Source organism: Acidovorax sp. LjRoot38 (assembly GCF_964252975.1).
Taxonomy (GTDB): Bacteria; Pseudomonadota; Gammaproteobacteria; order Burkholderiales; family Burkholderiaceae_C; genus Acidovorax; species Acidovorax facilis.
Window position 1 is genome coordinate 170399 of the sequence record NZ_CAXUPT020000003.1, and the last position, 56663, is coordinate 227061.

The 56663-nt window shown below is 64.4% G+C and carries 51 protein-coding genes (2 of these 51 running past the window's edge); 24 read left to right on the forward strand and 27 right to left on the reverse strand.

Annotated features, from left to right (window positions below; genetic code table 11):
* A protein-coding gene (locus tag ACSQ22_RS05925) for an Hsp33 family molecular chaperone HslO (protein WP_176886552.1) crosses the window boundary here: on the reverse strand, nucleotides 1–426 show its beginning. 567 nt of this gene lie to the left of the window's left edge; only the first 426 of its 993 coding nucleotides appear in the window; it begins with the start codon at nucleotides 424–426; its stop codon lies off the left edge, out of view.
* 53 nt (nucleotides 427–479) lie between these two features.
* Nucleotides 480–1004 carry a gamma carbonic anhydrase family protein gene (locus ACSQ22_RS05930; RefSeq protein ID WP_121420685.1) on the reverse strand — a complete coding sequence of 175 codons (525 nt, stop codon included), beginning with the start codon at nucleotides 1002–1004 and terminating at the stop codon, nucleotides 480–482.
* A 110-nt stretch (nucleotides 1005–1114) separates the two neighbouring features.
* On the opposite strand from ACSQ22_RS05930, the gene ACSQ22_RS05935 reads away from it, so the two are divergent.
* The 3 genes from ACSQ22_RS05935 to ACSQ22_RS05945 all read left to right on the forward strand — a co-directional run bounded on the left by ACSQ22_RS05935 (nucleotide 1115) and on the right by ACSQ22_RS05945 (nucleotide 4730).
* Nucleotides 1115–1918, forward strand: coding sequence for a ferritin-like domain-containing protein (locus ACSQ22_RS05935; RefSeq protein WP_436129733.1), 804 nt, complete (start codon nucleotides 1115–1117; stop codon nucleotides 1916–1918).
* 184 nt (nucleotides 1919–2102) lie between these two features.
* On the forward strand, nucleotides 2103–3368 hold the full coding sequence (locus tag ACSQ22_RS05940) for an EAL and HDOD domain-containing protein (RefSeq protein WP_055398607.1): 1266 nt from the start codon (nucleotides 2103–2105) through the stop codon (nucleotides 3366–3368).
* Nucleotides 3369–3449: 81 nt separating this feature from the next.
* Nucleotides 3450–4730, forward strand: a complete 1281-nt coding sequence (locus ACSQ22_RS05945) for an EAL and HDOD domain-containing protein (protein ID WP_431149890.1) — start codon at nucleotides 3450–3452, stop codon at nucleotides 4728–4730.
* 67 nt (nucleotides 4731–4797) lie between these two features.
* Here the strand turns inward: ACSQ22_RS05945 and ACSQ22_RS05950 are convergent, their stop codons facing one another.
* From ACSQ22_RS05950 to ACSQ22_RS05960, 3 genes are all read right to left on the reverse strand, one after another.
* Nucleotides 4798–5763 carry a Bug family tripartite tricarboxylate transporter substrate binding protein gene (locus ACSQ22_RS05950; protein WP_436129734.1) on the reverse strand — a complete coding sequence of 322 codons (966 nt, stop codon included), beginning with the start codon at nucleotides 5761–5763 and terminating at the stop codon, nucleotides 4798–4800.
* Nucleotides 5764–5829: 66 nt separating this feature from the next.
* Entirely contained in the window at nucleotides 5830–6729 is a 900-nt protein-coding gene (gene xerD / locus ACSQ22_RS05955; protein ID WP_121505825.1) for a site-specific tyrosine recombinase XerD, read from the reverse strand.
* 79 nt (nucleotides 6730–6808) lie between these two features.
* Nucleotides 6809–7774 carry a tripartite tricarboxylate transporter substrate binding protein BugE gene (locus tag ACSQ22_RS05960; protein ID WP_436129735.1) on the reverse strand — a complete coding sequence of 322 codons (966 nt, stop codon included), beginning with the start codon at nucleotides 7772–7774 and terminating at the stop codon, nucleotides 6809–6811.
* Between the two features lie 127 nt (nucleotides 7775–7901).
* Here ACSQ22_RS05960 and ACSQ22_RS05965 point away from each other — a divergent pair, with 127 nt between their 5' ends.
* On the forward strand, nucleotides 7902–8807 hold the full coding sequence (locus tag ACSQ22_RS05965) for an AEC family transporter (RefSeq protein WP_121505824.1): 906 nt from the start codon (nucleotides 7902–7904) through the stop codon (nucleotides 8805–8807).
* Entirely contained in the window at nucleotides 8804–9481 is a 678-nt protein-coding gene (locus ACSQ22_RS05970) for a GDSL-type esterase/lipase family protein (protein WP_436129736.1), read from the forward strand. The genes ACSQ22_RS05965 and ACSQ22_RS05970 overlap by 4 nt, the downstream gene beginning before the upstream one ends.
* Before the next feature lie 93 nt (nucleotides 9482–9574).
* On the opposite strand, the gene queG is transcribed toward ACSQ22_RS05970, so the two are convergent.
* Entirely contained in the window at nucleotides 9575–10624 is a 1050-nt protein-coding gene (gene queG, locus ACSQ22_RS05975; RefSeq protein ID WP_436129737.1) for a tRNA epoxyqueuosine(34) reductase QueG, read from the reverse strand.
* A 12-nt stretch (nucleotides 10625–10636) separates the two neighbouring features.
* Between queG and tsaE the strand changes: the two genes are divergently transcribed.
* From tsaE to ACSQ22_RS05990, 3 genes are all read left to right on the forward strand, one after another.
* Nucleotides 10637–11155 carry a tRNA (adenosine(37)-N6)-threonylcarbamoyltransferase complex ATPase subunit type 1 TsaE gene (gene tsaE / locus ACSQ22_RS05980; RefSeq protein WP_436129738.1) on the forward strand — a complete coding sequence of 173 codons (519 nt, stop codon included), beginning with the start codon at nucleotides 10637–10639 and terminating at the stop codon, nucleotides 11153–11155.
* Between the two features lie 6 nt (nucleotides 11156–11161).
* Nucleotides 11162–12613, forward strand: coding sequence for an N-acetylmuramoyl-L-alanine amidase (locus ACSQ22_RS05985; RefSeq protein WP_436129739.1), 1452 nt, complete (start codon nucleotides 11162–11164; stop codon nucleotides 12611–12613).
* 124 nt (nucleotides 12614–12737) lie between these two features.
* Complete coding sequence (locus tag ACSQ22_RS05990) at nucleotides 12738–13079, forward strand: cupin domain-containing protein (RefSeq protein ID WP_436129740.1); 342 nt, start codon at nucleotides 12738–12740, stop codon at nucleotides 13077–13079.
* A gap of 24 nt (nucleotides 13080–13103) precedes the next feature.
* Here ACSQ22_RS05990 and ACSQ22_RS05995 read toward each other — a convergent pair whose 3' ends face one another.
* Nucleotides 13104–14669, reverse strand: a complete 1566-nt coding sequence (locus ACSQ22_RS05995; RefSeq protein ID WP_436129741.1) for a methyl-accepting chemotaxis protein — start codon at nucleotides 14667–14669, stop codon at nucleotides 13104–13106.
* Nucleotides 14670–14977: 308 nt separating this feature from the next.
* Here ACSQ22_RS05995 and ACSQ22_RS06000 point away from each other — a divergent pair, with 308 nt between their 5' ends.
* A complete protein-coding gene (locus tag ACSQ22_RS06000) occupies nucleotides 14978–15217 on the forward strand; it encodes a glycine zipper 2TM domain-containing protein (RefSeq protein WP_082437237.1) in 240 nt (79 codons plus the stop codon).
* A 109-nt stretch (nucleotides 15218–15326) separates the two neighbouring features.
* Here ACSQ22_RS06000 and ACSQ22_RS06005 read toward each other — a convergent pair whose 3' ends face one another.
* Entirely contained in the window at nucleotides 15327–15974 is a 648-nt protein-coding gene (locus tag ACSQ22_RS06005) for a DedA family protein (RefSeq protein ID WP_436129742.1), read from the reverse strand.
* A gap of 109 nt (nucleotides 15975–16083) precedes the next feature.
* On the opposite strand from ACSQ22_RS06005, the gene mutL reads away from it, so the two are divergent.
* Nucleotides 16084–18126, forward strand: coding sequence for a DNA mismatch repair endonuclease MutL (gene mutL / locus ACSQ22_RS06010; RefSeq protein ID WP_436129743.1), 2043 nt, complete (start codon nucleotides 16084–16086; stop codon nucleotides 18124–18126).
* A 166-nt stretch (nucleotides 18127–18292) separates the two neighbouring features.
* Here the strand turns inward: mutL and ACSQ22_RS06015 are convergent, their stop codons facing one another.
* Nucleotides 18293–19456, reverse strand: coding sequence for a glycerophosphodiester phosphodiesterase (locus ACSQ22_RS06015; protein WP_121505819.1), 1164 nt, complete (start codon nucleotides 19454–19456; stop codon nucleotides 18293–18295).
* Between the two features lie 254 nt (nucleotides 19457–19710).
* Between ACSQ22_RS06015 and gdhA the strand changes: the two genes are divergently transcribed.
* The 5 genes from gdhA (at nucleotide 19711) to ACSQ22_RS06040 (ending at nucleotide 25175) form a co-directional block, all read left to right on the forward strand.
* Nucleotides 19711–21054: an NADP-specific glutamate dehydrogenase gene (gene gdhA / locus ACSQ22_RS06020; protein WP_436129744.1), complete on the forward strand. Its 1344-nt coding sequence runs from the start codon at nucleotides 19711–19713 to the stop codon at nucleotides 21052–21054.
* 140 nt (nucleotides 21055–21194) lie between these two features.
* Entirely contained in the window at nucleotides 21195–22028 is an 834-nt protein-coding gene (locus ACSQ22_RS06025) for an alpha/beta hydrolase (protein WP_218300608.1), read from the forward strand.
* 234 nt (nucleotides 22029–22262) lie between these two features.
* Nucleotides 22263–23504, forward strand: a complete 1242-nt coding sequence (locus ACSQ22_RS06030; protein ID WP_121420701.1) for a multidrug effflux MFS transporter — start codon at nucleotides 22263–22265, stop codon at nucleotides 23502–23504.
* Nucleotides 23497–24507, forward strand: a complete 1011-nt coding sequence (gene miaA / locus ACSQ22_RS06035) for a tRNA (adenosine(37)-N6)-dimethylallyltransferase MiaA (RefSeq protein ID WP_436129745.1) — start codon at nucleotides 23497–23499, stop codon at nucleotides 24505–24507. Before ACSQ22_RS06030 ends, miaA begins: the two co-directional genes overlap by 8 nt.
* 8 nt (nucleotides 24508–24515) lie before the next feature.
* Nucleotides 24516–25175 carry an ABC transporter ATP-binding protein gene (locus ACSQ22_RS06040; protein WP_436129933.1) on the forward strand — a complete coding sequence of 220 codons (660 nt, stop codon included), beginning with the start codon at nucleotides 24516–24518 and terminating at the stop codon, nucleotides 25173–25175.
* Between the two features lie 15 nt (nucleotides 25176–25190).
* On the opposite strand, the gene ACSQ22_RS06045 is transcribed toward ACSQ22_RS06040, so the two are convergent.
* Nucleotides 25191–26783, reverse strand: coding sequence for a serine hydrolase (locus ACSQ22_RS06045; RefSeq protein WP_436129746.1), 1593 nt, complete (start codon nucleotides 26781–26783; stop codon nucleotides 25191–25193).
* Nucleotides 26784–27207: 424 nt separating this feature from the next.
* Complete coding sequence (locus tag ACSQ22_RS06050; protein ID WP_055393269.1) at nucleotides 27208–27636, reverse strand: Hsp20/alpha crystallin family protein; 429 nt, start codon at nucleotides 27634–27636, stop codon at nucleotides 27208–27210.
* Nucleotides 27637–27958: 322 nt separating this feature from the next.
* Here ACSQ22_RS06050 and ACSQ22_RS06055 point away from each other — a divergent pair, with 322 nt between their 5' ends.
* The 8 genes from ACSQ22_RS06055 (at nucleotide 27959) to ACSQ22_RS06090 (ending at nucleotide 38489) form a co-directional block, all read left to right on the forward strand.
* Nucleotides 27959–30625 (forward strand): FtsX-like permease family protein, encoded by a 2667-nt coding sequence (locus ACSQ22_RS06055; protein ID WP_436129747.1) that lies wholly within the window; start codon nucleotides 27959–27961, stop codon nucleotides 30623–30625.
* 373 nt (nucleotides 30626–30998) lie between these two features.
* The gene (locus ACSQ22_RS06060) at nucleotides 30999–31553 is read left to right on the forward strand and encodes an IPTL-CTERM sorting domain-containing protein (protein ID WP_436129748.1); all 555 of its coding nucleotides are present in this window, start codon (nucleotides 30999–31001) and stop codon (nucleotides 31551–31553) included.
* A 27-nt stretch (nucleotides 31554–31580) separates the two neighbouring features.
* Nucleotides 31581–32516 carry a collagen-like protein gene (locus ACSQ22_RS06065; protein ID WP_436129749.1) on the forward strand — a complete coding sequence of 312 codons (936 nt, stop codon included), beginning with the start codon at nucleotides 31581–31583 and terminating at the stop codon, nucleotides 32514–32516.
* Nucleotides 32517–32786: 270 nt separating this feature from the next.
* Nucleotides 32787–33854 (forward strand): hypothetical protein, encoded by a 1068-nt coding sequence (locus ACSQ22_RS06070; protein WP_436129750.1) that lies wholly within the window; start codon nucleotides 32787–32789, stop codon nucleotides 33852–33854.
* Between the two features lie 71 nt (nucleotides 33855–33925).
* The gene (locus tag ACSQ22_RS06075; protein WP_436129751.1) at nucleotides 33926–34975 is read left to right on the forward strand and encodes a collagen-like protein; all 1050 of its coding nucleotides are present in this window, start codon (nucleotides 33926–33928) and stop codon (nucleotides 34973–34975) included.
* Nucleotides 34976–35142: 167 nt separating this feature from the next.
* The gene (locus ACSQ22_RS06080) at nucleotides 35143–36213 is read left to right on the forward strand and encodes a tetratricopeptide repeat-containing glycosyltransferase (protein WP_436129752.1); all 1071 of its coding nucleotides are present in this window, start codon (nucleotides 35143–35145) and stop codon (nucleotides 36211–36213) included.
* Between the two features lie 31 nt (nucleotides 36214–36244).
* Nucleotides 36245–37318, forward strand: coding sequence for a PLP-dependent cysteine synthase family protein (locus ACSQ22_RS06085; protein ID WP_306553229.1), 1074 nt, complete (start codon nucleotides 36245–36247; stop codon nucleotides 37316–37318).
* Nucleotides 37319–37367: 49 nt separating this feature from the next.
* On the forward strand, nucleotides 37368–38489 hold the full coding sequence (locus ACSQ22_RS06090; protein ID WP_431149936.1) for a lipocalin-like domain-containing protein: 1122 nt from the start codon (nucleotides 37368–37370) through the stop codon (nucleotides 38487–38489).
* Nucleotides 38490–38552: 63 nt separating this feature from the next.
* Here the strand turns inward: ACSQ22_RS06090 and ACSQ22_RS06095 are convergent, their stop codons facing one another.
* The 5 genes from ACSQ22_RS06095 to ACSQ22_RS06115 form a co-directional block, all read right to left on the reverse strand.
* Nucleotides 38553–39554 (reverse strand): branched-chain amino acid ABC transporter permease, encoded by a 1002-nt coding sequence (locus tag ACSQ22_RS06095; protein ID WP_436129753.1) that lies wholly within the window; start codon nucleotides 39552–39554, stop codon nucleotides 38553–38555.
* Between the two features lie 12 nt (nucleotides 39555–39566).
* Nucleotides 39567–40451: a branched-chain amino acid ABC transporter permease gene (locus tag ACSQ22_RS06100; protein WP_010463953.1), complete on the reverse strand. Its 885-nt coding sequence runs from the start codon at nucleotides 40449–40451 to the stop codon at nucleotides 39567–39569.
* A 98-nt stretch (nucleotides 40452–40549) separates the two neighbouring features.
* Nucleotides 40550–41746 carry an ABC transporter substrate-binding protein gene (locus ACSQ22_RS06105; RefSeq protein WP_055393256.1) on the reverse strand — a complete coding sequence of 399 codons (1197 nt, stop codon included), beginning with the start codon at nucleotides 41744–41746 and terminating at the stop codon, nucleotides 40550–40552.
* A 57-nt stretch (nucleotides 41747–41803) separates the two neighbouring features.
* Nucleotides 41804–42517: an ABC transporter ATP-binding protein gene (locus ACSQ22_RS06110; protein WP_055393254.1), complete on the reverse strand. Its 714-nt coding sequence runs from the start codon at nucleotides 42515–42517 to the stop codon at nucleotides 41804–41806.
* Nucleotides 42517–43287 carry an ABC transporter ATP-binding protein gene (locus tag ACSQ22_RS06115; RefSeq protein ID WP_055393252.1) on the reverse strand — a complete coding sequence of 257 codons (771 nt, stop codon included), beginning with the start codon at nucleotides 43285–43287 and terminating at the stop codon, nucleotides 42517–42519. The genes ACSQ22_RS06110 and ACSQ22_RS06115 overlap by 1 nt, the downstream gene beginning before the upstream one ends.
* 375 nt (nucleotides 43288–43662) lie before the next feature.
* On the opposite strand from ACSQ22_RS06115, the gene ACSQ22_RS06120 reads away from it, so the two are divergent.
* The gene (locus tag ACSQ22_RS06120) at nucleotides 43663–45477 is read left to right on the forward strand and encodes an ABC transporter transmembrane domain-containing protein (RefSeq protein ID WP_436129754.1); all 1815 of its coding nucleotides are present in this window, start codon (nucleotides 43663–43665) and stop codon (nucleotides 45475–45477) included.
* Between the two features lie 164 nt (nucleotides 45478–45641).
* On the opposite strand, the gene ACSQ22_RS06125 is transcribed toward ACSQ22_RS06120, so the two are convergent.
* The 11 genes in view from ACSQ22_RS06125 to nuoF are tightly spaced (at most 50 nt apart) and all read right to left on the reverse strand, a layout consistent with a single transcriptional unit that may run on beyond the window.
* The gene (locus ACSQ22_RS06125; protein ID WP_218300598.1) at nucleotides 45642–46127 is read right to left on the reverse strand and encodes a DUF1178 family protein; all 486 of its coding nucleotides are present in this window, start codon (nucleotides 46125–46127) and stop codon (nucleotides 45642–45644) included.
* A 24-nt stretch (nucleotides 46128–46151) separates the two neighbouring features.
* Nucleotides 46152–46457 (reverse strand): DUF2818 family protein, encoded by a 306-nt coding sequence (locus ACSQ22_RS06130; RefSeq protein ID WP_055393246.1) that lies wholly within the window; start codon nucleotides 46455–46457, stop codon nucleotides 46152–46154.
* 25 nt (nucleotides 46458–46482) lie between these two features.
* A complete protein-coding gene (gene nuoN / locus ACSQ22_RS06135; RefSeq protein WP_055393244.1) occupies nucleotides 46483–47976 on the reverse strand; it encodes an NADH-quinone oxidoreductase subunit NuoN in 1494 nt (497 codons plus the stop codon).
* A gap of 13 nt (nucleotides 47977–47989) precedes the next feature.
* Complete coding sequence (locus tag ACSQ22_RS06140; RefSeq protein WP_055393242.1) at nucleotides 47990–49465, reverse strand: NADH-quinone oxidoreductase subunit M; 1476 nt, start codon at nucleotides 49463–49465, stop codon at nucleotides 47990–47992.
* A 12-nt stretch (nucleotides 49466–49477) separates the two neighbouring features.
* Entirely contained in the window at nucleotides 49478–51523 is a 2046-nt protein-coding gene (gene nuoL / locus ACSQ22_RS06145; RefSeq protein WP_055393240.1) for an NADH-quinone oxidoreductase subunit L, read from the reverse strand.
* Between the two features lie 31 nt (nucleotides 51524–51554).
* Complete coding sequence (nuoK, locus tag ACSQ22_RS06150) at nucleotides 51555–51863, reverse strand: NADH-quinone oxidoreductase subunit NuoK (protein ID WP_005793248.1); 309 nt, start codon at nucleotides 51861–51863, stop codon at nucleotides 51555–51557.
* Nucleotides 51860–52528, reverse strand: a complete 669-nt coding sequence (locus ACSQ22_RS06155; RefSeq protein WP_436129755.1) for an NADH-quinone oxidoreductase subunit J — start codon at nucleotides 52526–52528, stop codon at nucleotides 51860–51862. The genes nuoK and ACSQ22_RS06155 overlap by 4 nt, the downstream gene beginning before the upstream one ends.
* A 50-nt stretch (nucleotides 52529–52578) precedes the next feature.
* The gene (gene nuoI / locus ACSQ22_RS06160) at nucleotides 52579–53091 is read right to left on the reverse strand and encodes an NADH-quinone oxidoreductase subunit NuoI (RefSeq protein WP_010463942.1); all 513 of its coding nucleotides are present in this window, start codon (nucleotides 53089–53091) and stop codon (nucleotides 52579–52581) included.
* 12 nt (nucleotides 53092–53103) lie between these two features.
* Nucleotides 53104–54186 (reverse strand): NADH-quinone oxidoreductase subunit NuoH, encoded by a 1083-nt coding sequence (nuoH, locus tag ACSQ22_RS06165; RefSeq protein ID WP_055393236.1) that lies wholly within the window; start codon nucleotides 54184–54186, stop codon nucleotides 53104–53106.
* Entirely contained in the window at nucleotides 54183–56318 is a 2136-nt protein-coding gene (gene nuoG, locus ACSQ22_RS06170) for an NADH-quinone oxidoreductase subunit NuoG (protein WP_436129756.1), read from the reverse strand. Before nuoG ends, nuoH begins: the two co-directional genes overlap by 4 nt.
* Nucleotides 56319–56332: 14 nt before the next feature.
* Nucleotides 56333–56663, reverse strand: partial view of an NADH-quinone oxidoreductase subunit NuoF gene (gene nuoF, locus ACSQ22_RS06175; protein ID WP_218300594.1) — the final stretch only. Its footprint extends 1025 nt past the window's final position; 331 of the gene's 1356 nt are visible here — the last part of the coding sequence; the start codon falls outside the window, past its right edge; it ends in the stop codon at nucleotides 56333–56335.

Here is a 56663-nt window from a genome sequence, read left to right on the forward strand (position 1 = left end):
CAGCGGCACCACGCCCTGGTAGGGCTGCTGGCCCGGGTGGCGGTCCTTGGGGTCGAGCGTGATCGCGCAGCGGCCGCCACCGCCCACATTCACCATCTGGCTCAGGGCTGCGCCCTCTGGCACCTCGCTGTTCACGGTCGCCGTGGCTCGCAGGCTCAGGTCCGACTGCACTTCGGCCACGGCGAGCTTTACGGGGCCATCGCCAAACACCTGCAACACCAGCGCGCCGTTGAACTTGATGTTGGACTGCATGAGCACACCGGCGGCGGCCATCTCGCCCAGCAGCTCGCTCACGGGCGCAGGGTAGGCTCCCGTGCTGGTGTTGCTGGCGCGGCGGCGCAGGATTTCGGTCCAGGCATCGGTCAGGCGCACGATCATGCCGCGCACGGGCAGGCCATCGAAAAGAAACTTGTGGAGTTCAGACACGCAGGGGTTCCAGGAGAAAAGTGGACGGCAGCAACGAAAAAAGTGGCCACCGCTCAGGCGAGCTTGTGCAGGCCGTTGTGATAGCGGCGCGCGTTGTCGATGTAGTGCTGGGCGCTCTGGCGCAGGCCTTCGATCTGCTCGGGGGTCAGTTCGCGCACTGCCTTGGCAGGGCTGCCGATGATCATGGAGCCATCGGGGAACTCCTTGCCCTCGGTCACCAGCGCGCCCGCGCCCACCAGGCAATGCTTGCCGATCTTGGCGCCGTTGAGCACCACGGCGCCAATGCCGATGAGCGATTCGTCGCCGATGGTGCAGCCGTGCAGCATGACCTGGTGGCCCACCGTCACACGCTCACCCACCACCAGTGGCTTGCCGATGTCTGCATGCAAGACACTGGCATCCTGGATGTTGGAGCCAGCGCCGATGGTGATCGTCTCGGTATCGCCGCGGATCACCGTGCCGAACCAGACGCTGGCGTCTTCGCCCAGCACCACATTGCCCATCACTTGGGCACTGTCCGCCACCCAGGCCGATGCCGCCAACTGGGGCACCATGCCATCGAGTTCGTAAATCGCCATGCACCACTCCAAAAAAGAGGAAAGGCCAGCGTTTGCACAGGCCCAGGGAAGTCGCCAGACGTTACAAAGCGTGCGCCGTGTTCCGCATGGCAGGGCCTAGAATTGTAAGGATGGAGCTTCGCCACCGTGCACTGCAGGTCTTGTGCCTTGCAGACCCTGAACAAAAAGCGGCCGCAGTGCTTGACCTGCAAGCGCAATCAGCTACTCTTTCGATAGCAGAACAATCCCCCACTCCCCCATCCGACGCCAGTGCACTGCCTGGCCGTCCCGAGCGGCCGGAGCTGCTTCGCCATACCGACGTCGCCCGCCGTTCGCCGGCCACTCCACAGGGGCGCGCCATTCTGATCCACGCCATTGCGCACATCGAGTTCAACGCCATCAATCTGGCACTCGACGCGGTATGGCGCTTTGACGGCATGCCCCGCAGCTACTACACCGACTGGATGCTGGTCGCTGGGGAAGAGGCCCGGCACTTTCGCCTGTTGCGCGATCACCTGCGCCGCCAGGGCCATGACTATGGCGACTTCCCGGCCCACCAGGGCCTGTGGACGATGTGCGAGAAGACCCAGCACAACATCCTGGCCCGCATGGCGCTGGTGCCGCGCACCCTGGAGGCGCGCGGGCTGGACGCCACGCCGCAGATTCAGGCCAAGCTGCGCCAAGTGGGCACGCCCGATGCGCTGGCCGCCGTGGGCATTCTCGACATCATCCTGCGCGACGAGGTGGGCCATGTGGCCATCGGCAACCACTGGTACCGCTGGCTGTGCGAGCGCCAGGGGGTAGACCCTGAAGCCCACTATGGCACCCTGGTCAAGCAGTACGAAGCCCCCCGCTTGAAACCCCCGTTCAACGAAGCCGCCCGCCGCAAGGCCGGGTTCACTGACAACGAGCTGCGCTGGCTCCAGCAGATCTGACATGGCTTGCGCAAGAAAAGGCTCCGTCAAGCGGCCAGTCCCAGGGCGAGAAGGCTGGCGCATCCCGATGTATGCAAGCCCTGTCTGAATTCCTGGTTACAGCGCGCGCCCGCAGCGGCTCCTACAATTTGCCGCGCCAGCCCCGCCCGCTGACACTGGCCCCTCTTTCTTCGATACTCCCTCCATGACTTCACCCACTGCCCCCGGCACTCCCACCGCACCGCCCTCCGGCAACCAGTCCTCGGTCGCCATGATCGCGCGGCAGGCCATCGTGAATGCGCAGCAGGTGGTGGTCGGCTATGAGCTGTTCAACCGCTCGCGCAGCGGCGCCGCACACACGGCCGCCACCGACGTGATCCTGGTCTTCACCGCCCTTTCGCACGCTGGCACTGAAGAGCTGGTGGGCAAAAAGCTCATCTTCGTGAACTGCACGCATGAAAGCCTTTCCGGTGGCCACCTCGAACTCGTGGAGCCCGACAAGGTGGTGCTCGAAATTCCTCCACTGGGCCACACTGCGGCCGAAGAAGTCGCCACGCGCCTGCCTATCTTGACCGAGCTGCGCGACCGGGGCTTTCACCTGGCGTTCAACCACACGGTGTTGCAGTCCGCGTATGCCCCGTGGCTGCCGCTGGCGGACTACATCAAGCTGGATCTTTCGGTGCTGGCGCCCGACCAGCTGGCCGTGCTGATCAGCTACGCCGGGCGCCACAGCCAGGCCGAACTGATCGCGGAAAAGGTGGAAACTGCTCAGCAGTACGACATGGTCTCCAGCCAGGGCGTGCAGATGTTCCAGGGCTACTGGTTCGCACGGCCCGCGCTGGTCGAGGCCAAGCTGCTGACCCCGTCACAGGCCAGCATCATTGAACTCATCAACCAGGTGCGAAAACAGGCCAGCACCGATGACATCGAAGAAACGCTCAAGAAAGATGCTGGCCTGGCCTTCAACCTGATGCGCCTGATCAACTCGGCAGGTTTTGGCCTGTCGCGCGAGATCACGTCTTTCCGCCAGGCCGTGATGCTCATGGGCCTGAAAAAACTGTTCCGCTGGGCAGCGCTGCTGCTCACTGCCTCGCGCACGGGCGGCACCCCATCGTCTGTGGGCCAGACCGCCGTGGTGCGGGGCCGCCTCATGGAACTGCTGGCGCTCGAAACCCTTCCGCCCGAAGAAGCCGACCAGGCCTTCGTCGTGGGCATCTTCTCGCTGCTGGACGTGATGCTGTCCATGCCCATGGAATCCGCGCTCGGCCTGCTCAACGTGCCTGAGCCCGTGGCGGCGGCGCTGCTGCGGCGCGAAGGCTTCCTGGGAGACCTGCTGACCCTGGCCGAAGCCTGCGAATCCAGCGACGATGTGGTGTTCGACCGCACGGCGGGCCTGCTGCACCTGACCAGCCAGCAGATCAACTTTGCGCACCTGCAAGCCCTGGCCTGGGCGGACCAACTCACCGACTGAAGCTCACATTGATTGATAGGCGCACGCCACGTGCAGGTCTAGAATCATTGCAGACCCCAGCACATCACTCCAGCAGACCCCATGTCGACCACACCTGAACAAGACGCCCCCGAAGCTGCATCGCCTGCGGTTGACCCTGTAGACGAGAACATCGCCATCATTGCGCGCCAGGCCATCGTGGACGAATCCCGCGCTGTCTATGGCTATGAGCTGTTTGACCGGTCCACCGCCTCCGACGCCCACACAGCGGCCAGCGACGCTGCCCTGCTGTTCAACGCCCTGTCTTACGCCGGCACCGAGGCCCTGGTCGGCAAGAAGACGGTGTTTATCAACTGCACGCACGACAGCCTCTCGGGCGGCCACCTGGAACTGATCCACCCCGAAAAGGTGGTGCTGGAAGTCCCCCCTCTACCCGAAGGCGCCACGCCCGAGGAGATCGAAGGCCGCATTCCCACGCTGGAAGCCCTGCGCACGCGCGGTTTTCGCCTGGCGTTCGACCAGCAGGCCCTCAAGCGCGCCTACACCAGCTGGTTGCCCATGGCCTCCTTCATCAAGCTCGACATGCAGGCCTTCAAGCCTGAACTGGCTGGGCCGCTGGTCAAGTTCTCCACCACCCACAGCAAGGCCACGCTGGTGGCCGAAAAGGTGGAAACCGCCGAACAGTACGAGCTGATGCGCGGCCTGGGCGTCAAGCTCTTCCAGGGCTACTGGTTTGCCCAGCCTTCGCTGGTGAAGGCCACCACCATCCGCCCCTCGCAGGCCACGATCATCCAGCTGATCAACCTGGTGCGCAAACAGGCCAGCACGGCCGAGATCGAAGATCTGCTCAAGAAAGACCCCACGCTGTCTTTCAACCTGCTGCGCTTCATCAACTCCTCCGGTTTTGGTCTGTCGTGCGAGATCACCTCGTTCCGCCATGCGGTGATGATCCTGGGCCTCAAGAAGCTGTTCCGCTGGGCGGCCTTGCTCATGACCACGTCCCGCGCCGGCGGCGCGCCCCCCGCCGTGGGCCAGACCGCCGTGGTGCGCGGCCGCCTGATGGAGCTGCTGGCCGCCGAGCTGCTGCCACCCGAAGAATGTGACAACGCCTTTGTGGTGGGTGTGTTCTCGCTGCTGGACACCATGCTGGGGGTTCCGATTGAAAAGGCGCTCGAATCCGTGGCACTGCCCGAGCCCGTGATGGACGCCCTGCTGCGCGGCACCGGTGTGTTCGCGCCCTTCCTGGAACTGACCAAGGCCTGCGAAAGCGGCGACGAAGTGGCCTTTGCCAAGAACGCCGATGCGCTGCACCTGTCCAACCGCCAGGTCAACTGGGCCCACCTGCAGGCACTGACCTGGGCCGAGAGCCTCAACGAAGACTGATTCGTCCCAGAAACACCTTTGCCTGCACGGGCCCTGGTCATCCAGGGCCCGTGGTTTTTTCAGGCGGTCATTGATTTCCCTGGATACCCGCCGCGCGGATGATGCGCGCGTTGTTCTCCGACTCCTGCGCAATCTGGCGCGCGAATTCGGCAGCCGTGCCGCCGGTCGGTACGTTGTCCGTGGCCTCGAGCTTGTTGCGGATGTCGGGCAGGGCCAGCGCCTTGTTCACCTCGGTATTGATGCGCTCCAGCACGGCCACAGGCGTCTGCGCTGGCGCATAGATGCCAAACAGCGAAGACAGGTTGGCAGCAGGCTGGCCCAGCTCTGCCAGCGTGGGCACCTGGGGCAGCGAGTCGAGCCGCGCTGGTGCGCCCACCGCCAGCGGATTGAGCTTGCCCGCCTTGATGTGCTGCAGCACGGCAGGGCCCGCGTTGGTGGACAACACCTCGTACTGGCCGCCCAGCGCGTCGTTCATCTGCTGGCCGCCGCCCTTGTAAGGGACATGGGTGATCTGCACCTGGCTTTTGCCCATGATCTGCTCCAGCATGATGTGACCCAGCGACGCCTGCCCCGAGGTCGCCCAGCGCACAGCCCCCGGCTTGGCCTGTGCGGCGGCGATGAGGTCCTTGAAATCCGCCGCCTTGCTGGCGGATGTGCCCAGCAGCAGCACGGGTGAATACATCACGCTCACGACCGGCGCAATGTCCTTTTGGGGATCGAACGGCGACTTGCCCAGGTGCGGATTGAGCGCCAGCGGGCTCACCGCCGCAAAGCCCAGGGTGTAGCCGTCGGGAGCCGCCTTGGCCACCGCATCCAAGCCCAGGCTGCCACTCGCACCGGCCTTGTTCTCGATGACCACAGGGGTGCCGAGCTGCACAGCCAGCTTGTCGGCCAGCGCTCGGGCCACCGTGTCGCTCACGCCGCCAGCGGGGTAGGCCACCACGATGCGAATCGGTTTGGCCGTGGGCCAGGCCTGCGCCATGGCCAGGGTGACCGTGCTCAGCAGCAACGCGCCGACAAATAGTTTTTTCATGAATGTTTCCTTGGGTGAAAGGGCGTGTATCCGCAGGGGCACCACAACCAGGGCGGGGCGCCTGCGCTACCCGCGCGGATGGTGTTGCGCATGAAGCGATTTGAGCCGCTCGCGCGCCACGTGGGTGTAGATGGTGGTGGTGGAAATATCGGCGTGGCCCAGCAGCAGCTGCACCACCCGCAAATCTGCACCGTGGTTGAGCAGATGCGTGGCGAACGCGTGCCGCAGCGTGTGAGGCGACAGTGGCACGGTGATGCCCGCCACCTGCGCCCATTTCTTCACGATGACCCAGAACATGACCCGCGTCATGCCGCTGCCCCGCTGGGTGACGAACAGGTCGTCTGTCTGCTGCCCGCCCAGGATGGCGCTACGGCCCTCCTGCAGGTAGCGGTCCAGCCACTGGCGGGCCACTTCGCCAAACGGCACGAGCCGCTCCTTGCTGCCCTTGCCCATGACCCGCAGCACACCTTCGTTCAGGCCCAGCTGAAAGGTCTTGAGCGTGACCAGCTCCGTCACGCGCAGGCCGCTGGCGTACATCAGCTCCAGCATGGTGCGGTCACGCAGCCCGAGCGGGTTGCCGACGTCTGGCGCATTCAGCAGGGCTTCCACCTGCGCCTGTGACAAGGTCTTGGGCACGCGCAGAGGCTGGCGCGCAGCCTGCAACCGCACCGTGGGGTCGACCGTGATGCGCCGCTCCCGCAGCGCCCAGTGAAAGTAGCGGCGCAGCACCGTGAGGCGCCGGTTGGCAGACGTAGCGCGGGTCTGCGCATGCCGGGCGGCGAAGTAACCCTGCAGATGGTGCTCGGCCGTGCCGTCCAACGCCTGCGGAGGCTGCTGGTCGGCCAGCCACTGCGCGTACAGCGTCAGGTCACGCCGGTAGGCGGCCAGCGTGTTGCGCGAAAGCCCGTCCTCCAGCCAGAGGGCGTCCACAAAGGTGTCGATGGCGGTCAGGCTGGTGGCAAGCATGCAAAAAACGATAGCACGTAAAAAAGCCGCCCGTGGCAACGGGCGGCTTTGACTGAGAAGTATGGAATACGGCGCTTGCTTATTCCAGCGTCAGCTTCTGCTTGGCGACCACCTGCTTGTAGACCGCGAACTCGGCCTTGATCTGCTCGGCAAACTGCTCGGGCGTGTTGCCCACCACGATGGAGCCGGTGTCTTCGATGCGCTTCTTCACGGCCGCGTCTTGCAGTGCGGTGCGCACGGCGGCGTTGATTTTGTCAACGATGTCCTTGGGCAGTCCCTTGGGGCCCAGGATGCCGTAGTAGGCCATGCGGTTCACGGGCTCCAGGCCCAGTTCCTTGAACGTGGGCACATTGGGCAGTGCGGCAACGCGCTGTGGCGCGGCCACAGCGATGGCCACAAGGCGGTTGTCCTTGATGAAGGGCAGCGCGGATGGAATGTTGTCAAAGATGATCGGCACCTGGCCGGCCACGGTGTCGTTCAGCGCCGGGCCCGCACCGCGGTAGGGGATGTGCGTGACGAAGGTGTTGGACAGGCTCTTGTACAGCTCCATCTGCAGGTGGCCAATGCCGCCCGTGCCCGACGATGCATACGAGTACTTGCCGGGGTTCTTCTGCACTTCGGCCACAAACGACTTGTAGTCCTTGGCGGGGAAGCTGGGGTTCACGGCAATCAGATTGGGCGTGGCCGCAATGTTGATGATGGGCGTGAAGTCCGTCAGCGGGTTATACGGGGTCTTGGGGTTGATGGCGGGGTTGGCGGCCGTGGTGGACACGGTGGCCACGCCCAGCGTGTAGCCGTCTGGTGCCGAGCGTGCCGTTTCTGCCGCACCCACAATGCCGCCGCCACCGGCCTTGTTCTCCACGATCACGCTCTGGCCCAGGGCCTTGCCCAGCGGGTCGGCGATCACGCGCGCAATGATGTCGGTGGTGCCACCGGGTGCAAACGGCACCTGCAGCTTGATCACCTTGTTGGGGTAGCCCTGGGCGGCTGCGGTGCCTGCGGCGGCAGCCAGTACGGTCAGCGCGAGCCATTGACGACGATGCATGGAGTTCTCCTTCGAGCGGGGGTAACAAACAGCGCTGATGGTATGCGCAATGGCTGCCTTGGAGCCCTGCGGATTCCACATAAGGGCTAACCCGAAGAGACTGACACGGATCAAGTATTCTCGGCACGTGAATTACGCCCAGCTCCTGATCCCGGACTTCTCCCTCATCCTCTGCGGATACCTCATCTGCCGGTACACCGCCCTCAACCGCTCGGTATGGCAACCCGTGGAGAGCCTGGTGTACTACCTGCTCTTCCCTGTGCTGTTGTTCCAGTCCATCGTCAAGAGCCCGGTGGACATCGGCGCTGCGTCCGGCCTCATCGCTGCGGGCTTGACCATGGGCATCACAGGCATTGCGCTGGCCTACAGCCTGCCGCACTGGCCCTGGCTGGGCAAGCACATCGACGCACGCGACCACGCGGCCAGCGCGCAGGTGGCGTTCCGCTTCAACTCGTTCATTGGCCTGGCCATTGCCGAGCGCCTGGCGGGCGCTGAGGGCTTGCTGATGATTGCCGTGCTGATCGGCGTGTGCGTGCCGCTGTTCAACGTGGCGGCCGTGTGGCCCATGGCGCGGCATGGCCAGCACAGCTTTGCGCGCGAGCTGGTGCGCAACCCGCTCATCGTCGCCACGGTGTCGGGCCTGGTGGCCAACCTGCTGGGCTTTCAGATTCCGGAATGGGCCAGCCCCACGGTCAGCCGCATCAGTGCGGCGTCGCTCGCGCTGGGGCTGATGGCGGCGGGCGCAGGCCTGCAATTTGGCCTGCTCTCGCGCGGCAAGGCGCTGAGCGTGGCGGTGTTGTCCATCCGGCATCTGGTGCAGCCCCTGCTGGCGTTTGCGATGGCCCGGCTGTTTGGGCTCAATGCCGTGCAGACCACCATGCTGCTCGCGTTCTCGGCCCTGCCCACTGCCTCTACCTGCTATGTGCTGGCGGCGCGCATGGGCTACAACGGGCCGTATGTGGCCGGGCTGGTGACGCTCTCCACATTGCTGGGCATGGTCAGCCTGCCGTTTGCGCTGGGGTTTCTCCGATGACCGATTCCCGCAGAGCCCTGGGTTCCGACGCCTTGGCAAGCCGCCGCGCGTTGATGGCAAGCCTGGGGGCACTGGCGCTTGTGCCGTTGGTGGGCTGCGGGCGCAAAACCCCGCGCGCGCAATCGTTGCCGCCCGATGCCACCGTGCTGGCCCTGGGCGACTCGCTGACATCGGGCGTGGGTGCCTCGGCCGACACCGCCTACCCGGCCGTGCTGGCACGCCTGACAGGCTGGAAGGTGGTCAATGGTGGCATTTCGGGTGACACCTCGGGCGATGCGCTGGCACGCCTGCCGGGGTTGCTGCAAAAGCACAAGCCGGCGTTGGTGATCGTGAGCATTGGCGGCAACGACTTTCTGCGCCGCCAGAGCGCCACCGCCACCCGCAGCAACATCCGCCAGATCTGCGCCGATGCTCAGGCCAGCGGCGCACAGGTGCTGCTGGTGGCGGTGCCCGAGCTGACGATGCTGGCGGCGGTAGGCCGCCTGAGCGACCACGCGATGTACGAAGAGATCGCCGGCGAACTGAAAGTGCCGCTGCACAGCAAAGGCTGGTCGGGTGTACTGGGGCAGGAGCGGCTGCGGGCGGACCAGATCCATGCCAATGCTGCGGGGTATGAAGAATTCACCCAGGGGCTGGTGTTGACCCTCAAAGACACAGGTTTGCTGGCGCGGTAGCCGCAAGAGCAAAAAAACGCCGCAACAAAGCGGCACCAATACTCCTATTTTGATAGCATCTAGCGCTTATCCATCAAGCGCTAGAGGCCATTTTCATTCAAAATCCAGCGCCCAGGCGACATGCTCGCGCACCAGCTCGCAGGGGTCCTCAACGCGCAATTGCAGCGCAGCACGCACAGACTCATCCCCCGTCGCCCGCAGCGCATTGCCCAGCGCCACAGCCACATTGCGCAGCCAGCGCTCGTGGCCGATGCGGCGGATGGGGCCGCCTTCGGTCATGCGCAAAAAGGTCGGCTCGTCCCACGCAAACAAGTGCACCAGCTGCTGGCCCGCCAGGCCCTTGCGCTCGTCAAAGTCCGGCAGGCGGCTCACCTGGGCAAACTTGTTCCAGGGGCAAATCAGCTGGCAGTCGTCGCAGCCATAGATGCGGTTGCCCATCAGCGGGCGCAGTTCCACGGGGATGGGCCCGGCGTGTTCGATGGTGAGGTACGAGATGCAGCGCCGCGCATCAACGCGGTGCGGCGCAATGATGGCCTGCGTGGGGCACACGTCAATGCACGCGCTGCAGCTGCCGCAATGCGCGGTGACGGGCGCGCTTTCGGGCAGGGCCATGTCCACATAGATCTCGCCGAGGAAGAACATCGACCCCGCCTCGCGGTTGAGCACCAGTGTGTGTTTGCCGCGCCAGCCCTGGCCGCTGCGCGCGGCCAGCTCCGCCTCCAGCACGGGGGCCGAGTCGGTGAACACGCGGTGGCCAAACGGTCCAATCGCCTCGGCGATGCGGTCACTGAGTTTTTGCAGGCGCGCGCGCAGCACCTTGTGATAGTCCCGGCCCCTGGCGTAGACCGAGACGATGCCCTCCTGCGGGCGCTGCAGGCGCGAAAGCTCCGCCGTCTGCCAGCCTTCAGGCGCATCCATCGCGGTATCGCGCGGCAAATAATCCATGCGCGCCGTGATCACGCTCACCGTGCCGGGCACCAACTCGGCCGGGCGTGCGCGCTTCATGCCGTGGGATGCCATGTAATGCATGTCACCATGGAAGCCCTGCGCCAGCCAGGCCTCAAGCCCGGGCTCTGCCGCAGACAAGTCCACCCCCGCCACGCCGATTTGGGAAAATCCCAGCTCGCGGGCCCACTCCTGCATTTGAGGAACGAGTTGACTGTTGCACCACATACCGGCCAGATTGTAGAAAGCGGCAACCATGCTGCTGCCGAAACTGCGCGCCATTTCACCTGGCACAGCGAGGACGACACCACCGCCTTCGCGCAGCGCCTGGCCGCGCAGCCTCTGCTGACCAATGCCTTTGTAACCCTGCACGGCGACCTGGGCGCGGGCAAAACCACGCTGGTGCGCCACCTGCTGCGCACCCTGGGCGTGCAGGGCCGCATCAAGAGCCCCACCTACGCCGTGGTGGAGCCACACGAGGCCCCGGGCCTCGCTATCTGGCACTTTGACTTCTACCGCTTTGACGACCCGCGCGAGTGGGAGGATGCGGGTTTCAGGGACATTTTTGCCAACCCCGGTCTCAAGGTGGCAGAATGGCCGGAAAAGGCTGCAGCGCTTACCCCGCTTGCGGACCTTGCTATCCACATTGAAGCAATCGACGACACCGAAAGGAAAGTCACCGTGCACGCCCATACCCCCATCGGGCGTGCCTTGCTGCAAGCACTCTGAGACGCCGTGAACGAACCCACCCTGCCCGCTCATCCCCCCGCTGCCCCCCTGCCCTCGCGCCGCGCTGTGCTGCAGGCGGGCAGCCTGGTGCTGTTGCTGGGCACGCAGCAGATTGCACGCGGCGCCACCATCCTGGCCGTGCGCGTGTGGCCCGCCCCCGAGTATTCGCGCGTGACCATCGAATCCGACGGTGCGCTGGTGGCCAAGCAGTTTTTCGTGACCACCCCGCCCCGGCTGGCGGTGGATATCGAGGGCATTGACCTGAGCCCCGAGCTGCGCGAGCTGGTGGCCAAGGTCAAGCCCGACGACCCCAACATCGCTGGCATCCGCGTGGGCCAGAATGCGCCCGGTGTGGTGCGTCTGGTGGTCGACCTGAAACAGGCGGCCATGCCCCAGGTGTTCACGCTGCCCCCCGTGGCGGCCTACCAGCACCGGCTGGTGTTTGACCTGTACCCCGCCGCGCCGGTAGACCCGCTGGAGGCGCTGATTGCCGAGCGCCTGCGCGAGGCCCCCGCCAAGCCCGCCCCCTCACCCAATCCGCCGCTGACGGCCGCTGCTGCGGCCAACGCCGCCGCAGCGCGCGCCCCCGCAGCGCCCGAGCACGACCCGCTGGGCGACCTGATTGCACAACGCAGCCAGCGCCCCGGCCCGCCCGAGCCCCCACCCATGGTGGCCACCGCGCCGCCACCGCCAGAACCCGCGCGCCCCGGCAACCGAGCCACATCCACCCAGACGGACCGCATCATCATCGTGGCGCTGGACCCTGGCCACGGCGGCGAAGACCCCGGCGCCATCGGCCCTGCAGGCACGCGCGAAAAAGACGTAGTACTGCGCGTGGCGCACCTGCTGCGCGATCGCATCAACGCCACCACCGTGGGCGGCAACCCCATGCGCGCCTACCTGACGCGCGACGGCGATTACTTTGTGCCCCTGGGCACCCGCGTGCAAAAGGCGCGGCGCGTGCAGGCCGACCTGTTCGTCAGCATCCACGCCGACGCGTTCACCACCCCCGCCGCCCGGGGCGCCAGCGTGTTTGCGCTGAGCCAGGGCGGCGCCTCCAGCACGGCTGCCCGCTGGCTGGCCAACAAGGAAAACCAGGCCGACCTGGTGGGCGGGATCAACGTGCAGTCCAAAGACCAGCACGTGCAGCGCGCGCTGCTGGACATGAGCACCACCGCACAGATCAACGACAGCCTGAAGCTGGGCACCGTGCTGCTGGGCGAGATCGGCGGCATGGCCAAGCTGCACAAGCCCCGCGTGGAGCAGGCAGGTTTTGCCGTGCTGAAGGCGCCCGATATTCCGAGCGTATTGGTCGAAACCGCCTTTATCAGCAACCCCGAAGAAGAAAAGCGCCTGCGCAGCAGTGCCTACCAGGAACAACTGGCCGATGCGCTGATGCGCGGCATCACACGTTACTTTGCCAAGAACCCGCCGCTGGCGCGCAGCCGTTCGGTGTAAGAACCTGTTCAAGACACCCCAATGGTGACTCCCCCGCCTTGCGCGGGCCGCGAAGTGCAGGCACAGTAGCCTTCATCGTCCCAGCCCGGCGCGCACCGCGCACCGGCAGGAAAGGAGGAATGCCATGGCACTACCCCACGCCCAATCCGGCCAGATCGTCAGCATGCGCCCCCTGGGCGACCGTTTGCCCGAAACCGTCACCACCGCCATCCTCAAAGCAGGTCAGCTTGAAGTGATACGCGTGGTGCTGCCGGTGGGCAAATCCATGAAAGAACACCAGACCCCCGGCGAGGGCACCGTGTTGTGCATTGAAGGCACGGTGGAATTTGTCAGCGAGCACGGCGTTCAGCAACTGCGCGCGGGCGATTTTGTGCACCTTGCGCCCCGCGCACTGCACTCGCTCAAAGCCGTGGAGGATGCATCGCTGCTGGTCACCATGTGCCTCAAGCCTACCCAATTAGCATAGGTCCATCACCGGATCAGCACCCGCTCAGCGCCCCAGCCGGAACACGCTCACAATTTCGGCCAGCTTGGCAGCCTGGTGCTTGAGGCTGTCGGCCGCTGCGGCGCTCTGCTCCACGAGCGCCGCGTTCTGCTGCGTGACCTGGTCGAGCTGTGTGACGGCCTCGCCCACCTGACTGATGCCGATGGTCTGCTCGCCCGTCGCACTCGATATTTCGCCGATCAGGTCACTCACACGTTTGACCTGGGCGACGATGTCTTCGATGCTCTGCCCCGCGTTGCCGACCAGGTGCGTACCAGCATCCACCTTCTCCACGCTGGCACCAATCAGGGCCTTGATCTCCTTGGCAGCCTCGGCACTGCGCTGGGCCAAATTACGCACCTCGCTGGCCACTACGGCAAAACCCCGGCCCTGCTCGCCCGCGCGGGCGGCTTCCACAGCGGCATTGAGCGCCAGGATGTTGGTCTGGAACGCGATGCCATCTATCACCGCAATGATGTCGGTGATCTTGCGCGATGCGGCCGAAATGTCCTGCATCGTGGCCACCACCTGGCCCACCACCTCGCCACCCTTCACGGCCGCAGCCGATGCGGTGCCCGCCAGCACGGCGGCGCGCTGGGCCGTGTCGGCGTTGTTCTTCACGGTGCTGGTGATCTCCTCCATCGAGGCTGCGGTTTGCTCCAGGTTGCTGGCCTGCTCCTCGGTGCGCTGGCTCAGGTCGGCATTGCCCGAGGCGATTTCGCTGGAGCCGGTGGCAATGCTGTCGCTGCTGTGGCGCACATCGCCCACGATGCGCACCAGCGAGGTCTGCATGGCCTCCATCGCCCGCATCATCTCGGCCACCTCGCCCCGCCCGCTGGCATGGATGGGCTGCGACAGATCACCCTCGCCAATGCGCTGGGCGACGGCGCTCACTTCCCCCAGCGAGCGGCGGATGCGCTGTACCACCACCCACGACAACACCACCAGCAGCGCCAGCCCCGCCACACCCGCCACCAACACGGTCATGCGGTAGGACTGGATCAAGCCCGCCGCCTCGGCCGCCTGCTCGGCCGAGCGTTGCACCTGGTAGTTCACCATCTTGTCGGCCACGGCGTTGTACTTGTCCAGCACCGGGGCAAAGCTGCCCAGCGCATAGGCACGCGCCTGTGCCATGTCGCCCGCCTTCTTCAGCGCGAGCGACTTGTCGCGCGTCTCCAGGTAAGACTTGCGGATGGTGGCCAATTCCTCCTGGATGAGCAGCCCCTGCGGGCTGTTTTCCAGCTCGGTGTAGCGCTTTTGCACCTTGCTGGTGTCAGCGGTGGTGGCCGCCACCACGTCCTTGAAGTAGTTCTGCAGGTCATCGCCCTCCGTCTGGACGATGGAGAACACCCGCGTGGAGTTGACGGCAATGTTGCTGCGCCAGCGCAGTGCCAGCTGCAGCCGCTCGACCTGCTCGGTGGCCAGGCGGTCCACCGTATTGCCCAGGGTCTGCACCCGCACCAGGCTCAGGGCCAGGATGAGCACCAGCGCAAAAACAGCCACCCCCACAATCAATCCAATCTGTTGCGCCACCGTCAGCTGCGCACCCATCCCCCGTGGTTGCTGGTCCATGGTGTCCCCTTTTTAGATGTATGTGATGGGTTTGCAGAGAGAAGAAATGATCTTCCTGCGCTCGCCCGTTGGCAACCACCCCACGGGCCACGTAAACCCTGATCACCGGCCTCTGGCCCATGGGCCAAGGACGCCTTACGGCCAACCGCAGCGCCCGCCCCGCACGAGGCCCCATGTCCTACAGACGCTTGCCACAGCTGCCTACGCCGGGCCCCAGCCGCCGAATGGATAGTGAAGCCACAGGTCGAGCCCCGACGCACCCGCTGCTGGGACCCCAGGCCTGACTCCATTCATAAAGGACTCCTGCCATGAAAATCCGTCACATCCTTCTTGCCACCACCTGCACTGCAGCCCTTGCTCTGGGTGGTTGCGCTTCCAATCCGTCGGGCGCCCAGGTGGGCACCGGTGTAGGCGCCGTGGTCGGCGGTGTAGCCGGCAACGCTGTCTTTGGCGGGCCCGTAGGCACCATCGGCGGTGCGGCGGCCGGTGCCCTCATCGGCCATGAGATCGGCGAAGACCGCGATCAACGCAAGCCCTACCGCCGTTAATTCCACTCGCTGTGCCTGACCCTCTGGGGATCAGGCATAAAAATAGCTGCTAGCGCTTATTTTGTATGCGCTAGCAGCTATATTTTTTATAGCAATTGCAATCGATGCCTCAGGCCACCTTGGCCTGCCGCCCCGCCCGCCACGCGCCAAAAATCGCGATCAGGCCGGGCACAAAAATCATCGCCCAGATGATCTTGTCCAGGTTTTCCTTGACCCAGGCAAAGTTGCCAAAGAAGTAGCCAGCGGAGCAAATGCCCAGCACCCAGATGAGGGCCCCGGCCACGTTGAACGCTGTGAACTTGGCACGGCTCATCTCGGCCACGCCCGCCACAAAGGGTGCAAACGTGCGGATGAATGGCATGAAACGCGCGAGGATGATGGTGATGCCCCCATAGCGCTCGTAAAAATCGTGCGCCTGGTTGAAGGCCCGGCGGTTGAACCAGCGCGAGTCCTCCCACTGGAACACCTTGGGGCCAAAGAAGCGGCCAATCAAATAGTTGCACTGGTCCCCCAGAATGGCCGCCGCGATGAGCACCGCGCAGGCCAGCGGAAAACTCATCATCCCCGCGCCGCAGAGGGCGCCCACGATGAACAGCAGTGAGTCGCCGGGCAAAAACGGCATGACCACCACACCGGTTTCGACGAATACGATCAGGAACAACAGCGCATACACCCAGGCGCCATAGGTTTGCACAAAGGCTTCGAGGTACTTGTCGACATGCAGGATGAAGTCGATCAGAAAGGTCACCAGTTCCATGGGGTAGCCGGTGGGGGCACCGGACGCAAAAAAGTTGCGGGCATTATCCCCATCGGCCAATAGGCACCGGCCGATACCCCTGCGCGGCCCCCGCCCTAAAATTGGCCGGGTGAACGACACCACCCCCACCCTTGCAGCGGCAGAGCCGGCCTCTTTTACGCACCTCACCACCCGCCGCCCCATCCGCGACCTGCCGGACGAGCTGATCAGCCAGATCGCCGCCGGTGAAGTGGTGGAACGCCCCGCCTCGGTGGTGCGCGAACTGGTGGACAACGCGCTGGATGCAGGCGCCACGCAAATCACCGTGCGCCTTTCGGCCGGTGGCGTGCGCCTGATCACCGTGGAAGACGACGGCGGCGGCATTCCACACGAAGAGCTGCCGGTGGCCCTGCGCCGCCACGCCACCAGCAAGATCACCAACCTGAACGACCTGGAAACCGTGGCCACCATGGGTTTTCGGGGCGAGGCGTTGGCGGCCATTGCCTCGGTGTCGGAGATGTCGCTGCTCTCCCGCCCCATCGCCCAGTCCAACGCCTTTTTGCTGGACGCCCGCAGCGGCGAACTGCGCCCCGCCGCGCGGAGCACCGGCACTACCGTGGAAGTGAAGGAGCTGTTCTTTTCCACCCCCGCGCGCCGCAAGTTCCTGAAGACCGACGCCACCGAGCTGGCGCACTGCATCGAATCGGTGCGCCGCCACGCGCTGGCGCGGCCCGACGTGGGATTTGCCATCTGGCACGAAGGCAAGCTGGTGGAGCAGTGGCGCGCCACCTTCGTGCCTGGCCAGGGGGATGCACAAGATGCGCTGGCCCGCCGCCTGTCGGACGTGCTGGGCGAAGACTTCGTCACCCAGTCCGTCGCCGTGCAGCACCGCGTGGGCCCCGTCATCGTGACCGGCCGCGCAGGCCTGCCCGACGCTGCCCGCTCGCGCCCCGACCACCAGTATTGCTACGTCAACGGACGCTTCGTGCGCGACAAGGTGCTCACCCACGCCGCACGCAGCGCGTACGAAGACGTGCTGCACGGCCACAAGCAGCCCATCTACGCGCTGTATGTCGAGATCGACCCGGCGCGCGTGGACGTGAACGTGCACCCCACCAAGATCGAAGTGCGCTTTCGGGACAGCCGCGAGGTGCACCAGGCCGTGCGCCACGCCGTAGAGAACGCGCTGGCAGCGCCCCGCGCCGCAGCGCTGGCGGCGGCTGCAGGGGCTGCCGCTTCAGCAGACACGGGCTCCACGGCACAGGCCCCCATTGAGAATTTCAAGCCAAATCAGCTTCTAGCGCTTAACAGACAAGCGCAAGCAGCTATCAAATTTGAAGAACGTGGCCACCATGTGGCGGACCTGCAGGCGCTGTGGGGACCAAGGAAAGAGGACGTAGCCACACCGTCTGCAGAGCTCACCGCACCGCTGGTGAACTGGGGCGCTGCAGCCAACACCGGCGAGGCAGATGCCATGCCGCAGCCCGTGACGCCCACGTCATTCACCCCCCCTGCTGCGGCCTGGGCCAACAACAGCACCGCGAAAGAAACCACCTGGCCCCAGGGCCAGGGCGGCAACGACACCGCCTGGCCGCTGGGCAAGGCCGTGGCCCAACTCCACGGGGTCTACATCCTGGCCGAAAACGCCCAGGGCATGGTCATCGTGGACATGCACGCCGCACACGAACGCATCGTCTACGAACGCCTCAAGTCCCAGGTGGACAGCAGCGCCCGCATTGCCAGCCAGCCCCTGCTGATCCCCGCCACCTTTGCCGCCACCCCGCAAGAAGTCGCCATCGCCGAAGAATCGGCCGAGGTATTGGCCACGCTGGGCATGGAAGTCGTGCCGTTCTCCCCCAAGACCCTGGCCGTGCGCGCCGTGCCCACCACGCTGGCCCAGGGCGACCCCGTGGAACTGGCCCGCAGCGTGCTGGCCGAACTGGCCGCCCACGACGCCACCACGGTCGTACAACGCGCGCGCAACGAAATCCTGGGCACCATGGCCTGCCACGGCGCCGTGCGCGCCAACCGCAAGCTCACCATCGACGAGATGAACGCGCTCCTGCGGCAGATGGAGACGACGGACCGCAGTGACCAGTGCAACCATGGACGGCCAACGTGGCGGCAGCTCAGCATGAAGGAACTGGACGCGCTGTTCCTGCGGGGCCGGTAAGGTAACCGCAAAAAGATCGGCCCGAGGGCCTTGGACCACCTGCACATCAAGCCCAGGGGCCGCTACAACCGGCACCGCCCCAGGCCAGTGCGCCCGTGGAACCGGCCTTGCCGGCCCACCGGATGCGTCCCCCTTGGGGGGAAGGCGCGCCGGGCCTCAGTGGGCTTCAGTTATCCCGCGCCGCCTTGGCATGGTCAGGGAAGTCGCTGAACACGCCATCAACGCCCAGCTGATAGAACAGCTTGTATTCCGCCTTGGGGTCGCCCTTGAAGTCCGACGCCAGGCGCTTGGCCTCGCTGCGGAAGGTGTAGGGGTGCACCAGCAGGCCTGCGGCGTGGGCGTTTTTCACCACGTCGGTGGCGGGCATCATCACGCGGTCGCGTTCGTCGATCTTGCCGTCGCCATTGAGGTCGTCCGCCTTGCCGTCCTTGTTGGCGTCCACCTGCTTGGAGGGGATGAGGTAGGGCTTCCAGGGGCCGATGCCGTCGGCGTAGGTCTTCACTTCCTTCAGGCCCGCAGGCGTGAGCAGGCTGGCGAAGGTGCGAGTGTCTCCCGCCACGGCAAAGTCGTACGGTTTGTCATAGGGGGCGGTCAGGTCCATGCTGCCGTCGGGGTTCACGTCGTTCGCGTCCACCAGTTGCACCAGGCGGATCTGGGTCTTGGTGCGCAGGTACTTGAGGTTGGACACCTCAAACGACTGCACGATGACCGGAGAGCTCTTGGCGGTGTAGCTGTACTTGGCCAGGATGGTGAGCAGGCGGTCTTCGAGTGGCAGGCCCAGGCGGACGTGGTAGGTGGGGTGCTTGGTTTCGGGGTACACACCCACCGTGCGGCCCGCCTTGGCGCCTTCGCTCTTGGCCAGGTCCAGCACTTCTTCCAGCGTGGGGATCTGGTACTTGCCGTTGTGAGACTGGTCGCGGTCGGCCAGGGGCTGGATGGCGCGCAGGGTCTTGATTTCGGCCAGGGTGAAGTCCGAGGCGAACCAGCCTTCTTCTTCCACGCCGTCGACCACTTTCTTGGTCTTGCGGCTGGCAAATTCGGCGCGGGTGGACACATCGGTGGTGCCGGTGATGTTGGGCTCGTGGCGTGCAATCAGCGCACCGTCCTTGGTGGCGACCAGGTCAGGCTCGATGAAATCGGCGCCCATCTCGATGGCCCGCTTGTAGCCTTCGAGCGTGTGGTCCGGCAGGTAGCCCGCGGCACCCCGGTGGCCAATCACGAGGGGCTTGTCGCCGCTCAAAGTGGGATAGGGGTTGTCATCGCTGCCACCGCAAGCAGCCAGCGTGGCCACCAGGGCCAGCGCACCCAACTTAGCACCAGAAATGTGCATGCTCTTCTCCTCGTTGTGTTTAGAACCGCCGAACTGTGGGCGCCACCTGTGACAAGGCGATGACGCCCGTTTTGCGAATGGATGACAGCTTCACCGCACCATCCAAACGCACCAAAAAGTGGCAATCACCCTGCCACATTCCCCACCATTGTGCAGAGTCATGCGCATAAACGTATAACTTTTAGACATAATTCGATGTTGCAGCGCGCCATGGCGTGCCACCGCCCCTTGATCTTCAGAAAGTTTTTTGAAATATGAAACACGCGTCCGCAGGCAGCTTCCTCTCACATGTCGCCCTTCGCAACCCGGGGCAGCCCGAGTTTCTGCAAGCTGTCACCGAGGTGATGGAAAGCCTGTGGCCCTTCATTGAAGAACACCCCCGCTACGCCGAGCACGGCCTGCTGGAGCGCCTGGTGGAGCCCGAGCGCATCGTCATGTTCCGCGTGTCGTGGGTGGACGACCACGGCAGCGTGCAGGTCAACCGGGGCTACCGCATTCAGCACAGCATGGCCATTGGCCCGTACAAGGGTGGCATCCGGTTCCATCCGTCGGTCAACCTCTCGGTGCTGAAGTTTCTGGCGTTTGAGCAGACCTTCAAGAACGCTCTGACCACCCTGCCCATGGGCGGCGGCAAGGGCGGCAGCGACTTTGACCCCAAGGGCAAGAGCCCGGGAGAAGTCATGCGCTTTTGCCAGGCCTTTGTGTCCGAGCTGTTCCGCCACGTGGGGGCCGACACGGACGTACCAGCGGGCGACATCGGCGTGGGCGGCCGCGAGGTGGGCTTCATGGCCGGCATGATGAAAAAGCTCAGCAACCGGGCCGACTGCGTGTTCACCGGCAAGGGGCTGTCGTTTGGCGGCTCGCTGGTGCGCCCCGAAGCCACGGGCTACGGCACGGTGTACTTTGCGCAGGAAATGCTCAAGTCCAAAGGCCGCTCGCTCGACGGCTTGCGTGTGTCGGTCTCCGGTTCGGGCAACGTCGCGCAATACGCCGTCGAAAAGGCCATGGAACTGGGCGCCAAGGTGGTCACGGTCTCGGATTCGAGCGGCACCATCGTGGACGAAGACGGCTTCACCCCTGCCAAGCTGGCCGAACTCATGGAAGTGAAGAATCATCTGTATGGCCGCGTGAGCGACTACGCAGCCCGCACCGGCGCCACCTTTGAAGCCGGGGTACGCCCTTGGCATGTACCAGTGGATGTGGCCCTGCCCTGCGCCACCCAGAATGAGCTGGACGCGACCGACGCGGCGGTGCTGATCAAGAACGGCGTGGTCTGCGTGGCGGAGGGCGCCAACATGCCGTCGACCATCGACGCAGCCAAGGCGTTTGAGGCTGCAGGCGTGCTCTACGCCCCGGGCAAGGCCAGCAACGCAGGCGGCGTGGCCACATCGGGTCTGGAGATGAGCCAGAACGCCGCGCGCCTGTCCTGGCCGCGCGAAGAGGTGGACGCGCGCCTGCTGCAGATCATGCAGGGCATCCACGCTGCCTGCCTGCACTACGGCAAACGCAGCGATGGCACCGTGAGCTATGTGGACGGCGCCAACATCGCCGGTTTTGTGAAGGTGGCCGACGCCATGCTGGCGCAGGGCGTGGTGTAACCCCGGTTCCGAAGGCAAGGCAACCGAAGATGGGACAAGAAGGCGCGTTGCCCGCCATTTCGCTCCATTTGCAGGAAACGGGCACAAACCCTGCTTCGCCGGTCAGAACTTTCTGACGCGAAGCCGAGTCTGTCTCCACCATGAAGCGCACCCCCCTCCTGGTTACCCTGACCTTGGCCATCGCCGTGACGGCGGGCTGCGCCACCCTCGACGCCAAGCAGCGCGAATGGATCTTCCAGCCCAGCGACCGCAGCTGGGGCGGTGCACAGTCCACGGCGGACATGCAGGATGTCTGGATCGACTTCCAGTCCGACGCCAGCGGCAAGGCCGAGCGCCTGCATGGCCTGTGGCTCGCCCATGAGCGCGCCGATGCGCCTGTGCTGCTCTATTTGCACGGTGCACGCTGGAATGTGGCGGGCTCGTCGGGCCGCATCCGGCGCATGCAGGAGCTGGGCTTTTCGGTGCTGGCCATCGACTACCGGGGCTTCGGCCAAAGCAGCGCGGGGCTGCCGTCCGAGGCGACCGCCAGCGAAGATGCCCGCGCCGCGTGGGACTGGCTGGCCCAGCAGCAACCGGGCAAGCCCCGCTACATCTTCGGCCACTCGCTGGGCGGCGCCATTGCCATCGACCTGGCCCGCCAGGTGTCTGACGAACAGGGCACCATGGTGGAAGGCACGTTCACCAGCATCCCCGATGTGGTCAGCACCTTCAAATGGGGCTGGTTGCCGGTGTCGGGCCTCATCACGCAGCGATTTGAGTCCGTCCGCAAGGTGGCCGAGATCGGTTCGCCCCTGCTGGTGGTGCACGGCAGCCAGGACAGCCTGATCCAGCCCGCCCTGGGCCGCAAGCTCTTCGAGGCGGCGCAGGAGCCCAAGCAGTTTGTGCTGGTGGAAGGCGGGTCGCACCACAACACCAACTCGGTAGGGCAACCAGCGTATCGGCAAGCGATGGCATCGCTGTTCAAGCTGAGGTAGAGACACCCCCTGAGGCGCTGCGCGCCTGGGTGCGTCGGCCAGAGGCCTGCGCTCTTCGCTGCCGTCCAAGCCTGCGCAGGCAGGCTTGGAGCCGCGGCGCTCAGCCCCCGCTATCGAAGCGCTGCGCGCTGCGGGCAGGGGGACGCAGCCCTCGCTGCGGGGCGGCCCTTGCTCGGCTGCCCTGGCTTGGGCCGCGTCGGTATCGAAGGCCCTGTCTGGTACGCTCCAGCGGTTATGTCCGCTCCCTCTACCGCAGCTGCTGGCGCTGCTCCCCCTGCCTCCATCAACCCAGGCATGGCCATCCTGGTGCTGGCCATGCTGCTCTCCATTCAGCCCGTCACCACTGACCTGTACCTGCCCGCATTGCCCGCCCTCACGCGCAGCCTGGGCGCTCAGATGGCCGCGGCACAGCTCACGCTCAGCGGGCTGCTGCTCGCGTTTGGCTGCTCGCAAATGGTGTGGGGGCCGTTGTCAGACCGCTTTGGCCGCCGCCCCATCCTTCTGGCGGGGCTGGGCATCTACACCGTAGCCTCGCTGGGTAGCGCCTTTGCGCCCACCATGACACTGCTCATCGTGTGGCGCATTGCCCAGGGTGCCGCCATGGGCGCGGTGGTGATGTGTGCCCGGGCCATCGTGCGCGACCTGTACACCCCGCTCGATGGCGCGCGCGCCATGTCCAAGGCACTCACCGGGCTCGGGATTGTGGCCTGCATCTGCGCACCACTGGGTGGGGTGCTGAGCGAGTGGCTGGGCTGGCGCGCGGCGCTGATGGCGCTCACGGTGTATGCCGTGGCCACGCTGGCACTGGTGGCGCTGCGCTTGCCCGAGACCCTGGCGCACCGCAACCCCAAAGCCCTGCAGCCCCGCGCCCTGGTCGGCACCTGGATGCATGTGTTGCGCAGCCCCACATTCTGGGCGTTCTCGCTGCAGACCACAGCCACCTATGGCGGGCTGTTCACCTTTCTGGCCGCGTCCTCGTTTGTCTTCATCGACGTGCTGGGTCTCACGCGCACGCAGTTCGGGTGGACGATGGCGTCGGCCTGCGTGGCGTACCTCGCGGGCACTTTCCTGTGCCGGCGCCTGCTGGTACGCCAGGGCCTGCTGCGCACCGTGGCCATTGCTGGCGCGCTCAGCGTGAGCGGCGGCACGCTGATGGCGGCCGTGGCCTTCATGGGCTGGCACCAGCCGTGGGCGCTGCTGTTGCCCTTTTACCTGTTCATGCTGGGCCACGGCATCCACCAGCCCTGCGGGCAAAGCGGTGCGGTGGGGCCCTTCCCCAAAGCGGCTGGCGTGGCGTCCGCACTCAATGGTTTCATGATGATGCTGGCCGCGTTCGGGATTGGCGGCTGGCTGGGCATGCGGCTGGACGGCACGGTGTGGCCGCTGGTCAACGGCATCTGGTTCTGGTCGGTGGTGCTGGCCCTGATCTCGTGGACGCTGGTGCAAAAATTTGGAGCGCCGCGTGAGCATGCCTGAGCCCCTGTTGCACACCACCCTGCCCGCCATTGCACTCGCGGGCCCCACGGCCTCGGGCAAGACGGCAGGCGCTCTCGCGCTGGCCGCTGTGCTGGGCAAGCAGGGCACGCCGGTGGAGATCATCAGCGTGGACTCGGCCCTCGTATACCGGGGCATGGACATCGGCACCGCCAAGCCCACGCCCGACGAGCTTGCCGCTGTTCCGCACCACCTTATCGACATCCGCGACCCGCTGCAGGCCTACAGCGCGGCCGAGTTCGTGCAGGACGCCACGCGGCTCATCGCCGAGATCCGTGCGCGCGGTGCCCTGCCGCTGCTGGTGGGCGGCACCATGCTGTACTTCAAGGCGCTGTTTGACGGCATTGACGACATGCCCGCCGCAGACCCTGCCGTGCGCGCACAGATCGAAGCCCAGGCCGCAGAGCAGGGCTGGCCCGCGCTGCATGCCGAGCTGGCCCGCGTAGACCCCGTGACGGCCGCACGCCTGGCCCCGGCCGACAGCCAGCGCATTCAGCGAGCGCTGGAGGTGTGGCAAGTGTCCGGCCAACCCCTGTCGAGCTTTCACACTACTAAAAAGATAGCTGGTAGCGCTTGTGAGATAAGCGCTAGAGCCTTATTTTCCTTAGAACCTGACGACCGCGCCTGGCTGCACGGCCGCATTGCCCAGCGTTTTGACGCCATGCTGGCCAGCGGCTTCATCGACGAAGTGCGGGCCCTGCGCGCGCGCGGCGACCTGCACCCGGACCTGCCCTCCATGCGCTGCGTGGGCTACCGCCAGGCGTGGGAAGAGCTGGACTTCCAGGCGGCCAAAGGCCCCGACGCACCGCTGAACCTCGCCTTTCTGCGCGAGCGCGGCATTGCCGCCACGCGCCAGCTGGCCAAGCGCCAGATCACCTGGCTGCGCAGCATGCCCACACGCCACACCATCGCCTGCGACCAGCCCCACGCCGTGGCCGACTTGGTGCAGGCCGTGCTGCAACGCCTTGTACAACGCACACCATGACGCGCACCATGACGCAGCGGCTGCACATCGACGGCCTGGGCAAACACTATGGCGATACGCCGGTGTTCGCCAACGTGCAGTTCACCGTGGCGCCCGGCGAGTTCGTCGCCATCGTGGGCGACTCGGGCGTGGGCAAGTCCACGCTGCTCAACTGCCTGGCCGGGCTGGACAGCTGGGACACGGGCCACATCACGCACGGCAGCACTGACCTGGGCCAGTTGGGCGACACAGAGCGCGCCCTGTGGCGCCGCGCCCATGTGGGTTTTGTCTTCCAGGCCTTTCATGTGCTGCCGCACCTGGACGTAGCGCAGAACGTGGCGCTGCCGCTGATGCTGCTGGGCCAGAACGACCCGGCGCGCGTGCAGCAGATGCTGGACGCCGTGGACATGGGCGCCCTGGGCGCGCGGCTGCCCCAGCAGCTCAGCGGCGGGCAGCTGCAGCGCGTGGCGATTGCCCGCGCACTGGTGCACCGCCCTGCCCTGCTGCTGGCCGACGAGCCCACCGGCAACCTCGACCCCACCACGGCCGCCCGCGTGATGGACCTGCTGCTCGCACAGACACGCGAGCACGGGGCGTCGCTGGTGCTGGTCACGCATTCGGATGCTGCTGCGGCCCGGGCCGACCGGGTCCTGCGGCTGCGCAGCGACGGCATCAGCGCGGGCGGCTGACCCGCAACGCCCGCCTCACGGTTCGAGGCGGGGCGCCCGAAAGCGCCCGTTCTGGTGCAGCACCACGGACCGCACCTCGCCGCTGGGGTAGCGCTCAAACTCCAGCTCCGCACGCACCGCGTCATACGCAAACCGATCTGGCTGCCCTGGCAGCGGGTAGACCGTGAAGCGCGGCTGCGAGCCCAGGCGCACCTGCAGGCGACCGTCTTCAGCCTGCACATCCAGCACATTGCCGCCACGCAGCCGGTAGCGGCCCAGGTAAGGGGCCAGCACGCCCTGGGCCTGGGGTGGTACCAGACCCAGCACCGGCTCTTCGGACCGGGTTGCCGTCAGGCGTGCACCAAAGCGCGTGTAGTGCAGCACCGCAGGCCGCCCTTCTTTGTCACGCTCAAAGCGCAACTGACGGCCCGATGCCGGCTGCGTGAAGGCATCGGGCCCCAGCACCTGCAGCGGTGCGAACACACCCCCAGTGGGCCGAAGCTGCAACTGCCCCTCCACCATGGCAAGGCTCAGGGCGACGGCGGGTGATACGCGGTACACCCCTTCGTACGACGCCAAGGCAGCCGCGTCGGTGGCGGGCTCACCGGGCGGCACGGGGTAACGCTGCGCCAACAATGGCGTCATCACATCCTGCTGCGCGGCACGCGCGTTGCCCACCAAGGCGATCACAGCCTCGCCCCGCTCAGGAGCCAGCAGCCACACGCTGCGAAAGCCCCCGGTGCCGCCGCCATGCAGCCAGGTGCGCAATCCGTCGCGCTCGCGCAGCATGATGGCGTAGCCGATCTGGCCGCCGTCGTGGTCCGCAAGCGGTGTGAACAAGCGCTCGGCCGCTGGGCCCAAGGGCCCTTGCGCGCCCGCCAGCAGCGCGCGGCTGAGCACCAGCATGTCGGCCGTGGTCGAGCGCAAGGCACCCGCACCGGCAAAGGCATCGAACTCCCACACCGACACCGGCGCCTCGCCGTCATGCGGTGCAGCAAGGCGGGGGGCCTTGTCGCCCAGCGACTGCACCGTGTCCGTCATGCCCAGCGGGCCGGTGATGCGCTCGTGCACCAGCACCGCCCAGGGTTTGCCATAGCGCTGGGCCAGCAGCTCGCCCAGCACCGCAAAACCGAGGTTGCTGTATGCGCCTGCGCACGGCGGCGACTGGGCCAGCCGTGCATCGGCCAGGGCTTGCCACAGGCGGGGGCGGTCGTAGCGCAGATAAGGATTGGAGGGATCGGAATTGTGGCGGAAGTCCGCCGGCAAGCGTGGCAGACACGAGGTGTGCGTGACCAACTGGCGCAGGGTGATGGCAGCTACCGGGGCGGGCAAGGCGGGCGCCAGTGCGGGCGAGCCGTTGAGCAACCCGCCCAGCGTGTCGTCCAGCGCCATGTCGCCACGCTCCACCGCCTGCGCCAGCAGCAAGCCGGTGAACACCTTGCTGATGGAGCCCACTTCGAACAGCGCCTGGATGGGCGACTCAGCCACGCGGTTGCGGGCGGCACCGAAACGTGTCTGGCCGTCGTGCCACACACCCACCTCGGCAGCGCCGCGCAACGGGCCCAGCGCTGCAGCCGCCATGGCGTCCGCAGGGCCCGACCAGTCGAAACGGGGTGGAGGGGCAGGCACAGCGGGTGTGGTTGCAGCGTGCCCGGCAAACGCTATCCACAGCGCCCCGGCAGCAAGGGCTTGCCACGCAAGGCGGCGTACCGGGGCAAGGACTCCATCACTGCAAACCATTTGATCGCCTCCCTGAAACGCACCACGGTTCGGGTGCCATGGCCGACATGGTCGCATGCACTGGCTGTGGGCAGGCTTAAGAAGTGGTTCAACATCTATTGGGGAGCGCCATCCGGCGGCACTCCGGACGGCCATCCGACGCTCCACGGGCCACAGAGATCCCGGCCACGCAGCCCCATGGATCTGCATGCGGCAGGCCGTTGTCGGGCGACCCAACCGCCGGTTGAGGTTCGTCTTGCGCCCACGGAATCAACCAACCCACTCGCCCTGGGAGGGGCGGTGGATTGCATTTTTTCGCGCAAGTCCGATGGAGTTACTCGATGTTCAACCGCTGCGCCGCCTTGTTCACCTTCTTGGGCAGGTTCAGCGTCAGCACACCGTTGTCGTATTTGGCCTTGGCTTGTGCAGCGTCCACATCGGCGGGCAACTGGAAGCTGCGGGCCACCGCGCCGTAGTAGCGCTCCGAGCGCAGCACCTTCTCGCCTTCGCGCTTTTCATCGTGCTGGCGCACCTCGGCGCGCAGGCTGACCACATTGCCTTCAAGCGAGACATGGATGTCTTCCTTGGCCACGCCGGGCACTTCGGCCAACACGGTGTAGCCGTCCTCGGTTTCCTTCACGTCCACCTTGATCTGGCCGGGGCTGGGCAGGTTGTCGCCGTGCAGCGGGCGCACGTAAAAGCCCGGTGCAATGTCCTTGAAGAAGTCGTCAAACAGACTGCCGCGTGTCACAAGAGAGTTCATGGTTTTGCTCCTGAAAAGGGGTTGAGACAAACAACTGGGCCTGCGCAGGAGGGCGGGCCCCTGAGAAGGTGTGAACGAACCCCACATGCCCGCACATCCCGCCAAAACGCTCCCGCTCGTTGTTGCAAATGCTCGCCATGGCCCGAGCTATGGCTGCGCTTTGCGCCTAGATCGGAAACGTTTTGGCAGCCTGGTCGGGCACGCGGGGCTCATTCACACCTTCTGGCTCCAAGATAGGCGCAGCCTTTCGGCACTTCAAGAGGATGCAAAACGCAAGGTTGACCTGCATCAAACGCTGCTGGGACCAGCCCCTGCGGCCACAATGCAGGCCATGCTTGCATTGCTCCGCACCTTCTCCTGGCAGGACCTGCGCCACCACCCCTGGCGCAGCGCTACGGCGGTGGCTGCGGTGATGCTGGGCGTGGCGCTGGCGTTTGCGGTGCATGTGATCAATGCGTCGGCGCTGGACGAGTTTTCGCAGGCGGTGCGCGCCGTCAACGGTCAGCCCGACCTGGAATTGCGCGCCATGCAGGGCGATCTGCCCGAGGCGTTGTATGGGCAGCTTGCCACGCACCCCCAGGTGGCGCGCGCCAGCCCGCTGCTGGAGCTGTCGACCGTGGCGCGAGCCCTGCGACCGCAGCCGGGTGTAGCAAGCGTGCCCTCCCCCACCAGCGCCCCGCTGCGCGTGCTGGGCGTGGACGCCCTGCTGCTGCCCACCATGGCGCCCGCGCTTATGCCACGGCCCTGGGCGGGGGCCGACCGGCTGGCCCTTTTTGCACCGGCCACGGTGTTCCTCAATGCGGCGGCGTTGCAGGCACTGGGTCTGCCCACCACGCCCACCTCATCGACTGAACCGGCACCGCAACTCTTGCTGCAGGCCGGGCTGCAGCAATGGCCGGTGCAGGTGGCGGGCACGGTGGCCGCCGGGGGCGCACCCCTGGCGGTGATGGATATCGGCGCTGCGCAGGATCTGTTTGGCCGCGCGGGCCAGCTCAGCCGCATTGACCTGCAGCTGCGACCGGGCACCGACCGCAGCGCGTGGGAGCAGGCCGTGCGCGCGCTGCCCGGCTGGCCGTCGCAAGTGGTGTTTGCACAGCCGGGCGACGCGGCGCAGCGCATCAGCAATCTGTCGCGCGCCTACCGCGTGAACCTCACGGTGCTGGCGCTGGTGGCCTTGTTCACGGGCGCATTTCTGGTGTTTTCGGTGCTGGCGCTCAGCGTGGCGCAGCGTGCGCCGCAGTTTGCGCTGCTGGCCGTGCTGGGCGCCACACCGCGCCAGCGCCTGGCGCTGGTGCTGGCCGAATCCGCCGTGCTGGGCCTGGTGGGCAGCGCCGCCGGCATCGCCCTGGGCACGGCCCTGGCCGCTGCCGCGCTGCGCCTGCTGGGGGGCGACCTGGGCGGTGGCTACTTTGCGGGCGTTCAGCCTGTACTGCAGTGGAGCGCACCGGCGGCCCTGGTCTACGGCGCACTGGGTGTGCTGGCTGCACTGGTGGGGGGCTGGTGGCCCGCGCGCGCCGCGCAGACACTGCCGCCCGCGCAAACCTTGAAAGGCCTGGGCACCGTGTCCAGCCAGGCGGGCAAAGGCTGGATAGGTATTATTTTGATAGCTATTGGCGCTGTACTGACGAACGCTCCGCCCATTTTTGGCATACCACTTGCCGCGTACCTGGCCATCGGCCTGTTGCTGGTGGGCGGCATTGTCGTACTGCCCTGGGCCATGGCCTGGCTGTTGCACCACCTGCAGCCGCTGGCCGCACGCCACACCCTGGCACTGCTGGCACTGGAGCGCGCGCGGCGCATGCGGGGCACGGCCGCTATCGCAGTGGGCGGCGTGGTGGCCAGTCTGAGCCTGGCCGTCGCACTGACGGTGATGGTGTCGAGCTTTCGCGGCTCGGTCACGCAGTGGCTGGACGCCGTGCTGCCATCGCCCCTGTATGTGCGCTCGGCCCTGGGTGTGCCGGGCAGCGAGGCTGCACTGCTGCCTGCGGGCTTCGCCGAATCCGTCGCGCAATTACCTGGACTGGCGCGTGTGCAAGCCCTGCGCGCGAGCCCGCTGCAGCTGGATGCCACGCGCCCCGCGCTCACGGTCATCAGCCGCCCACTGGGTAACGATCCGGCGCAAAGTCTGCCACTGGTGGGCGAGGCCCTGCGCGTGCCCGCGGGGCGCACTGGCGTCTACATCAGCGAGGCGGTGGTGGACCTGTATGGGCTACGCCCTGGTATGGAGTGGCCTGCACTTTCTGATGCTTTTAGCCCCCTGGCGCTTGATAGGCAAGCGCAACCAGCTATCTTTCATATAGCAGGCGTATGGCGCGACTACGCCCGGCAGTCGGGCGCCGTGGCCATGGACCGCGCCGTGTGGCTAAGCCTGACGGGCGATGCCCGCACCAGCGACCTGGCGCTGTGGCCCGCCGAGGGAGCAGACATCGCAGCGTTGCAGGATTCGATCCGCGCAGTGGCAGCCGCGCAGGCGGGCCGTGCGCCCACGGCCCGGGAGAGCGCCAGCGCGGTGGACGGGGCCCTGGTGGAGTTCGTCTCCGCAGGCGCTATCCGTGAACGGTCGCTGCGCATCTTTGACCGCAGCTTTGCCGTCACCTACTGGCTACAGGCCGTGGCCATCGGCATCGGCCTGTTTGGTGTGGCCGCCAGCTTCAGCGCCCAAATCCTGGCGCGCCGCAAGGAGTTCGGCCTGCTCGCCCACCTGGGCCTCACGCGGCGCCAGATCCTGGCTGTGGTGGCCGGCGAAGGCGCCGCCTGGACGGGCGTGGGCGCGGCCGCAGGCTTGCTGCTGGGCCTTGGCGTTTCGGTGGTACTGGTGCACGTGGTCAACCCGCAGAGCTTTCACTGGACCATGGACCTCAGCCTGCCTGCCGGACGGCTGCTGGGCTTGTGCGTGGCCGTGGTCGCATCGAGCACCGTCACGGCGTGGCTGGCGGGGCGGGCTGCGGCGGGGCGGGATGCGGTGATGGCTGTGAAGGAAGACTGGTAGCCAGCGGAACACAGCCCCGCAACGGCCCAGCAGGCAATGCAACAAATTGGTGCAGACACGTCACACCGACCAAATTTTGTTTGCAAATTGCAAACTCTTTCACGAAGATAGTGAACACGCTACAAAAATCATCGCGCTGTAACCAGCAAACAGGCCGCAGGCATCCGCCCGAAACGAGCCTCACTGTGGTGCAGCGTTTGCCTGATCAACGAGGGAAAATCCAATGCAACGAAAGATTTCACGCCTTTTGGCCGGTTGTGCCATGGCCTTGTGCTTGTGCGCCCCTGCGGCAGCGCAAATTGTCATTCCACCCGGCGCCTCGCTGGACGCTCCAAGCGGCTCCATCGTTGATTTGAGCTGTAGCACCGTGGATATGCAAGGCACGCTCAACATCGGTGGCACGCTGAGTGTAGACAGCGACGTTACCTTCGGCTCCAGTGCCATCGTCTCCGGCAGCAACGGGATCATCTCGGTGGGTGGCAATCTCTCCGCCACAGGCCCCATCGACACAGGTAACAACACAGTGGTGCTGCGCGACGGCTGCATCGGCAACACCAGCCAGATCAGTGGCAATTTCGTGTTCCAGAACCTGACCTTGTCCAGCACCACGGGCCGCACCTTTGTCATCCCCGCAGGCGCCAACATCACCGTGCTGGGCACCCTGACTCTGCAAGGAGCGCCCGGTCAAAACATCCAGCTGGTCTCCTCGGGCGGCGGCACTGCCGTCATCAACCTGGGCCCCGGCGCAACGGTCACCCGTGACAACGCCACTGTCAATGGCGGCGTGCAAATCGGCGGCGCGGCAGCAGCCACCAACATTCCAACTTTGAGCGAATACGGCCTCATGCTGATGGCATTGTTGATGGGCTTGGCAGCCTTGTGGCACCAACGCCGTGCCCCAGGCGTAACGGGCAATCGACGCAGCTGAAACTGCCGGAACCAGGAGTTTTCATCCATGAAGTCATCTTTTCATCCCCTGCGTCTGATCTGCGCCCTGAGCGCTGTCTATGCACTGCACACGCCCCTGGCCCTGGCTGCCGATCTCAGCTTCACCCCGCCCAGCGGCGGCGGTTTTGTGATCAAGAGCCCAGGCGGTGCCCAGGAACGGTTTCGTGTGCAGGGCACTGGCGAGGTCACCGTCCCCGGCTTGAACGGGGCCCCCACCGCCAACAACCTCACCTGCTTTGATGGCGCCGGGCGCCTGGGGCCTTGTGCCGCAGGCATTGGCTCCGGCGCCACGGGCGCAACAGGCCCCACCGGGGCGACCGGTGCAACAGGCGTGACCGGCCCCACCGGTGCCACAGGTTCCACAGGTACTGCTGGTGTTACTGGCGCCACCGGCCCGACAGGTGCCACAGGAGCTACAGGCGCTTCGGGCACCGGTGCCACTGGCGCAACAGGCGCCACTGGGGCCACGGGAGCTACCGGCGTGACGGGCCCCACGGGAGTCACAGGTGCAACGGGCGCCACGGGTGCAGACAGCACCGTCCAAGGGCCTACGGGGCCTACAGGGGCTCAAGGCCTGCAGGGCATTCCAGGGCCTACCGGCGCTACCGGTGCAGACAGTACCGTGCCCGGGCCCACAGGGACCACCGGTGCAACTGGACCTACTGGCGCTACTGGAGCGACTGGTGCCACAGGGGTTGCGGGGCCATTGACACTGGAGACGGTAACCAACCCTGGATCATGGGCCGCCAATGCTGGTGCGGTTTCGGTGACGGCAACGTGCACTGGAGGGAAAACGGTGGTCAGTGGGGGATGCCGCATTACACAAAACGCCGATGCCCACTATTTTGGGGGCGGCTACCCAGCTTCAACGACCCAATGGACCTGTGAGTACAGCGTGTTCGGAGCATCACTTCAGGCCATGGCCTACGCCATCTGCCAGTAGTTGAGGACCTTCCCCCATCGCGTACCGCACACGGGGCATGGATGCAACAACGCACATGCCCCGTCCAACGCATGGGATGGAATGTCTTTGTGATGAGCCGCGCAACCCACTGATGTGGGACAGTCGGCTGCATCACTGTTCAGCTCGCTTTCGCGGTTGCCGACAAGCGGCGGCTTGCGTCACGGGGTGATACCTGACTTGGCATTGTCCCGCCACACTTCCCAGAGCTTCATCCAGAAGCCACATCCTCAACCAGCCCAGCACACCACCATGAAGCCCAAGTACCAACCACGCTACCTGTTCGCTGTGCTGGGAGCCGCCTACGCACTGCACACGCCACTGGTCCTGGCTGCCGATATCAGCTTCACCCCGCCCAGCGGCGGCGGTTTTGTGATCAAGAGCCCGGGCGGTGCCCAGGAACGGTTTCGTGTGCAGGGCACTGGCGAGGTCACCGTCCCCGGCCTGAACGGTGCCCCCACCGCCAACAACCTCACCTGCTTTGATGGCGCCGGGCGCCTCGGGCCCTGTGCGGCAGGTATCGGATCTGGCGCCACGGGTGCCACCGGCCCTACCGGTCCGACCGGCGCAACGGGTGCCACCGGGACAGGCGCCACGGGAACGACTGGCGCCACAGGGCCTACCGGCTCCACCGGAGCGACCGGAGCCACAGGCTCCACAGGCGCGACCGGAGCAGATAGCATGGTGGCAGGGCCTCAAGGGCTTCAAGGCATTCAAGGTCCCACGGGGCCAACCGGCGCAGACAGCGTAGTGCCCGGACCACAGGGCCTCCAGGGCATTCAAGGGATTGCAGGGCCTACCGGACCGACGGGCGCGACTGGCGCCACAGGGGCGGCGGGCACATCAGGTGGCGGGGTAACCGTTCAAGACAACAACGGCGTCAACCTTGGTACTGTCGTCGACATGTCCGTCAGCAGCCAGTCGTTTGTAGCCTTCCTGACTTCGACAAAACACTACGTCAAGTTGCGCTTCAACGGAACGATTCAAAACGAATCCTCTATCTATTTCGCTTCGGCTGACTGCACAGGCACACCCTATGGCGGTAGCGGGGGGACTTCGGGCAATCCACGTTTTGCCAAGACCGTGGTCTATAGGACAACAGGCCAGCTTTACACCCTTGCAAACCCCGACGCCAATGGTTTGGCCACTCCCGTTCCACAAGCCACGCTAGGTATCACGGTTGCCTCCATTGAAGACAGCACCTCCGGAGCTTGCACCTCCTCGGCCTCTACCCAACACATGTTCCCACTAACCCTAGTGACGCCAGCAGCGGTAGGGTTGCCAGCCAGCGTTGCAGCGCCGCTTTCGTTCGGACCTTGAGTGCAAGACTTGAGTGGCCACACCCCTCTGGGGCTTCTCGACCCATCCCCTTCTTCTCAGTCTTACCAACCATGAAGACCAAATACAAAACTCTCTCCTTGGTGGCCGCCCTGGGTGTGGTTTACGCGTACACGCCGCTGGCCCTGGCGGCGGACATTTCCGTCACCCCCCCCAGCGGTGGCGGCTTCGTGGTCAAGAGCCCTGGCAGCGGCCAAGAGCGGTTTCGCGTGCAGGGCACAGGTGAAGTCACCGTCCCCGGCCTGAACGGCGCCGCCACCGCCAACAACCTCACCTGCTTTGATAGCGCCGGGCGCCTGGGGCCTTGTGCTGCTGGCATTGGCTCGGGCGCCACCGGCGCAACAGGCCCCACCGGGGCGACCGGTGCCACAGGCGTGACCGGCCCCACCGGTGCCACAGGTACTGCTGGTGTTACTGGCGCCACCGGCCCGACAGGTGCCACTGGAGCGACCGGCGCTTCGGGCACCGGTGCCACGGGCGCAACAGGCGCCACCGGGGCCACGGGCGCTACCGGTGTGACGGGCCCCACGGGGGTCACGGGTGCAACGGGCGCCACGGGTGCAGACAGCACCGTACAAGGACCTACTGGCCCTACAGGGGCTCAAGGCCTCCAGGGCATTCCTGGGCCTACCGGCGCTACCGGTGCCGACAGTACCGTGCCCGGGCCAACCGGGACCACCGGCTCAACGGGTGCTACTGGAGCGACTGGTGCTACCGGGGCTACTGGTGCCACAGGGGTTGCTGGAAGTGGAGGCTACCGCTGGCAGAGCATCATCGTGGCCACTGCAACCACCACATCGGGTTACATGAACGGTGCATCGGTCTCTGCAGGTGGCACCTTCTATGCCATGCCTTCAAACTGCACCATCGCTAACGTCAACGTGCGCACCATAAACGCCTTCCCCGCGCTAACAGCAACCTTGCTCAAGGGCAACGGCTATGTAGCCCCCAGTGCTGTCAGCTCCTGTTCCGGCGCACCTTGCACTATCGCGGCAAACCAAGCGTTTAATGCAGGCGATTCTTTCGCAGTCACATTGGATGCTGGCGGTGCTCAGCTAGGCACCACCAGTGGCGGGCTTTCTGTTGAGTTTTTGTGCCAGTAGCAGCGGCTCGTTCACACCCCAGGCTCCGACCAACTTGCGCTTTGCCATGAGTGCATGAACCTAACCTGTGTTTAAAAGGCGGTTCCGTCGCGGTACTGCGGAACCGCATCCAAGGCGCGGACTACCGCACTCCGCTGAGCTCCCCGCCGCACGTCGGACGTTAACTCATGCGTAACATTACGCTCAACATGATCATCAAGAACGAGGCCCCGGTGATCACCCGGTGCCTCGCTTCGGTCAAGCCCTGGATAGACCACTGGGTCATCGTGGACACGGGCTCCACCGATGGCACGCAGGACATCGTCCGCGAGTTCATGCACGACGTTCCCGGTACCCTGTTCGAGCGCCCCTGGAAGAACTTTGCGCACAACCGCAACGAAGCACTGGAGTTGGCACGCCCGTATGGCGGCTACCTGCTCTTCATTGATGCCGACGAGCAACTGCGTGTGCCGCCCGACTTTTCCTGGCCCGCGCTCTCGGCCGACGGCTACACCCTGACCTGCCACATGGACGGCTGGGAATACCAGCGCAACAGCCTGATTGCCACACGCATCGGCTGGCACTGGGAGGGCGTGCTGCACGAGTACCTGACCGCCAAGCAGCACGGCCCCTGGCAGACGCTGCAGGGGCCGGTCATTCACGTCTCCCATGATGGCGCCCGTGCACGCGACCCGGAGACTTACCTGCGCGACATGGCCTTGCTGGAGCAGGCCGTGCGGGACGACCCCACCAACACGCGCAACGTGTTCTACCTGGCCCAGAGCTGCCGCGATGCCGGGAAGATCGAGCCCAGTTTGTTGTGGTACCAGCGCCGGGTGGACATGGGGGGCTGGGAAGAAGAGCGCTGGTACGCCCTGTTCCAGATCGCCGTGCTGCACGAGCGCAACCAGGCCCCCACCTCCACCGTGCGCGAGGCCTATCTGGCCGCCTACGCAGCCCGCCCCCAGCGGGCTGAACCGCTGTGCGAACTGGCCCGCTACCACCGCGAACGTGGCGAACATGCGCTCGCCACGGTGTTTGCGCTGCAGGCGTCGCAGATCGCGCAACCCGCAGACATTCTTTTTGTGGACACACAGGTGTACGCCTGGCGTGCACTGGACGAGCTGGCCGTCAGTGCCTTCTACACCCCCCACCGTGATCTGGGCCGTGCCGCGCTGCAGCGGCTGCTGGCCGAACGCCGCTACCCTGAGGCACAAGCCCAGCGCATAGAGGCCAACCAGGCGTTCTACGGGCTTTGACAACCCTGGTGACCCGACGAGGGCTGCGACAATGCAGCCCATGCAGAAACAGCCCTCCGCTTCCCCCTGGCTCCACGAAGCCATCGCCCGCATCGAAGCCGACTACCAGCGCAGCGCCGACACGCACCTGATCCCACTGCGCATGCCTGCCTTTGCCGTGCATGGCATTGACCTGTACCTCAAGGACGAATCCACCCACCCCACAGGCAGCCTCAAGCACAGGCTGGCACGGTCGCTGTTTCTGTATGCACTGTGCAATGGCTGGGTGCATGAGGGCTCGACCATCGTCGAGTCGTCGAGCGGCTCCACCGCAGTGAGCGAAGCCTACTTTGCGCGGCTGCTAGGGCTGCCGTTCGTGGCGGTGATGCCGCGCACCACGTCGCCCGAAAAAATTGCGCAAATCGAGTTCCATGGCGGGCGTTGCCACTTCGTGGACAGCGCGGGCGCGGTGTACGACGCGGCCCGCACCATTGCCGCCGAAACCGGCGGCCACTACATGGACCAGTTCACTTATGCCGAGCGGGCCACCGACTGGCGCGGCAACAACAACATTGCCGAGAGCATGTTCACGCAGATGGCGCGCGAGCCGCACCCGGTGCCGCGCTGGATTGTGGTGGGCGCGGGCACGGGCGGCACCAGCGCCACCATTGGCCGCTATGTGCGCTACCAGCGCCATGCCACGCAGGTGTGTGTGGCCGACCCGGCTGGTTCGGTGTTCAGCGCCTACCACCGCACAGGCGATGCCGCGCTGACAGCGCCGGGCTCACGCATCGAGGGCATCGGCCGGCCGCGTGTGGAGCCGAGCTTTATCCGCACGCTGGTGGACCGCATGGTGGATGTGGCGGACTGCGAATCGGTTGCTGCCATGCGCGCGCTGTCGCAGTTGCTGGGACGGCGTGTGGGGCCGTCCACGGGCACCAACTTTGTAGCCATGCTCACGCTGGCCAGCGAGATGCGCGAGCGGGGCGAGCGCGGCTCCATCCTGTCGCTGCTGTGTGATGCGGGCGAGCGCTACCTGCCCACGTACTTCGACACCGACTGGGTGGACCGCACGTTTGGCGATTGCTCGGCGGCGCAGCAGAAGGTGGATGCGTTGATGGGCTGAGCGCCCAGCCCCGTCCCGCAATTCCATCCCGTACCTTGATCCCCACACCATGCACAGCTCCACACGCCGCCAGTGGCTGATGGGGGCCAGCCTGCAGGCAGCCGGGCTGGGTGCGCTGCTCTGGCCGGGTGCGGCGCAAGCACTGCCCGCGCGCGCTCTGGCCTTTCCGCGCGACCACGGCAGCCACCCGGAGCTGCGCACCGAGTGGTGGTACATCACCGGCCATGTGCAAGCGCAGGGCCAGCCTTGGGGGTTTCAGCTCACGTTTTTCCGCTCACGGGTGGACGCCACACAGGGCCTGCAGTCGGCGTTTGCTGCCAAGCAGCTGCTGTTCGCGCATGCGGCCATCACCGATGTGAAAGGCCAGCGCCTGCAGCATGACCAGCGTATTGCGCGCGCGGGCTTTGGTGTGGCGCAGGCCAGCCAGGCCGACACACACATCCGCCTGCAGGACTGGACGCTGGAGCGCGTTGATGTGCCCCACAACACGCCCGGAGAGGCGCCGCGCAGCCGCTACACCACGCGCATCACCGGCAGCGAGCTGGGGCTGGAGCTGCAGTTCGACAGCACGCAGCCCGTGCTGCTGCAAGGCCAGCAAGGCCTGTCGCGCAAGGGGCCGGAAGCGACGCAGGCGAGCTACTACTACAGCCAGCCGCAGCTGGCCGTGAGCGGGCACCTGACAGTGGCGGGCCGCCGCATGGCGGTCGAGCCGGGCACCGGCCGCGCGTGGATGGACCACGAGTGGAGCGAGGCGCTGATGCACCCCGAGGCCCAGGGCTGGGATTGGATCGGCATGAACCTGGCCGATGGCAGCGCGCTCACGGCCTTCCGCCTGCGGCGCGCGGATGGGTCTGCGCTGTGGGCCGGAGGGTCGTGGCGGGCACCCGGGCAGGCCGTGCAGGTGTTTGGCGCGCAGGCCGTGATCTTCACCCCGCTGCGCACCTGGACCAGCCCGCACAGCGGCGCGCGCTACCCGGTGCAGTGGCGGGTGCTGACGCCCGTAGGCGAGTTTGAGGTGCGCGCCCTGCTGGACAACCAGGAGCTGGACAGCAGTGGGTCCAGCGGCGCGATTTACTGGGAGGGGCTGTCCGACCTGCTGGACGGCAGTGGGCAGCCTGTGGGCCGGGGCTATCTGGAGATGACCGGATATGCAAAGCCGCTGCGCCTGTGAGGGCGGCAGCGGCTTTTTGAGCAGCATCCAGGTAGCAGCCCGCCGTTGCGGGCCATGACGGGGTCAGTGCTTGGCAGTGTTGCCCGCGCGGCGCTGTGCCAGCCAGGCAATGATTTCGCCCATGATGCCCCGGCGGAAGGCCAGCACGCAGATCACGAAGATCAGCCCCGTGACCATGGTGACGGATTCGCCCAGGGTCTTGAACCACTCCACGCTGGTCAGCGCCGCCAGCAGGTTGCCGAATTCACCGATCTTGTTTTCGAGCAGAACCACCACGGCCGAGCCGATGAGCGGGCCCGACAGTGTGCCCAGGCCGCCCACCAGCGTCATCAGGATGACCTGACCCGAGGCCGTCCAGTGCACGTCCGACAGCGTGGCAAAGCCGAGCACAAGCGTCTTGAGGGAGCCCGCCAGCCCCGCCAGCGCAGCCGACAGCACAAAGGCCAGCAGCTTGAAGCGGTGTGTGTCGTACCCCAGAGAGATTGCGCGGGGCTCGTTCTCTTTGATTCCCTTGAGCACCTGGCCGAACGGCGAGTGGATGGTGCGCACGATAACCAGGAACGCAGCCACCACGATGACCAGCGCCACGTAGTACATGACCAGATCGTCCTTCAGATCGATCAGGCCAAAGAGCTTGCCGCGCGGCACGCCCTGCAAGCCGTCTTCACCCCCGGTGAAGGGCGCTTGCAAGCACACAAAGAACAGCATCTGGGCCAGCGCCAGCGTGATCATTGAAAAATAAATGCCCTGGCGGCGGATGGCCAGCCAGCCAAACAGCAGGCCCAGAAAAGCCCCCCCGGCCGTGCCGAGCAGCAGGCCCACCTCGGGCGTGAGGCCCCACACCTTGATGGCATGCCCCGCCACGTAGGCCGCCCCGCCCAAAAAAGCTGCATGCCCGAATGACAGCAGGCCGGTGTAGCCCAGCAGCAGGTTGAACGCCGAAGCAAACAGTGCAAAGCACATGAGCTTCATCACAAAGATGGGATATGCACCAAGGAAGGGGGCGGCAATCAGGCCCAGCAGTAGCAGGCCGTAGCCGATGGTGGCAGTGTTCTTGAGATTCATGCTGGCTGCCCCTTATTTTTCTTTGCCGAACAGGCCGGCGGGGCGGATGAGGAGAACGATGACCATGATGACAAACACCACGGTGGACGATGCTTCGGGATAGAAGACCTTGGTGAAGCCTTCGATGACGCCCAGGCCCAGCCCGGTCAGGATGGAGCCCATGATGGAGCCCATGCCGCCAATCACCACCACGGCAAACACCACGATGATGAGGTTCTGGCCCATGAGCGGCGTGACCTGGTAGACCGGGGCCGCTAGCACGCCAGCGAAGGCAGCCAGCGCGGCGCCAAAGGCGTAGGTCAGGGTCACCATCACGGGCACGTTGATGCCGAAAGCTTCCACCAGGCGTGGGTTTTCAGTGCCAGCGCGCAGATAAGCGCCGAGCTTGGTCTTCTCGATCACATACCAGGTGGCCAGGCACACCACCACCGAGGCCACCACCACCCAGGCCCGGTAGTTGGGCAGGATCATGAAGCCCAGGTTGGTCGCGCCTTCCAGCAGCTCAGGGGTGTCATAGCCCAGGCCCGACACGCCATAGATGGAGCGGAACACGCCTTCAATCAGCAAGGTGAGTCCGAGCGTAAGCAGCAGGCCATAAAGATGGTCGAGCTTGTAGATCCAGCGCAGCAGTAGGCGTTCGATCAACACCCCAAACAAGCCCACCACCAGCGGCGCCAGCACCAGCATCCACCAATAGTTGATGCCGAAGTAGTTCATCGCCATCCAGGTCATCAGGGCGCCCGTCATGAACAGCGCCCCGTGGGCGAAGTTGATGACGTTGAGCAGGCCAAAGATCACGGCCAGGCCGAGACTGAGGATGGCGTAGAACGACCCATTGACCAGCCCCAGAAGGAGCTGGCTCAACAGGCCCGGCAATGAGACACCAAAAATTTCCATGGGAGGCAGCGGCAGGTGGAGGGGGTTCAGGTCAGGGGGCACAACGCGCCAGGCCAGCCCATCTGGGCGGCTGAGCGCGTTGAGTCCGGCTCAGGGCTTTACTTCCAGAGCGCGCACTTGCTCTCAGCCTTGGTGGTGAACACCGTGTCGCCGGGCAGCTTCTTGACGAGCTTGTAGTAGTCCCAGGGCTTGGTGGACTCCGAAGGCTTCTTCACTTCCATCAGGTACATGTCATGCACGTAACGGCCATCGGGGCGCAGTTGGCCCGACGCAAAGAAGTCGTTCATCTTCATGCCGCGCCATGTGGCCATGACCTTGTCGGCATCCACCGTCTTGGCTGCTTCCACGGCCTTGAGGTAGTTCATCGTGGCGGAGTAATCGGCCGCCTGGATTTCGGTGGGCATGCGCTTGGTCTTCTCGAAGAAACGCGCGGCAAACTTGCGCGTGTCGTCGTTCAGATCCCAGTACCAGCTGGTGGTGAATTGCAGGCCTTCGGTGTTGCGCAGGCCCAGGCTGTGCACGTCGCTGATGAAGATCAGCAGACCCGCCAGCTTCATGCTCTTGCCAATCCCGAACTCCTTGGCAGCCTTGATGGCGTTGATGGTGTCGCCGCCAGCATTGGCGAGACCCAGAATCTGTGCCTTGGAGTTCTGCGCCTGCAACAGGAAGGACGAGAAGTCGGACGCGTTGAGCGGGTGGCGCACGGTGCCCACCACGGTGCCGCCCTTGGCCTTGACCACCGTGCTGGTATCGGCTTCGAGTGCATGGCCGAACGCATAGTCTGCCGTGAGGAAGTACCAGGACTTGCCGCCGGTATCCACGATGGCCGAACCCGTGCCCTTGGCCAACGCCACGGTGTCATAGGCATAGTGCACGGTGTAGGGCGTGCACTGGTCGTTGGTCAGCGCCGAACTGGCGGCGCCGTTGTTGATGTACACACGTTTCTTTTCGGCCGCCACCTTGGCCGATGCCAGGGCCGTGCCAGAGTTGGTGCCACCAAACAGCATGGTCAGGCCCTGGGTGTCGATCCACTCGCGGGCCTTGGAAGCCGCGATGTCGGCCTTGTTCTGGTGGTCTGCGGTGAGCAGCTCGATGGGCATGCCCAGCACCTTGCCGCCAAAATCATCAATCGCCATCTGGATGGCCACCGCACCGTTCTTGCCCTCCACGTCGGCGTACAGGCTGGACATGTCGGTGATGAAGCCGATCTTGACCTTGTCTTGCGCATGCGCGGCCGAGGTGGCCAGGCCAGCGGCGCCCAGCACCAGTGCCAGCGTTTTGAGTTTGTTCTTCATGGATTGTCTCCTGTGGGTGTGGTTGAAGAAAACGGGAAGCAAGACTTCGGGGCGCGTTCAAACGCCCAGCAGTTCGGTGAGCACGGGCATCTTTTCTTCCAGCTCCGACGCGCCGAATTTTTCGACGATGCGGCCGTGCTCCATGACGTAAAAGCGGTCGGCGAGCGGTGCGGCAAAGCGGAAGTTCTGCTCGACCATGACCACGGTGTAGCCTTTCTCGCGCAGCATCATGATCATGCGGGCCAAGGCCTGCACGATGACCGGCGCCAGGCCCTCGGAAATCTCGTCGAGCAGCAGCAACTTGGCGCCAGTGCGCAGAATGCGGGCCACGGCCAGCATCTGCTGTTCGCCGCCCGACAGGCGTGTTCCCTGGCTGTTCTTGCGCTCGGCCAGGTTGGGGAACATGGCATAGATCTCCTGCACCGACATGCCGGGCGTGCCGGTCTTCAGTGCCGGGGGCAGGAGCAGGTTTTCTTCGCACGACAGGCTGGAGAAGATGCCGCGCTCTTCCGGGCAGTAGCCCACGCCCAGGTGCGCAATGCGGTGCGTGGCCATGTGGATGGTCTCCACACCATGGATCTTGACCGAGCCCTTGCGCGCACCGGTCAGGCCCATGATGGCGCGCATGGTGGTGGTGCGGCCCGCGCCGTTGCGGCCCAGCAGCGTGACCACCTCGCCGGGCTGCACAACGATGTCCACACCATGGAGCACGTGCGACTCGCCGTACCAGGCTTCAAGGTTCTTGATTTCGAGGGCGGGAGCGGCAGCCATCAATGCGCTCCTTGGAGTTGACCGTCGGTGGTGCCCATGTAGGCTTCCATGACCTGTGGGTTGTTCGAAACTTCTTCGTAGGGCCCCTCAGCCAGCACTGCGCCGCGCTGCAGCACGGTGATGCGGTCCGCAATGGTGGAGACGACCTTCATGTTGTGCTCGACCATCAAGATGGTGCGACCGGCAGAGACCTTTTTGATCAGCTGGGTGACGCGGTCCACGTCTTCGTGGCCCATGCCCTGGGTGGGCTCGTCCAGCAGCATCAGCTCGGGTTCCATGGCCAGTGTGGTGGCGATCTCCAGCGCGCGCTTGCGGCCGTACGGCAGGTTGACCGTCACTTCGTCGGCCAAGTCTTCCAGGCCCACTTCTGTCAACAACTGCATCGCGCGGTCGTCCAGTTGCGACAGGGTGCGCTCGCTGCGCCAGAAGTGGAACGAGGTGCCCAGCTTGCGCTGCAGGCCCAGGCGCACGTTCTCCATCAGCGTGAGGTGGGGGAACACCGCCGAGATCTGGAACGAGCGGATGACGCCGCGGCGCGCGATCTGTGCGGGCTGCTCTCGCGTGATGTCGTGCCCGTTGAACCGGATGGTGCCCGAGGTGGGTGTGAGAAACTTGGTCAGCAGGTTGAAACACGTGGTCTTGCCTGCGCCGTTGGGGCCGATCAGCGCATGGATGGAGCCCCGGCGGACGGCCAGATTCACATCGCTGACGGCGGTGAAGCCCTTGAACTCTTTGGTCAGGCTGTGGGTTTCAAGAATGACGTCGCTCATTGCGCCTGGGTCGCTCCGTTGGGTGCTGGGGAAAGAAGCCTTGGCCAGCAAGGTCCTCATACATGCGTTGTGATCGCAGTGCATCGTATGCCCCCCTACCCCGCAGTAGATACTGGGACTAATGCCTATGTATAAACGCCTACGCTTTCGGACATCGCGACCTGCGGCGGTGCCCATGGCAACGGTGCACAGGCACGGCATCGCCCGCCCTTGCTGGTTTTGGAGGCGATACCCCGCACAAAGCGGTCTGTGGCTCGCCCCCGCTCACGCGTCAGCCCGCCAGGCAGAACACTGACTTTTTTCTTACATCTTGTCTTGCCAGTGCCACGATGGCGCGCCCAGCGGCGCATGGACGGTCCCTCTACACTGACCCCCATGGCTTCCACCCCCACTCAACCCTCCAGCGGCGCCCCACGGTCCCTGACGGGCCTCCTTCCCTTTCTGCGACCGTACCGCGCACGCATCGCGCTGTCGGTGGTGTTCCTGGTACTGGCAGCGCTTGCCACCCTGGCCTTCCCCCTGGCCTTGCGCAACCTGGTCGATGGTGGCCTGGTGAACCCCGACAAGGGAGCCCAAACCATGGCACTGCGCAATCATTTCGAGGCGCTGTTTGCCGTGGCGGTGGCACTGGGGGTGTTCTCCGCCGCGCGGTTTTACATGGTGAGCTGGCTGGGCGAGCGGGTGACCGCCGACCTGCGCAACGCGGTATACGGACATGTGCTGCAACAAAGCCCGCAGTTCTTTGAGACCACCCAGACCGGCGAAGTGCTGTCGCGCCTGACCACCGACACCACGCTGGTACAGACCGTCGTCGGCTCCTCCCTGTCGATGGGACTGCGCAACGCCGTGATGGGGGTCGGGGCGCTGGCCATGCTGGTGTGGACCAACCCCTACGTCATGTCGGTGGTCATGGTGGCCGTGGTGCTGGTGGTGCTACCCACCATGTGGATCGGCAGGCGCGTGCGGCGCCTGTCGCGCGACAGCCAGGACCGGGTGGCCGATTCCAGCGCCATAGCGGCCGAGGTGCTCAATGCCGTGCCGGTGGTGCAAAGTTACACGGCAGAACCCCGCGAGACCACCCGCTTCATGCAGGCCACCGAGAACGCGTTCCAGGTCGCCATCAAGCGCACCGGGGCCCGCGCCCTGCTCGTGGCCTTCATCATCATTGCAAACGCCGCACTGCTGCTCTGGGGGCTGTACCGGGGCACGGAGGCGGTGTTGGCGGGCAAGATGACAGCCGGGCATCTGGGGCAGACCGTGGTGTATGTGATCTTGCTGGCCGGTGCCGTGGCCGTGCTGGGCGAGGTCTATGGCGATCTGCTGCGCGCTGCGGGCGCCACGGAGCGGCTGATGGAATTGCTCGCGACCCGATCGCCCGTGGCAGACCCGATCGCGCCGCAGGACCTGCCTGTATCGGAACGGGGGCTGGAGGTGGAGTTTGAGAACGTGTGGTTCCACTACCCCTCGCGCCCCGACCAGCCCGCGCTGCACGACTTTACGCTGCACCTGGCGCCGGGCGAAACGGTGGCGCTGGTGGGCGCCAGCGGCGCGGGCAAAACCACGGTGTTCCAGCTGCTGCAGCGCTTTTACGACGTGGACACCGAGGCACAGGGCCAACCCCAGGGCGCCATCCGCCTCAACGGTGTGGACATCCGCCAACTGCGCCTGGAAACCCTGCGCTTGCACACGGGCACCGTACCGCAGGACGCCGTGATTTTCTCGGCATCGGCCATGGACAACATCCGCTACGGGCGCCCCCAGGCGACAGACGAAGAAGTCATGGCAGCCACACGTGCCGCCTTTGCATACGACTTCATCATGGCGCTGCCCGAGGGCTATGGCACTTTCCTGGGTGAACGGGGCGTGCGGCTGTCCGGCGGCCAGCGACAGCGCATTGCCATTGCCCGGGCCATGCTCAAAAACCCGCCCCTGCTCCTGCTAGACGAAGCCACCAGCGCGCTGGACGCAGAGAGCGAACGCATGGTGCAGGCGGCGTTGGATACCGCCATGCAGCGCCACACAGGTCGGCGCACCACGCTGGTCATTGCCCACAGGCTGGCCACGGTGCAGAACGCGGACCGCATTGTGGTGCTGGAACATGGGCGCATCGTTGAGCAAGGCACCCACACGGCCCTGCTGGCGCAAGGCGGCGTCTATGCCCGCCTGGCGGCGTTGCAGTTCACGGTGTAACGCCCGCACTGTCAGATCGCGGCCAACAGTGGGGGTTTACGGAGGGTTTCCGGCTAATCCCAGGCCGCCCGTCATATTGATATCAAATTGATAGCAATACTGTCTTACCCATCAAGCGCCAGCAGCCTAAAACATTTAATATTTTGGCCCCAAGCATCGATGGCCTACTGGAGCGTTTCCTTGGCGGCGGCGGGCAGAGGCAAGGGCATGACGGCGATCCCCTCCTCCAGCAACTCCATCGCCTCATCCGGAGTGGCCTGCCCGCGAATCGCGCGCTCCTGCACCTCACCGTGGTGCATGCGCCGGGCCTCCTGCGCAAAGCGCGCACCCACATCCTCGGTATTCGCGACGATCTTGCGGGCAAGGTCCAGCCAGGCAGCCTGTAATGCGGGGGGAAGTGCCGGAGAGTTTCCGACCTGGAGACTGCCGCCCTCGGGTGCGGCAGACGGTGTAGGCACGGCTGACGGTGCAGCTGGCTCGCGCGCCCCCAGGTTCAGCCGGGGAGCACTCAAGCGTTTTTCAATGTGATCGTCCGCGCACAGCGGGCATTGCACCAATCCACGTTGCTTCTGGCCCTGGAAATCGTCTTCCGAAGCGAACCAGCCTTCAAAGACATGGCCCTGCCGGCATTGGAGATCAAGCACCTTCATGGCAAACCTTGGGCACGCTGGCCATCAGCCGTGGCGGCGCAGCAGGTAACGATAAACAAAACCTGGAAAGGCGAGTGTAAGGAACAGCGTCCCGGTGATCGCATAGAACTCCCAGCCTTGCGAAGCAATCTGCCCGGCCCTGCGCTCCAGCAACAGCGCCAAGCCACCCACCAGAAAGTACAGCAGGATCAGCTCGCCCAGGCGGCCCACCAGCGGCTTTCTCGGATTGGACTGTGGCCCTACCGCCAGCCAGCGGTGGTTGACAAAAGGCAGGTTGGCAGCAATGAACGCTGCCACGATGACCAGCCAGACGGACCCGGTAAGCGACACAGGAACAGCAGGCAGTGGGGAACGCTTAGGTGGCCAGCGCGCGCACGACAGCGTCAGCGCAAAGGGCCATCAAGCCGCCGGGCAGAAGGCCCAGCACCAGCAGGAGCGCGCCGTTAAGGGTCAGCACCACACGCACATCCGCCGGGGCGGACACGTTCGAGGCCGTCAACGGTGCGTCGAAGTACATGACCTTCACCACCCGCAGGTAGTAGAAGGCGCCGATCAGCGACATGATCACCGCGAACACCGCCATCGCGATGTACAGGGTCTGGCCTGAGGCCACCAACGCCTGCAGCACGGCCAGCTTGGCGTAGAAACCCACGAGCGGCGGAATACCGGCCATCGAGAACAGGCAGACGGCCATCACACCGGCGTACAGGGGGCTACGCTGGTTGAGGCCAGCAAAGTCCGAAATTTCCTCGCTTTCGAAGCCTTCGCGGGCCAGCAGCAAGATCACGCCAAAGGCTGCCAGCGTGGTGAGCACATAGGTCACCACGTAGAACATCGAGGCGCTGTAGGCGTTCTCAACGGCCGTAGCATCCACATTGCCGTTCACCACACCCGACATCAGACCCAGCAGCACAAAGCCCATTTGCGAAATGGTGGAGTACGCCAGCATGCGCTTGAGGTTGGTCTGCGCGATGGCGGCCAGATTACCCACGAGCAGTGAGCCAATCGCCAGCACTGCCAGCATCTGCTGCCAGTCGATGGCCAAGGGCAACAACCCGTCGACCAGCAGGCGGATGGTGATGGCAAACGCTGCCAGCTTGGGCGCGCCACCGATCATGAGCGTGACCGCCGTGGGAGCACCCTGGTAGACGTCGGGAATCCACATGTGGAAAGGCACGACACCCAGTTTGAAGGCCAGGCCGGCCACCACGAACACGAGGCCGAAAACCAGCACCTGGTGGCGAATCTGGCCTGAATTGACGGCCTTGAACACCTGACCGATATCGAGCGAACCCGTGGCACCGTAGATCATGGACAGGCCGTACAGCAGGAAGCCGCTGGCCATGGCGCCAAGCACGAAATACTTCATGGCCGCTTCTGTGGCCGTGGCGTTGTCACGGCGCAGGGCCACAAGCGCGTAGCTCGACAAGGTCAGCAGCTCCAGGCCCAGGTAGATCACCAGGAAGTTGTTGCCCGAGATCATGATGAACATGCCCAGCAGCGCAAACATCGACAAGGTGAACATCTCGCCGCCACGCATCATGCCGCGATCTGCCGCGTAGGGTCGGGCATAGACCAGCGTGATCATCATGGCCACCGTGGCAAAACACTTGAGCCAGTTGCCCATGGCATCGCTCACCACCATGTTGCCAAACCCATAGAAGGTGTTGCCGCTGCTGGCGTACATGGCCTGCAATCCAGCCACCACGGCGAGCGTGAGCAGGGTGAGCACGTAGGTGGCGGTGCGGCGGGCGCTGTGCACGCCCAGGTCGACCAGCGCGATCACGCAGGCCATGGTCAACAGCACGATTTCGGGGTAAATCGCGAGCCAGCTGATGTTGTCAATCATCTTCTTGAATCTCTTAGTTCAGCTTGGATAGCGCAACATGCTTGAGCAGTTCCGCCACCGAGGTGTCCATCACGTCCGTGAACGGACGGGGATACAGGCCCATGGCCAGTACGGCAATGCCCAGCAAGGCAAGCACCAGGAATTCGCGGCTGTCGATGTCGGTCAGGCCCTTGACGTTGTCATTGCCCACTGGCCCCAGGTATACGCGCTTGAACATCCACAGCGTGTAGGCGGCACCAAAGATCAGCGCAGTGGCGGCGGCCAGACCGATCCAGAAGTTGGCCTTGACAGCGCCAAGGATCACCATCCACTCGCCCACAAAGCCGGCAGTGCCTGGAAGGCCGCAGTTGGCCATCGCAAACAGCAGCGCAAAGGCCGTGAAGTTGGGCATGGTGTTGACCACACCGCCGTAAGCGGCGATTTCACGCGAATGCACGCGGTCATACAGCACGCCAATGGACAGGAACATCGCGCCCGAGACAAAGCCGTGGGCAATCATCTGCACCAGACCGCCAGACACGCCCAGATCGTTGAAGATAAAGAAGCCCAGAGTCACAAAGCCCATGTGCGCCACAGACGAATACGCCACCAGTTTCTTCATGTCCTTCTGGACCATGGCCACCAGACCCACATAGATCACGGCAATCAGCGACAGGGCAATCATCAGCCAAGCCCACTCGCGCGAGGCATCGGGGGCGATGGGCATGGAGAAACGCAGGAAGCCGTATGCGCCCAGCTTCAGCATGATGGCGGCCAGCACGGCGGAGCCTCCGGTGGGCGCCTCCACGTGCACGTCGGGCAGCCAGGTGTGCACCGGCCACATCGGCACCTTCACAGCAAACGCCGCAAAGAAGGCAAAGAACAGCAGCGTCTGCGCCGTACGGCTCAACGGCAACTGGTGCCACGTGGCAATGTCGAAGCTGCCGCCTGACTGGTTGTACAGGAAGATCAGCGCGATCAGCATCAGCAGCGAACCGAGCAGCGTATACAGGAAGAACTTGAACGCCGCGTAGATCTTGTTGGGGCCACCCCAGATACCGATGATCAGATACATCGGAATCAGCGTGGCTTCGAAGAACACGTAAAACAGCATGCCGTCCAACGCCGTGAATACGCCAATCATGAGGCCCGACAGGATCAGGAAAGCCCCCATGTACTGGTTGACGCGCTCGGTGATGGACTCCCAGGAAGCCACTACGACGATGACAGTGATGAATGCCGTCAGCGGCACGAACCAGAACGAGATGCCATCCACACCCAGGTGATAGTGGATGTTGAAGCGTTCGATCCAGGCTGCCTTCTCGACAAACTGCATCGCCGCCGTGCCCAGCTGGAACCCATCGTACAGGGGTAACGTCACCAGGAAGCCAACCACGGCCCCCACCAGCGCCAGCCACCGCACCGCGCGGGCATGCTCATCCCGCCCAATGGCCAGCAGCAGTACACCGAAGGCAATCGGTGCCCAGATTGCAAGACTCAACAGACCCATTTGTTGTTTTCCTTATTTGATGAGCTGCAACAGAGCATCGCCCCAGACAAACCAGGTCATCAGCGCGAAGACACCCAGGATCATCACCAGCGCGTAGTGGAAGATAAAGCCCGACTGCATCCAGCGCACGATGCCGGAAACTCCACGCACCAACTTCCAAGAACCGTTCACGAGAGCGCCGTCGATGATGGCCTGATCGCCTACCTTCCACAGCCCGACACCCAGCGCACGAGCACCACGGGCGAGGATGTTCTCGTTGATCCAATCGAGGTAATACTTGTTTTCCAGCAAGGTGTAGAGCGGCTGGACACGTGCCTTGATGCCCGCAGGCAGCGCAGGATTGACCATGTACATGTAGTACGAAGCAGCTACCCCCGCCAAAGCAAGCCAGAAAGGCGCTGTCTGGAGACCATGCAGTGCCATCCCCACCGGACCGTGGAAGATTTCTGCCAACTTCGCCATGGCCGGGTGCTTGGCCGCATCTACAAAGATCACGTCCTTGAAGAAGTCACCAAACAGCATGGGTTGGATGAACATGAAGCCCACCACCACCGAAGGAATGGCCAGCAGCACCAGCGGCACCGTCACCACCCAGGGGGATTCGTGTGGCTTGGCATCGTGCCCGTGGTGATCATCATGACCATGGTGGTCGTCATGGTGCGCATCCGGGTTCTGGTCGTAGCGCTCCTTGCCATGGAAGACCAGGAAATACATGCGGAACGAATAGAACGCCGTGATGAACACACCTGCGAGCACGGCAAAGTGCGCAAAACCGGCTGCGGGCAGTTGGCTGAAGTGCACGGCCTCAATGATGCTGTCCTTGGAGTAGAAGCCCGAGAACAGCGGTGTACCGATCAACGCCAGCGAACCCAGCAGTGAGGTGATCCAGGTGATGGGCATGTACTTGCGCACGCCGCCCATCCAGCGGATATCCTGGTTGTGGTGCATGCCCATGATGACCGAGCCGGCCCCGAGGAACAGCAGCGCCTTGAAGAACGCGTGGGTCATCAGGTGGAACACGGCCACCGAGTAAGCCGATGCGCCCAGCGCTACGGTCATATAACCCAGCTGCGACAGCGTGGAATAAGCCACCACACGCTTGATGTCGTTCTGGATGATGCCCAGGAATCCCATGAACAACGCCGTGATGGCACCAATCACGAGGATGAAATTCAGGGCCGTATCAGACAGTTCAAACAGGGGCGACATGCGCGCCACCATGAAAATGCCCGCGGTCACCATGGTTGCCGCGTGGATCAGCGCCGAGATAGGGGTTGGACCTTCCATCGAGTCGGGCAACCACACGTGCAGCGGGAACTGGGCCGACTTGCCCATCGCACCAATGAACAAGCAGATGCAGATCACGGTGATCAGCATCCAGTCGGTGCCGGGGAATGGCAGACCACCCAGCTCACCCGTCTTCGCGAACACTTCGCCGTAGTTCAACGTGCCAGCGTAAGCTGCGATCAAGCCAATGCCCAGGATGAAACCGAAGTCGCCCACCCGGTTGACCAGAAAGGCCTTCATGTTGGCAAAGATCGCCGAAGGCTTGTTGAACCAGAAGCCGATCAGCAGGTAAGACACCAGGCCCACGGCTTCCCAACCGAAGAACAGCTGCAGCAGGTTGTTGCTCATCACCAGCATCAGCATGGAGAACGTGAACAACGAGATGTAGGCGAAGAAACGGTTGTAGCCGTCGTCCTCTTCCATGTAGCCAATGGTGTAGATATGCACCATCAGCGACACAAAGGTCACCACGACCATCATCATGGCGGTGAGGCTGTCCACCAGGAAGCCCACTTCCATCTTCAGACCACCAACAACCATCCAGGTGTACAGCGTCTCGTTAAAACGCGCGCCATCGATCGCAACGCTCTTGAGCGTCATCGCAGACAACACGAACGCCACGAGCACGCCCAGGATCGTCAGGGTATGGCTCAGGCGTCGGCCTATCCAGTTACCACCAAAGGTCGTACCAAAGATGCCGGCCAGCAAAGCACCCGCCAGCGGAGCCAGTGGCACGGCCAGGAGCGTTGAAGCAGAGAGGGTTTGACTCATTCTTGAGAACCTTGGGAATACGGGTAGCCCATCAACCCTTGAGGGTGTTGAGGTCTTCCGCGTTGATGCTGGACTTGTTGCGGAACAGCAGCACCAGGATGGCCAGGCCGATGGCCGATTCGGCTGCCGCCACGGTCAGGATGAAGAACACAAACACCTGGCCGTGCATGTCGCCCAGGTAGTGGGAGAAAGCCACGAAGTTCATGTTCACCGCCAGCAGCATCAATTCGATGGCCATCAGCAGCACGATCAGGTTCTTGCGGTTCAGGAAAATCCCGATCACCGCGAGCGCGAACAACATCGCACCCAGCGAGAGAAAGTGTCCCAATGTCAGCGTCATACTTTTTTCTCCTCGACGGCCGGCTCTGCCTGTGCCTCGTCCACCGGCTTCTGGGTCGCTGCGACCTTCACCACTTCCAGGCGGTCCGCAGCACGGACGCGGATCTGCACCGAAGGATTGATGGCCTTGCTGTCCTTGCGCTGGCGCAGGGTGAGCGCAATGGCGGCAATCATGGCCACCAGCAGAATCACAGCTGCGATTTCAACGGGATAAAGGTATTCGGTGTAAAGCAGCTTGCCCAACGCCTTGGTATTCGAATACGGGACCACCTGCCCCGCAGCATCCACCATGGTGGCGACGGCCTTGGGCTCGTCCATGCCACGAAACCCGCCCATCAGCACAGCGGCCATTTCCAGCGCAATCAAAGCGCCTACCGTGGCGGCCAGGGGAAAGTGCTTCCAGAAGCCTTTGCGCACCGTGTCGATGTGAATATCAAGCATCATCACGACGAACAGGAACAGCACCATCACCGCGCCCAGGTACACGAGCACCAAGGCAATGGCGAGGAATTCGGCTTTGAGCAGCAACCACACCGCTGCCGCCTGCGAAAACGCGAGGATGAGATAGAGCACGGCATGCACAGGATTGCGCGCAGTGATCACCCGGAAGGCTGCAAACAGCAGCACAACCGAGAAGAGGTAGAAGAAACCAGTCTTGGCGTCCATGAATCGGGTCTTTATAGAAAGTCTGGCAAAGAGGCTGAAGCCTGCACCGCTCAGCGGTACTTTGCGTCCGCAGCCTTGGCTGCCGCAATTTCGCCTTCGTACCGGTCGCCCACGGCCAGGAGCATGTCCTTCGTGAAATACAGATCGCCACGCTTTTCGCCGTGGTATTCAAAGATGTGCGTCTCCACGATGGAATCCACCGGGCAGCTTTCTTCGCAGAAACCGCAGAAGATGCACTTGGTCAGATCGATGTCATAGCGAGTGGTGCGGCGGGAGCCATCGGCACGGACGTCCGACTCAATCGTGATCGCCATGGCGGGGCAAACGGCCTCGCACAACTTGCAGGCGATACAACGCTCTTCCCCGTTGTCATAGCGGCGCAGCGCATGCAGACCGCGAAAACGGGGTGAAAGAGGCGTTTTCTCTTCCGGGAACTGCACAGTCACCTTGCGGCGAAAGGCATAGCGGCCCGTGAGGGCCATGCCCTTGAGCAACTCCACGAGCATGAAGCTCTTGAAGAAATCCTTGAACGAAAAAGGTGCAGCAGCAGCAACAGCAGTCATTTGTGTCCCCGCTTATTTCCAGATATTCCAAGGCGAGAGCAACCACCCGCCGACAAACAACAAATACACCAGCGTGACTGGAATAAAGATCTTCCAGCCCAGACGCATGATCTGGTCATAACGGAAACGGGGGAAGGTCGCCCGGATCCAGATGAACATGGACACCACAAGGAAGGTCTTGATACCCAGCCAGATCCAGCCAGGAATCCAGTTGAACAACGCACTGTCGATGGGGGGCAGCCAGCCGCCAAGGAACATCAGTGCAGCCAGGATGGAAACGAGCCACATGCTGGCGTACTCAGCCAGGAAGAAGATCGCAAAGCCCATGCCGGAATACTCCACCATGTGGCCGGCCACGATTTCCGCCTCGCCTTCCACCACGTCAAACGGGTGGCGGTTCGTTTCAGCAACCCCAGAGATCAGGTAGACCAGGAAAATGGGCAGCAGCGGGAGCCAGTTCCAGGACAGGAAGGTCAGGCCCTTATCCGCAGCCATGCCACGCCCTTGCCCCATCACGATTTCGGTCAGGTTCATGCTGCCGGAAACCATGATCACGACCAGGAAGCAGAAGCCCATGGCAATTTCGTAGCTCACCATCTGTGCGGACGCACGCAGCGCACCGAGAAAAGCATACTTGGAGTTCGAGGCCCAGCCTGCAATGATCACACCATAGACCTCAATCGAGGTGATGGCCATGACCAGCAGCAGACCTGCATTCACATTGGCCAAGGCCACATCGGGGCCAAAGGGAATAGCCACCCAGGCAGCCAGTGCCGGCATGATGGCCATGACAGGTCCGAGGACAAACAAGCCCTTGCTGGCCGCCGTGGGCTGGATGATTTCCTTGGTCAACAGCTTCAACGCGTCAGCGATAGGCTGCAGCAACCCCATGGGACCCACGCGGTTGGGGCCATGGCGCACCTGCATGAAGCCCAGGAGCTTACGCTCCCACAGCGTGAGGTAGGCAACCGCACCCATCAAAGGCGCCAGGATACAAACGATCTTGATCAGGATCCAGAGCACCGGCCAGACGATGCCAGTCCACCACCCAAAAGAAAGCAGGTTCAGGCCCGCGTTGTAGATCGCGTCGATCATGCGGCCACTCCTTCACATGCCATGCGCGCGTCGGCAGTGAGCTGCAACGACGTGGAACGGCGCACCAGGCCGTCCAGTTGATAGATGGATGCGACCACGGGTTCACCTGCTGCGGCTGTCGCAGCGACTGGCACCGTCCTCACAGCGTTCGACATCTGAGCAGCCGCCAATTGCGTGACCGTGCCCGCTGGGGCATTCGTGGCACGGGCCAGCACGTCCTGCGAGGTTTCAAAGTCGAAGCCCGGCACACCCAGCAGATTGGCCAGAACGCGCAGAACCTTCCATGCAGGACGGGCGTCACCCAGAGGGCGCACCACGGCGTGGAAGCTCTGCAGACGGCCTTCCGCATTGACAAAGCTGCCAGACGTTTCGGTGAACGGGGCAATTGGCAACAAAACGTCACTGAACTCCATGTTGGCCTTGAAGGGGCTCAACGTGATCACCATGTCTGCACCAGACAGCGTGGCAGCAGCACTGGCGCCCGCAGCGGAGTCGTACACCGGCTCAGTATTGAGCAACAAGGCTGCCTTCAGACCACCGGAAAGCATCTGGCCCGCATTCAAGCCACCATTGACAGGATGAGCCCCCACGAACTGAGCACCCACCGTATTGGCGGCTTCCGTCAGGTAGCCGACGGATGCCCCCGTGTTCTCACCAATCCAGTTGGCCAGCGCCAGCAATTGCGTAGCCTGTGCATGGTGCGCAGCTGCGTTGCCCAACAACAGCGCCTTGCGTTCGCCACCCAGCAGGGTACGGGCGATCGCCAAGGCACCCTCGGTCACGGCACCTGCCCCCGCAGGCGCAGAAGCACCCTTTTCCTGCGCCACCGCAGCAGCGATGCCGCCAAGCGCCGCCACCCATTGGGCAGCAGGCTGCAGTAGGGAGTGTTTCACAGGCATTGCCCAGTCAGCCAGGGCCGAATCGACCACACTGACCTGACAGCCGTGGCGTGCTGCCTGGCGAATGCGCTGGGCGAACAACGGATGGTCCTTGCGCAGGTTGGAGCCCACCACAAGCACACTCTGCAACGTGGACAACGAGGCAATGGACGTGCCAAGCCAGCGGATACCTTCGGGCGCTGCAAATTCAGCATTGCGCAGGCGGTAGTCAATGTTGTCACTGCCCAGACCACGCACCAGCGCAGAAGCCAGGTACAACTCTTCGACCGTGCTGTGCGGACTGACCAGAGCGCCAATGCTGTTGGCGCCGTGGTCATTCTTGATGTTCTTCAAACCGTTGGCGACGTATTCCAGTGCGGTCTGCCAATCGACCTGCCTCCACACCCCGCCCTGCTTGAGCATCGGCTGGGTCAGGCGTTCGTCGCTGTTGAGCGATTCGTACGAGAAACGGTCACGGTCGGCAATCCAGCATTCGTTGACAGCCTCATTCTCGAACGGCACCACGCGCATGACCTTGTGGTTCTTGACCTGAACAATCAGGTTGGAACCGGTCGAATCGTGGGGGCTCACCGAACGGCGGCGCGACAACTCCCAAGTGCGGGCGCTGTATCGGAAAGGCTTGCTCGTGAGCGCACCGACGGGGCAGATGTCGATCATGTTACCCGACAGCTCGGAGTCCACCGTATCACCGGTGACCGTTGTGATCTCCGAGTGCTCGCCGCGATGGATCATGCCCAGCTCCATCACGCCGGCCACTTCCTGGCCGAAGCGCACGCAACGGGTGCAGTGGATGCAACGGCTCATTTCCTGCATGGAAATCAACGGGCCAACATCCTTGACAGGCACCACGCGCTTTTCTTCTTCGTAGCGAGAAGAAGAGCCGCCGTAGCCCACGGCCAGGTCCTGCAACTGGCATTCACCGCCCTGGTCGCAGATGGGGCAATCCAGCGGGTGGTTGATCAGCAGGAACTCCATGACCGACTGCTGGGCTTTGATAGCCTTGTCACTCTTGGTGCGCACGATCATGCCCTGCGTCACCGGCGTAGCGCACGCTGGCATGGGCTTGGGAGCCTTTTCCACATCCACCAGGCACATACGGCAGTTGGCGGCGATCGAAAGCTTCTTGTGGTAGCAGAAATGCGGAATGTAGGTGCCCGCCTTCTCGGCCGCATGCATCACCATGCAGCCTTCGGCGACTTCCACTTTCTGACCGTCCAGTTCAATTTCAACCATATGTTTTCTCGCGATCAGACGGAGGTCGCGGCCTGCGGGGCCTTGTTCCGGATCAGTGCCTCAAACTCGGGACGGAAATGTTTGATCATGGCGCGCACAGGCATGGCAGCGGCATCGCCCAGCGCACAGATCGTGCGCCCCTGGATGTTGTCTGCCACAGAATTGAGCAGGTCCAGATCGCCTTCGCGCCCCTGACCGTGCTGAATACGGTCGATCACGCGCCACATCCAGCCCGTGCCTTCACGGCATGGCGTGCACTGGCCACAGGATTCGTGGGAATAGAAGTACGACAGGCGCAGCAGACTCTCGACCATGCTGCGGGAATCGTCCATCACGATGACGGCA

What these genes read in the sequence shown, in the direction of transcription:
- ACSQ22_RS06080 (WP_436129752.1), top strand. Translation starts at nt 35,143, where the DNA reads ATGCGTAACATTACGCTCAACATGATCATCAAGAACGAGGCCCCGGTG.
- ACSQ22_RS06085 (WP_306553229.1), top strand. Translation starts at nt 36,245, where the DNA reads ATGCAGCCCATGCAGAAACAGCCCTCCGCTTCCCCCTGGCTCCACGAA.
- ACSQ22_RS06055 (WP_436129747.1), top strand. Translation starts at nt 27,959, where the DNA reads ATGCAGGCCATGCTTGCATTGCTCCGCACCTTCTCCTGGCAGGACCTG.
- ACSQ22_RS05950 (WP_436129734.1), bottom strand. Translation starts at nt 5,763, where the DNA reads ATGAAAAAACTATTTGTCGGCGCGTTGCTGCTGAGCACGGTCACCCTG.
- ACSQ22_RS06040 (WP_436129933.1), top strand. Translation starts at nt 24,516, where the DNA reads ATGACGCAGCGGCTGCACATCGACGGCCTGGGCAAACACTATGGCGAT.
- nuoL (WP_055393240.1), bottom strand. Translation starts at nt 51,523, where the DNA reads ATGAGTCAAACCCTCTCTGCTTCAACGCTCCTGGCCGTGCCACTGGCT.
- ACSQ22_RS06120 (WP_436129754.1), top strand. Translation starts at nt 43,663, where the DNA reads ATGGCTTCCACCCCCACTCAACCCTCCAGCGGCGCCCCACGGTCCCTG.
- ACSQ22_RS06015 (WP_121505819.1), bottom strand. Translation starts at nt 19,456, where the DNA reads ATGCACATTTCTGGTGCTAAGTTGGGTGCGCTGGCCCTGGTGGCCACG.
- queG (WP_436129737.1), bottom strand. Translation starts at nt 10,624, where the DNA reads ATGCAGGAGTGGGCCCGCGAGCTGGGATTTTCCCAAATCGGCGTGGCG.
- ACSQ22_RS06095 (WP_436129753.1), bottom strand. Translation starts at nt 39,554, where the DNA reads ATGAATCTCAAGAACACTGCCACCATCGGCTACGGCCTGCTACTGCTG.
- nuoH (WP_055393236.1), bottom strand. Translation starts at nt 54,186, where the DNA reads ATGATCGACGCGATCTACAACGCGGGCCTGAACCTGCTTTCTTTTGGG.
- ACSQ22_RS05935 (WP_436129733.1), top strand. Translation starts at nt 1,115, where the DNA reads ATGGAGCTTCGCCACCGTGCACTGCAGGTCTTGTGCCTTGCAGACCCT.
- ACSQ22_RS06025 (WP_218300608.1), top strand. Translation starts at nt 21,195, where the DNA reads ATGAAGCGCACCCCCCTCCTGGTTACCCTGACCTTGGCCATCGCCGTG.
- ACSQ22_RS06115 (WP_055393252.1), bottom strand. Translation starts at nt 43,287, where the DNA reads ATGAGCGACGTCATTCTTGAAACCCACAGCCTGACCAAAGAGTTCAAG.
- ACSQ22_RS06000 (WP_082437237.1), top strand. Translation starts at nt 14,978, where the DNA reads ATGAAAATCCGTCACATCCTTCTTGCCACCACCTGCACTGCAGCCCTT.
- ACSQ22_RS06155 (WP_436129755.1), bottom strand. Translation starts at nt 52,528, where the DNA reads ATGGACGCCAAGACTGGTTTCTTCTACCTCTTCTCGGTTGTGCTGCTG.
- ACSQ22_RS06100 (WP_010463953.1), bottom strand. Translation starts at nt 40,451, where the DNA reads ATGGAAATTTTTGGTGTCTCATTGCCGGGCCTGTTGAGCCAGCTCCTT.
- miaA (WP_436129745.1), top strand. Translation starts at nt 23,497, where the DNA reads ATGCCTGAGCCCCTGTTGCACACCACCCTGCCCGCCATTGCACTCGCG.
- ACSQ22_RS06075 (WP_436129751.1), top strand. Translation starts at nt 33,926, where the DNA reads ATGAAGACCAAATACAAAACTCTCTCCTTGGTGGCCGCCCTGGGTGTG.
- xerD (WP_121505825.1), bottom strand. Translation starts at nt 6,729, where the DNA reads ATGCTTGCCACCAGCCTGACCGCCATCGACACCTTTGTGGACGCCCTC.
- ACSQ22_RS06065 (WP_436129749.1), top strand. Translation starts at nt 31,581, where the DNA reads ATGAAGTCATCTTTTCATCCCCTGCGTCTGATCTGCGCCCTGAGCGCT.
- ACSQ22_RS06070 (WP_436129750.1), top strand. Translation starts at nt 32,787, where the DNA reads ATGAAGCCCAAGTACCAACCACGCTACCTGTTCGCTGTGCTGGGAGCC.
- ACSQ22_RS05940 (WP_055398607.1), top strand. Translation starts at nt 2,103, where the DNA reads ATGACTTCACCCACTGCCCCCGGCACTCCCACCGCACCGCCCTCCGGC.
- ACSQ22_RS05995 (WP_436129741.1), bottom strand. Translation starts at nt 14,669, where the DNA reads ATGGACCAGCAACCACGGGGGATGGGTGCGCAGCTGACGGTGGCGCAA.
- gdhA (WP_436129744.1), top strand. Translation starts at nt 19,711, where the DNA reads ATGAAACACGCGTCCGCAGGCAGCTTCCTCTCACATGTCGCCCTTCGC.
- ACSQ22_RS05930 (WP_121420685.1), bottom strand. Translation starts at nt 1,004, where the DNA reads ATGGCGATTTACGAACTCGATGGCATGGTGCCCCAGTTGGCGGCATCG.
- nuoG (WP_436129756.1), bottom strand. Translation starts at nt 56,318, where the DNA reads ATGGTTGAAATTGAACTGGACGGTCAGAAAGTGGAAGTCGCCGAAGGC.
- ACSQ22_RS06140 (WP_055393242.1), bottom strand. Translation starts at nt 49,465, where the DNA reads ATGGGTCTGTTGAGTCTTGCAATCTGGGCACCGATTGCCTTCGGTGTA.
- ACSQ22_RS05960 (WP_436129735.1), bottom strand. Translation starts at nt 7,774, where the DNA reads ATGCATCGTCGTCAATGGCTCGCGCTGACCGTACTGGCTGCCGCCGCA.
- ACSQ22_RS06090 (WP_431149936.1), top strand. Translation starts at nt 37,368, where the DNA reads ATGCACAGCTCCACACGCCGCCAGTGGCTGATGGGGGCCAGCCTGCAG.
- ACSQ22_RS06050 (WP_055393269.1), bottom strand. Translation starts at nt 27,636, where the DNA reads ATGAACTCTCTTGTGACACGCGGCAGTCTGTTTGACGACTTCTTCAAG.
- nuoK (WP_005793248.1), bottom strand. Translation starts at nt 51,863, where the DNA reads ATGACGCTGACATTGGGACACTTTCTCTCGCTGGGTGCGATGTTGTTC.
- nuoN (WP_055393244.1), bottom strand. Translation starts at nt 47,976, where the DNA reads ATGATTGACAACATCAGCTGGCTCGCGATTTACCCCGAAATCGTGCTG.
- ACSQ22_RS06125 (WP_218300598.1), bottom strand. Translation starts at nt 46,127, where the DNA reads ATGAAGGTGCTTGATCTCCAATGCCGGCAGGGCCATGTCTTTGAAGGC.
- nuoI (WP_010463942.1), bottom strand. Translation starts at nt 53,091, where the DNA reads ATGACTGCTGTTGCTGCTGCTGCACCTTTTTCGTTCAAGGATTTCTTC.
- ACSQ22_RS06030 (WP_121420701.1), top strand. Translation starts at nt 22,263, where the DNA reads ATGTCCGCTCCCTCTACCGCAGCTGCTGGCGCTGCTCCCCCTGCCTCC.
- ACSQ22_RS06110 (WP_055393254.1), bottom strand. Translation starts at nt 42,517, where the DNA reads ATGGCTGCCGCTCCCGCCCTCGAAATCAAGAACCTTGAAGCCTGGTAC.
- ACSQ22_RS06105 (WP_055393256.1), bottom strand. Translation starts at nt 41,746, where the DNA reads ATGAAGAACAAACTCAAAACGCTGGCACTGGTGCTGGGCGCCGCTGGC.
- ACSQ22_RS06005 (WP_436129742.1), bottom strand. Translation starts at nt 15,974, where the DNA reads ATGGAACTGGTGACCTTTCTGATCGACTTCATCCTGCATGTCGACAAG.
- ACSQ22_RS05970 (WP_436129736.1), top strand. Translation starts at nt 8,804, where the DNA reads ATGACCGATTCCCGCAGAGCCCTGGGTTCCGACGCCTTGGCAAGCCGC.
- ACSQ22_RS05945 (WP_431149890.1), top strand. Translation starts at nt 3,450, where the DNA reads ATGTCGACCACACCTGAACAAGACGCCCCCGAAGCTGCATCGCCTGCG.
- ACSQ22_RS06060 (WP_436129748.1), top strand. Translation starts at nt 30,999, where the DNA reads ATGCAAGGCACGCTCAACATCGGTGGCACGCTGAGTGTAGACAGCGAC.
- ACSQ22_RS05990 (WP_436129740.1), top strand. Translation starts at nt 12,738, where the DNA reads ATGGCACTACCCCACGCCCAATCCGGCCAGATCGTCAGCATGCGCCCC.